At 69.7% G+C, this 57,152-nt stretch carries 49 protein-coding genes and 1 tRNA gene (1 of these 50 running past the window's edge); 29 read left to right on the top strand and 21 right to left on the bottom strand.

Going from position 1 to position 57,152, the window contains the following annotated elements:
- From EUC46_RS04030 to EUC46_RS04005, 6 genes are all read right to left on the bottom strand, one after another.
- A protein-coding gene (locus EUC46_RS04030) for a (Fe-S)-binding protein (RefSeq protein WP_128772911.1) crosses the window boundary here: on the bottom strand, positions 1-498 show its 5' portion. Its footprint begins 300 nt before the window's first position; only the first 498 of its 798 coding nucleotides appear in the window; it begins with the start codon at positions 496-498; its stop codon lies beyond the left edge, outside the window.
- Between the two features lie 296 nt (positions 499-794).
- Entirely contained in the window at positions 795-1,382 is a 588-nt protein-coding gene (locus tag EUC46_RS04025; RefSeq protein WP_128772910.1) for a hypothetical protein, read from the bottom strand.
- 99 nt (positions 1,383-1,481) lie between these two features.
- Positions 1,482-3,161, bottom strand: a complete 1,680-nt coding sequence (locus tag EUC46_RS04020; RefSeq protein ID WP_128772909.1) for an L-lactate permease — start codon at positions 3,159-3,161, stop codon at positions 1,482-1,484.
- Positions 3,162-3,410: 249 nt separating this feature from the next.
- Complete coding sequence (locus EUC46_RS04015) at positions 3,411-4,118, bottom strand: 4'-phosphopantetheinyl transferase family protein (protein WP_277750470.1); 708 nt, start codon at positions 4,116-4,118, stop codon at positions 3,411-3,413.
- A gap of 27 nt (positions 4,119-4,145) precedes the next feature.
- The gene (gene glpK / locus EUC46_RS04010; RefSeq protein WP_128772907.1) at positions 4,146-5,774 is read right to left on the bottom strand and encodes a glycerol kinase GlpK; all 1,629 of its coding nucleotides are present in this window, start codon (positions 5,772-5,774) and stop codon (positions 4,146-4,148) included.
- 12 nt (positions 5,775-5,786) lie between these two features.
- Positions 5,787-7,448, bottom strand: coding sequence for a glycerol-3-phosphate dehydrogenase/oxidase (locus EUC46_RS04005; RefSeq protein WP_128772946.1), 1,662 nt, complete (start codon positions 7,446-7,448; stop codon positions 5,787-5,789).
- A 463-nt stretch (positions 7,449-7,911) separates the two neighbouring features.
- Here EUC46_RS04005 and EUC46_RS04000 point away from each other — a divergent pair, with 463 nt between their 5' ends.
- From EUC46_RS04000 to EUC46_RS03990, 3 genes are all read left to right on the top strand, one after another.
- On the top strand, positions 7,912-8,529 hold the full coding sequence (locus tag EUC46_RS04000; protein ID WP_128772906.1) for an amino-acid N-acetyltransferase: 618 nt from the start codon (positions 7,912-7,914) through the stop codon (positions 8,527-8,529).
- Positions 8,526-9,467, top strand: coding sequence for an HhH-GPD family protein (locus tag EUC46_RS03995; RefSeq protein WP_421701226.1), 942 nt, complete (start codon positions 8,526-8,528; stop codon positions 9,465-9,467). Before EUC46_RS04000 ends, EUC46_RS03995 begins: the two co-directional genes overlap by 4 nt.
- A gap of 449 nt (positions 9,468-9,916) precedes the next feature.
- Positions 9,917-11,152 (top strand): hypothetical protein, encoded by a 1,236-nt coding sequence (locus EUC46_RS03990; protein ID WP_128772905.1) that lies wholly within the window; start codon positions 9,917-9,919, stop codon positions 11,150-11,152.
- A gap of 83 nt (positions 11,153-11,235) precedes the next feature.
- Here the strand turns inward: EUC46_RS03990 and disA are convergent, their stop codons facing one another.
- Together disA and radA are read right to left on the bottom strand one after the other, a co-directional pair.
- Positions 11,236-12,306, bottom strand: coding sequence for a DNA integrity scanning diadenylate cyclase DisA (gene disA, locus EUC46_RS03985; RefSeq protein WP_128772904.1), 1,071 nt, complete (start codon positions 12,304-12,306; stop codon positions 11,236-11,238).
- 143 nt (positions 12,307-12,449) lie between these two features.
- Positions 12,450-13,853: a DNA repair protein RadA gene (radA, locus tag EUC46_RS03980; RefSeq protein WP_128772903.1), complete on the bottom strand. Its 1,404-nt coding sequence runs from the start codon at positions 13,851-13,853 to the stop codon at positions 12,450-12,452.
- Between the two features lie 199 nt (positions 13,854-14,052).
- Between radA and EUC46_RS03975 the strand changes: the two genes are divergently transcribed.
- The gene (locus tag EUC46_RS03975) at positions 14,053-15,198 is read left to right on the top strand and encodes an ABC transporter substrate-binding protein (protein WP_128772902.1); all 1,146 of its coding nucleotides are present in this window, start codon (positions 14,053-14,055) and stop codon (positions 15,196-15,198) included.
- Between the two features lie 77 nt (positions 15,199-15,275).
- Here EUC46_RS03975 and tkt read toward each other — a convergent pair whose 3' ends face one another.
- The 4 genes from tkt to EUC46_RS03955 form a co-directional block, all read right to left on the bottom strand.
- The gene (gene tkt, locus EUC46_RS03970) at positions 15,276-17,363 is read right to left on the bottom strand and encodes a transketolase (protein ID WP_128772901.1); all 2,088 of its coding nucleotides are present in this window, start codon (positions 17,361-17,363) and stop codon (positions 15,276-15,278) included.
- A 180-nt stretch (positions 17,364-17,543) separates the two neighbouring features.
- Positions 17,544-18,323 (bottom strand): deoxyribose-phosphate aldolase, encoded by a 780-nt coding sequence (gene deoC / locus EUC46_RS03965; RefSeq protein WP_128772900.1) that lies wholly within the window; start codon positions 18,321-18,323, stop codon positions 17,544-17,546.
- A gap of 91 nt (positions 18,324-18,414) precedes the next feature.
- A complete protein-coding gene (locus tag EUC46_RS03960; protein WP_128772899.1) occupies positions 18,415-19,191 on the bottom strand; it encodes a GntR family transcriptional regulator in 777 nt (258 codons plus the stop codon).
- Between the two features lie 138 nt (positions 19,192-19,329).
- Positions 19,330-19,668, bottom strand: coding sequence for a hypothetical protein (locus EUC46_RS03955; protein ID WP_128772898.1), 339 nt, complete (start codon positions 19,666-19,668; stop codon positions 19,330-19,332).
- A 121-nt stretch (positions 19,669-19,789) separates the two neighbouring features.
- On the opposite strand from EUC46_RS03955, the gene EUC46_RS03950 reads away from it, so the two are divergent.
- From EUC46_RS03950 to EUC46_RS03920, 7 genes are all read left to right on the top strand, one after another.
- On the top strand, positions 19,790-19,996 hold the full coding sequence (locus tag EUC46_RS03950) for a hypothetical protein (protein ID WP_128772897.1): 207 nt from the start codon (positions 19,790-19,792) through the stop codon (positions 19,994-19,996).
- A 6-nt stretch (positions 19,997-20,002) separates the two neighbouring features.
- Complete coding sequence (locus EUC46_RS03945) at positions 20,003-21,481, top strand: FGGY-family carbohydrate kinase (protein ID WP_128772896.1); 1,479 nt, start codon at positions 20,003-20,005, stop codon at positions 21,479-21,481.
- Between the two features lie 184 nt (positions 21,482-21,665).
- Entirely contained in the window at positions 21,666-22,685 is a 1,020-nt protein-coding gene (locus EUC46_RS03940; protein WP_128772895.1) for a TIM barrel protein, read from the top strand.
- A 2-nt stretch (positions 22,686-22,687) separates the two neighbouring features.
- Positions 22,688-23,578, top strand: a complete 891-nt coding sequence (locus tag EUC46_RS03935) for a transketolase (RefSeq protein ID WP_128772944.1) — start codon at positions 22,688-22,690, stop codon at positions 23,576-23,578.
- A complete protein-coding gene (locus tag EUC46_RS03930) occupies positions 23,575-24,540 on the top strand; it encodes a transketolase family protein (protein WP_128772894.1) in 966 nt (321 codons plus the stop codon). The genes EUC46_RS03935 and EUC46_RS03930 overlap by 4 nt, the downstream gene beginning before the upstream one ends.
- A 285-nt stretch (positions 24,541-24,825) precedes the next feature.
- Entirely contained in the window at positions 24,826-25,782 is a 957-nt protein-coding gene (locus EUC46_RS03925) for a sugar-binding transcriptional regulator (RefSeq protein WP_128772893.1), read from the top strand.
- 193 nt (positions 25,783-25,975) lie between these two features.
- Entirely contained in the window at positions 25,976-26,638 is a 663-nt protein-coding gene (locus EUC46_RS03920; protein ID WP_128772892.1) for a TetR/AcrR family transcriptional regulator, read from the top strand.
- On the opposite strand, the gene EUC46_RS12495 is transcribed toward EUC46_RS03920, so the two are convergent.
- Positions 26,629-26,784: a hypothetical protein gene (locus tag EUC46_RS12495; RefSeq protein ID WP_164918742.1), complete on the bottom strand. Its 156-nt coding sequence runs from the start codon at positions 26,782-26,784 to the stop codon at positions 26,629-26,631. The two genes, EUC46_RS03920 and EUC46_RS12495, sit on opposite strands and share 10 nt — an antisense overlap.
- Here EUC46_RS12495 and dhaK point away from each other — a divergent pair.
- Genes dhaK through EUC46_RS03905 form a run of 3 tightly spaced genes read left to right on the top strand, consistent with a single transcriptional unit; the run spans position 26,771 to position 29,277 of the window.
- Complete coding sequence (dhaK, locus tag EUC46_RS03915; RefSeq protein ID WP_128772891.1) at positions 26,771-27,781, top strand: dihydroxyacetone kinase subunit DhaK; 1,011 nt, start codon at positions 26,771-26,773, stop codon at positions 27,779-27,781. The genes EUC46_RS12495 and dhaK overlap by 14 nt on opposite strands.
- A gap of 1 nt (position 27,782) precedes the next feature.
- Positions 27,783-28,310, top strand: a complete 528-nt coding sequence (gene dhaM, locus EUC46_RS03910) for a dihydroxyacetone kinase phosphoryl donor subunit DhaM (RefSeq protein WP_128772890.1) — start codon at positions 27,783-27,785, stop codon at positions 28,308-28,310.
- 31 nt (positions 28,311-28,341) lie between these two features.
- Positions 28,342-29,277 carry an aldose-1-epimerase gene (locus EUC46_RS03905; RefSeq protein WP_128772889.1) on the top strand — a complete coding sequence of 312 codons (936 nt, stop codon included), beginning with the start codon at positions 28,342-28,344 and terminating at the stop codon, positions 29,275-29,277.
- Positions 29,278-29,362: 85 nt separating this feature from the next.
- Here EUC46_RS03905 and EUC46_RS03900 read toward each other — a convergent pair whose 3' ends face one another.
- On the bottom strand, positions 29,363-30,031 hold the full coding sequence (locus EUC46_RS03900) for a potassium channel family protein (RefSeq protein ID WP_128772888.1): 669 nt from the start codon (positions 30,029-30,031) through the stop codon (positions 29,363-29,365).
- A gap of 203 nt (positions 30,032-30,234) precedes the next feature.
- Positions 30,235-31,620 (bottom strand): TrkH family potassium uptake protein, encoded by a 1,386-nt coding sequence (locus EUC46_RS03895; RefSeq protein ID WP_128772943.1) that lies wholly within the window; start codon positions 31,618-31,620, stop codon positions 30,235-30,237.
- A 444-nt stretch (positions 31,621-32,064) separates the two neighbouring features.
- Here EUC46_RS03895 and EUC46_RS03890 point away from each other — a divergent pair, with 444 nt between their 5' ends.
- The 3 genes from EUC46_RS03890 (at position 32,065) to EUC46_RS03880 (ending at position 33,983) form a co-directional block, all read left to right on the top strand.
- The gene (locus EUC46_RS03890) at positions 32,065-32,307 is read left to right on the top strand and encodes a helix-turn-helix domain-containing protein (protein WP_128772887.1); all 243 of its coding nucleotides are present in this window, start codon (positions 32,065-32,067) and stop codon (positions 32,305-32,307) included.
- A gap of 160 nt (positions 32,308-32,467) precedes the next feature.
- A complete protein-coding gene (locus tag EUC46_RS03885; RefSeq protein WP_003792170.1) occupies positions 32,468-32,566 on the top strand; it encodes a 30S ribosomal protein bS22 in 99 nt (32 codons plus the stop codon).
- Between the two features lie 154 nt (positions 32,567-32,720).
- Positions 32,721-33,983 carry a UDP-N-acetylmuramate dehydrogenase gene (locus EUC46_RS03880; RefSeq protein ID WP_128772886.1) on the top strand — a complete coding sequence of 421 codons (1,263 nt, stop codon included), beginning with the start codon at positions 32,721-32,723 and terminating at the stop codon, positions 33,981-33,983.
- 24 nt (positions 33,984-34,007) lie between these two features.
- On the opposite strand, the gene EUC46_RS03875 is transcribed toward EUC46_RS03880, so the two are convergent.
- From EUC46_RS03875 to EUC46_RS13240, 3 genes are all read right to left on the bottom strand, one after another.
- Positions 34,008-35,033, bottom strand: coding sequence for an adenosine deaminase (locus tag EUC46_RS03875; RefSeq protein WP_128772885.1), 1,026 nt, complete (start codon positions 35,031-35,033; stop codon positions 34,008-34,010).
- Positions 35,034-35,144: 111 nt separating this feature from the next.
- On the bottom strand, positions 35,145-35,876 hold the full coding sequence (locus tag EUC46_RS03870; RefSeq protein WP_128772884.1) for a response regulator: 732 nt from the start codon (positions 35,874-35,876) through the stop codon (positions 35,145-35,147).
- Entirely contained in the window at positions 35,873-36,910 is a 1,038-nt protein-coding gene (locus tag EUC46_RS13240) for a sensor histidine kinase (RefSeq protein ID WP_128772883.1), read from the bottom strand. The genes EUC46_RS03870 and EUC46_RS13240 overlap by 4 nt, the downstream gene beginning before the upstream one ends.
- Before the next feature lie 396 nt (positions 36,911-37,306).
- On the opposite strand from EUC46_RS13240, the gene EUC46_RS03860 reads away from it, so the two are divergent.
- Complete coding sequence (locus EUC46_RS03860; protein ID WP_128772882.1) at positions 37,307-38,554, top strand: phosphotransferase; 1,248 nt, start codon at positions 37,307-37,309, stop codon at positions 38,552-38,554.
- A 196-nt stretch (positions 38,555-38,750) separates the two neighbouring features.
- Positions 38,751-40,196 (top strand): alanine/glycine:cation symporter family protein, encoded by a 1,446-nt coding sequence (locus EUC46_RS03855; protein WP_128772881.1) that lies wholly within the window; start codon positions 38,751-38,753, stop codon positions 40,194-40,196.
- A gap of 245 nt (positions 40,197-40,441) precedes the next feature.
- On the opposite strand, the gene EUC46_RS03850 is transcribed toward EUC46_RS03855, so the two are convergent.
- Together EUC46_RS03850 and EUC46_RS03845 are read right to left on the bottom strand one after the other, a co-directional pair.
- Positions 40,442-41,665: a pyridoxal phosphate-dependent aminotransferase gene (locus EUC46_RS03850; RefSeq protein WP_128772880.1), complete on the bottom strand. Its 1,224-nt coding sequence runs from the start codon at positions 41,663-41,665 to the stop codon at positions 40,442-40,444.
- Positions 41,666-41,871: 206 nt separating this feature from the next.
- Entirely contained in the window at positions 41,872-42,837 is a 966-nt protein-coding gene (locus tag EUC46_RS03845) for a DUF4862 family protein (protein WP_128772879.1), read from the bottom strand.
- Between the two features lie 359 nt (positions 42,838-43,196).
- On the opposite strand from EUC46_RS03845, the gene EUC46_RS03840 reads away from it, so the two are divergent.
- The 5 genes from EUC46_RS03840 (at position 43,197) to rplA (ending at position 45,861) form a co-directional block, all read left to right on the top strand.
- Positions 43,197-43,269 (top strand) — tRNA-Trp (locus EUC46_RS03840).
- A gap of 99 nt (positions 43,270-43,368) precedes the next feature.
- Positions 43,369-43,617, top strand: a complete 249-nt coding sequence (gene secE / locus EUC46_RS03835) for a preprotein translocase subunit SecE (protein ID WP_128772878.1) — start codon at positions 43,369-43,371, stop codon at positions 43,615-43,617.
- Positions 43,618-43,695: 78 nt separating this feature from the next.
- Positions 43,696-44,382: a transcription termination/antitermination protein NusG gene (gene nusG, locus EUC46_RS03830; RefSeq protein WP_421701243.1), complete on the top strand. Its 687-nt coding sequence runs from the start codon at positions 43,696-43,698 to the stop codon at positions 44,380-44,382.
- 204 nt (positions 44,383-44,586) lie between these two features.
- Entirely contained in the window at positions 44,587-45,018 is a 432-nt protein-coding gene (rplK, locus tag EUC46_RS03825; protein WP_128772876.1) for a 50S ribosomal protein L11, read from the top strand.
- Between the two features lie 153 nt (positions 45,019-45,171).
- The gene (gene rplA, locus EUC46_RS03820; protein ID WP_128772875.1) at positions 45,172-45,861 is read left to right on the top strand and encodes a 50S ribosomal protein L1; all 690 of its coding nucleotides are present in this window, start codon (positions 45,172-45,174) and stop codon (positions 45,859-45,861) included.
- A 149-nt stretch (positions 45,862-46,010) separates the two neighbouring features.
- On the opposite strand, the gene EUC46_RS03815 is transcribed toward rplA, so the two are convergent.
- Positions 46,011-46,760, bottom strand: coding sequence for an A24 family peptidase (locus EUC46_RS03815; RefSeq protein ID WP_128772874.1), 750 nt, complete (start codon positions 46,758-46,760; stop codon positions 46,011-46,013).
- Between the two features lie 368 nt (positions 46,761-47,128).
- Here EUC46_RS03815 and rplJ point away from each other — a divergent pair, with 368 nt between their 5' ends.
- The 5 genes from rplJ to EUC46_RS03785 all read left to right on the top strand — a co-directional run.
- Positions 47,129-47,650: a 50S ribosomal protein L10 gene (rplJ, locus tag EUC46_RS03810; protein ID WP_128772873.1), complete on the top strand. Its 522-nt coding sequence runs from the start codon at positions 47,129-47,131 to the stop codon at positions 47,648-47,650.
- A gap of 67 nt (positions 47,651-47,717) precedes the next feature.
- Entirely contained in the window at positions 47,718-48,104 is a 387-nt protein-coding gene (gene rplL / locus EUC46_RS03805) for a 50S ribosomal protein L7/L12 (RefSeq protein ID WP_128772872.1), read from the top strand.
- A gap of 423 nt (positions 48,105-48,527) precedes the next feature.
- Positions 48,528-52,049: a DNA-directed RNA polymerase subunit beta gene (gene rpoB, locus EUC46_RS03800; RefSeq protein WP_128772871.1), complete on the top strand. Its 3,522-nt coding sequence runs from the start codon at positions 48,528-48,530 to the stop codon at positions 52,047-52,049.
- Between the two features lie 139 nt (positions 52,050-52,188).
- Complete coding sequence (locus EUC46_RS03795; RefSeq protein ID WP_128772870.1) at positions 52,189-56,154, top strand: DNA-directed RNA polymerase subunit beta'; 3,966 nt, start codon at positions 52,189-52,191, stop codon at positions 56,152-56,154.
- A 550-nt stretch (positions 56,155-56,704) separates the two neighbouring features.
- Positions 56,705-57,152, top strand: a 448-nt coding sequence (locus tag EUC46_RS03785) for a winged helix-turn-helix domain-containing protein (protein WP_206645884.1), incomplete at its 3' end; no start/stop codon positions are given.

The raw sequence follows: 57,152 nt of genomic DNA, 5'->3' as shown, positions 1-57,152 counted from the left end.
GGCCTCCACCGCCCGCAGCAGCCGGTAGGGGCGGTCGCCGACCTTGGCAATGCGCAGGGAGTGGCAGGTGGGGTGGTAGGTGACTGTATGGGGGAAGTAGGCGCCAACATCGTCCAGGCCGAGCACGTCGGTGAGCAGCTCGGTCAGATCGTAGGTGTGCTTGGCGATCTGGCGCACTCGGTTGGCCAGAGCCGCATCCCCCACGTGCTCGGCGACCAGCGCCTGCTCGTGGCGGGCGGCACCGGTGCACGAGCCCGAGGGGATCACAATGGCATCCCATTCGCCGTCGAGCACCGGCTCGAAGGTGTCGGCGTGGTTCCGGACAATGCGAGCGGCTTGCTTGAAGTACCCGGTGTTCGCGTGCATCTGGCCGCAGCAGACCTGGCCCTCGGGGAAGACGACCTCATGGCCGAGCCTTTCCAAGATGGCGACGGTCGCCTGTGGGGCCTGCGGGAACAGGGTGTCCGCAAGACATGTCGCGAAGAGTGCGATGCGCACAGTCGAACCTCAATTCAACGACCTCGTTGCGTGATTCACCGGACAGGCTACCGGGGCGGGCGCACCTCATCTGACATCCTGGGCGGCGCCGGGGCAGTGGCGCCGTGAAGCGGCTGAATTTCAAGGGTCGTGGGGGGGCGGCGGGCCGCTGGGGCGACGGCGCGGGGCCGGACGCCGACGCCGTTTTGCGTCACGTCATTGTGTGCTTTTGCGGGTGAGGGCGGGCCGTGACGGCCTCATCAACCACCAGGGCGATATCCTCCTTGCCGGGCGGCGGTGGAGACGGGGCCGGGGCCTCACATGCTCCAGGTGCTGAGGGTGGCCACGACCAGGTCGCAGTCGGTGGAGACGGCGAGGTCGTTGACCTCGACACCGATGAGCGGGTCCGGGGTGCTGGTGCTGCCCTGGCCGTCGTACTCGCCCTGAAGGATCTGCTCCGCCGGGTGCGTGGGGACGGTACGGAAGGCGCACTCCTGGGGGACGTACTGGTGGAGGTCGGGGTACACGGCGGGCAGGAGTCCCGTCTCCTGGGTGGAGGCGTCCGCCAGGACCTGGGCGTCAGCGTGCTCGACGGTCATGACCAGGTGGAACCAGTACAGGGTGTCCGGCGAGGGGAGGCGCGAGGCCGTGACCACGTACTGTGTGGCGAAGTGGGCTGACAGGACGTGCATCCCGGGCACTCGCCGGACCACGGGCTCCAGGTCCGTCTGCACCGCGGGCGGGGGCTCGTTGTCGGGAAGGTTTTCGGTGAAGGCCGCGAAACGGGCGTCCTGCGGCATCTCCTCCGCCACGTCCTGCCGGGAGCAGGATGTGGTCCCCAGGACCGTCAGCGCCAGGCACAGCAGGACCGCCAGGGCCGGTCCGGCTCGTCCTGCTCCGTGCAACGGGGCCTCCTGTAACGGTTGGTTGGGGCCAGTCTACGTGGGGGAGCGCCTGCACGCCTCCACCCGGGCCTGGATCACCCGTCCTGGGCCCGGCTCGGCTCAGGACGGCATGTACCCGCCCAGCCGGCCCTGGGAGGCGATGAAGACCAGTGCGCACAGCGCCAGGAGTAGCCCCAGGGAATAGGGCGCCACCTTGCGCAGGACCTCGGCGTCCTGCCCGGGGGCGTCCACCGCCGTGGTGGCAATGGCCAGGTTCTGTGGGGAGACGATCTTGCCCAGGCCCCCGCCAATGGTGTTGGCGGCCAGCAGGGTCCGCGGGTCCAGTCCCGCACCCTGGGCGGCCGTGGCCTGAAGGTTGGCGAACAGGGCGCCGGCGCTCGTCGCCGAACCCGCCACCGCGGTGCCGATCCACCCCAGGACCGGGGACAGGAAGGCGTAGGCGGCCCCGGTGGCCGCCAGAGCCGCACCGATCGCGGTCGTCTGCCCCGAAAAGTTCATGACATAGGCCAAAGCCATGACGCTCACAATGGTCAGCACCGCCAGGCGCAGGGTGCGGCAGGTGCTGGCCAGAGTCGCCAGCCCTTTGCCCACGCTCATTTCGAAGGTGCCGGGCACGGAGCGGGCCGCATACACAATGGTGACAATGAGCCCGGTCAGGAAGATCCAGGTGCCCGGGTTGGACAGGATCTGGAGGGTGTAGACCGCGCTGGTGGCCGGCCGGCCGGCGGCGTCGAGCAGCCGCCCGTAGACCCCGGGCCACTGGATGGCCACATCAGTGCCCTTCAAGGCGTCATTGAGATTGACCCCCAGGGTCCACAGCTTGGTGACGGCGATCATGACCACCACCAGGACATAGGGCAGGAGTGCCAGAATGACGCGCTCGCGGCCGGGGACGTCGTCGGCCTTGACTTCGGAGCGGTACTCCTGAGGTGTTGTCGGGGTCCACAACAGCAGGAAAACGTAGGAGGCGGCCAGGCCCAGCAGGGAGGCCAGCACGGCGGTGAGCTCGTAGGAGAGCGACGGCGTCAGGAAGTGCCCGGCGCCAGTGGCCAGGCCGGCCACCACTGCCAGGGGCCACAGCTGTTTGACACCGCGCGCACCGTCCAGGATGAACAGGAGAACAATGGGGATGACGGCGCACAGTATCCAGGTGAGGCGACCCATGTAAATGGCTACGGTGACCGGCTCTTGGCCACCGAGCCTGGCGGCGGTGGTGGTGGGGATGGCCATGGCGCCAAAACCCACATTAATGGCGTTGCCCACCATGACCACGACGGCGGACTTCAGCTTGGGCAGGCCCAGGGCCGCGACCATGGCGGCGGCAATGGCCACTGGCGCGCCGAACCCCGCCAGGCCCTCCAACAGGCCGCAGAAGGAGAAGGCGACAATGAGGGCCTGGGCGCGCGTATCGCCTTTGCCGATCGCGTTGAACACGGCGCGCAGATCCGCTGAGCGGCCCGAGGCCTCGGTGAGGTTGTAGAGCCACACGGCGGCAACAATGATGTAAACGATTGGGATCAAGCCCATAATGGCGCCCTGGGTGGCGCTCATGGCGGTCATGGCCACGGGCATGTCGAAGAAGACGATGGCGATGACGGCGGCCAGACCCAGGGAGATCATGGAGCACCAGTGGGTCTTGACCTTGAGCACGCCCATGAGCACGAAGAAGGCGATGAGCGGCAGGAGCCCGACGGCGGCAGTGAGGAAGACGTTCCTGCCGACCGCCGTGGTCGAGGGGGTGAAGAACGCCGCCAGCGCGGCCGGACGAGCAAAAGGCATGAGCGCTCCGGGACAGAGTCAGTGAACATTCCTTGGCCGGGGTCGGCCGGCCGGCCGGCGGCCCCGAGTCGGGGCTCGCCCACCGGTCAGCGTTGACCAGTCGGGGCCGGGCGGCCCAGCGGCCGAAAGCAATTATCCCTCAAGTCGCCTTCAACAGGGCTCACCTACTACTGGTTTGGTCGACGGTGTCTGCGCATTGGAGAACGCCCCAGTGCCCCGCGCGGTGCCGCCACTCCTCGCCTCCAGGGGTTAGCCGCGGAACTCCACTGGATCATCGCTCAACGCCAACAATGGAATCGCGAGGGCCGTCAGGAGCAGGTCCCCGCTTCGGCCCCACCGCCCGTGGACCACTGTGGTCGCGCGGTTCGGCAGGACGAGGGGGGCGCCCAGGAGCCGGGCCCGGAACCTCCCGGCGGCGGGGTCGATCTCAATCTCCGCCTCTTTGAACCCCAGCTGGGTGTCCATGACGGGGGACCACGCCTTGAACACCGACTCCTTGGCGCTGAACAGCAGGCGATCCCAGTGCGGCCCCGCGTCAGGCAGCTCGGCCAACGCGTCTCGTTCTGCGGTTGAGGCAATGAGTCTGAGCACATTCCGAGGAAGCGCCGCGTTCGGTTCGGCGTCAATGCCCAGGGCGACCAGATCCCGTGCCCGAGCCACGGCGGCCGCCCGGTAGCCGGAGCAGTGGGTGATGCTCCCCACGAAGCCGTCCGGCCAGACGGGTCGGCGTCCAATTCGACCGATTGGCGCGTCGGGCACACCGAAACCGCGCAGTGCCCGACGCGCGCACGCGCGCCCCCCGAAGAACTCGGAGCGCCGGCCCGATGTGGCGGTCGCCACAAGGCGCTCTTCTTGGGTGAATGACGCGGTGACTTCCTCCTCACCGCTCTCGGCGCAGATGGCGCTGTCCGGGAGGAGCGACGCCAAGCCCGAACGCGTCAATGCGGCCCCATCCACGAATAGTCGCCGCCCGCGGTCACGGTCTTAATCCAGGTGAAGCAAGTTCTCAGCGTCTCGCCCCTTATCACTGGAGGTCGATTCACTGGAGGTCGATCCGCCACCGAGCTCTACGACGTCGTCGTCCACCCAGTCCAGAGTGCGCTTGACCGCCTTCTTCCAGTTGCGGAAGAGGCGCTCGCGCTCGTTGTCCTCCATGGTGGGCACCCAACGGCGCCCCTCGACCCAGTTGTCAACCACATCCTGGGTGCCGGCCCAGAAGCCCACCGCGATTCCGGCGGCGTAGGCGGCGCCCAGGGCCGTGGTCTCAGTGACTCGCGGCCGCACCACGGGCACCCCGATCTGATCGGCCTGGAACTGCATGAGCAGTTCGTCGCGCGTCATCCCGCCGTCGACCTTGAGCTCGCTGAGGGCCTGCCCGGAGTCGGCGTTCATGGCCTCCAGGACCTCCCGGGTCTGGAAGGCGGTGGCCTCCTCCACGGCGCGCGCCAGGTGCCCCTTGTTGACGAAGCGCGTCAGCCCCACCAGGGCGCCGCGGGCGTCGGGGCGCCAGTGCGGGGCGAACAGGCCGGAGAAGGCCGGCACGAAGTAGGCCCCGCCGTTGTCCTCCACACTGGCCGCCAGCTCCTCGATCTGCCGGGACTCGCTCATGATTCCCAGATTGTCGCGCAGCCACTGCACCAGGGACCCGGCCACGGCGATCGACCCCTCCAGGGCGTAGACGGCCGGCTCCCCGCCGATCTGATAGCACACGGTGGTCAGCAGCCCATTGGTGGAGCGCACCGGGGTGGTGCCGGTGTTCATGAGCATGAAACAGCCGGTGCCGTAGGTGTTCTTCGCCTGCCCCGGCGCGAAGCAGGCCTGGCCGAAGGTGGCGGCCTGCTGGTCCCCCAGGATCCCGGCTATGGGCACGTCCTCCAGCAGGCCGTTGGCGCGGCCGCGCCCGAAGACCCCCACCGAGGGGCCGATGGTCGGCAGCATGGTGGGCGGGATGCCCATGTCGGCGCAGATGCCCTCATTCCAGTCCAGGGTGTCGATGTTCATGAGCATGGTGCGCGAGGCGTTGGTGACATCTGTGGCGTGAACACCGCCGCGGGGGCCGCCGGTGAGGTTCCACAGCACCCAGCTGTCCATGGTTCCGGCCAGAAGGTCCCCGGCATGGGCGCGCTCCCGGGCCCCGGGAACATTCTCCAGCACCCAGGTGATCTTGGGGCCGGAGAAGTAGGTGGACAGGCCCAGACCCACCCGGTCCCGGTAGCGGTCGGGCCCGGAGTCCCCGGCCAGGCGATCGCAGATGGCCTGGGTGCGGGTGTCCTGCCAGACGATGACATTGTGGACCGGCTCGCCGGTGCGCCGGTCCCACACCACGGTGCTCTCGCGCTGGTTGGTGATGCCCACGGCGGCCAGCTCGCGGCGGTTGATCTCCGCCTGAGCGAGCACCTGGGCGACGACAGCGCGCACATTGGCCCAGATCTCAGTGGCGTCGTGCTCCACCCGGCCGGCGCGCGGCAGAATCTGGCGATGCTCTTTCTGCGCCGCGGCGACAATGGCGCCGCCGTGGTCGAAGAGAATGGCCCGCGAGGAGGTCGTTCCCTGGTCAATGGACAGGACGTAGCGCGCGGGCCGGGTCGGCGTGCTCTGCCTGCTGCTGTTCATGGCCGGATCCTTTCAGACGGCCCGGCTCATGCGGGCCACGGCGGCCGCGTCGGTGGCCTCGGCCTCGGCGGCGGCCAGTTCGGCCACCCGCTGGGTGTAGGACTTCTTCTCAGCGGTGGTCCGCCGTTCGTCCCAGCCCAGTAGGGGGGCCATGACCTCCAGGACCTCGTCGGCCGCGCCCAGCCCCCGGTCGCGGTGCTCCATGTCCAGGCGCACCCGGCGCACGAGCACCTCCTCCAGGTGCTCGGCCCCCTCATGGGAGACCGCCCAGGCGACCTCGGCGCGCAGGTACCCCGGGGCCTGTGACAGGGGCCGGCCCAGATCGGCGTCGGCGTCAATGGACGCCAGCAGGGCGGGGGTCTCGTCGCCGTAGCGGTCCAGCAGGTGCGTGACCCGTTCCAGGGTCCAGCCGCGGGCGGCGGCGATCTTCCCCGCCTGCGGGAGGAGGGCGGCGTAGTCCTGGGCGCCCACCAGGGGCAGGTCCGCGGTGACGCAGGGCAGGGTGCGCGCCAGCGCCTCCCCCAGGGCGTGATCGACGGCGTCGGCCGCCATGACCCGGTAGGTGGTGAGCTTGCCGCCGGCAATGGCGGTGAGCCCGGGGGCCAGGCGGGTGACGGTGTGCTCGCGCGAGACCTTCGTGGAGGAGGCCCGGGCGCCGGGCTTGAGCCTGGGCTGGAGCAGGGGGCGCAGGCCGGCGTAGACCCCGATGATGTCCTCGCGCCTAAGGGGACGGGTGAGTACCGAGTTGGCGTGCTCGAGCAGATAGTCGACGTCGGCGGCGGTGGCCACCGGCTTGGCGACGTCCTGGTCCCAGGTGGTGTCGGTGGTGCCAATGATCCAGTAACTGGGCCAGGGGATAATGAACAGGACCGATTTCTCGGTGCGCAGGAAGAGCCCGGTCTGGGCGTCAATGGCCTCCTTGGGCACCACCAGGTGGATCCCCTTGGAGGCCAGCACCTTCAAGCCCCCGGCGGTGGTGGCCAGATCCTGGGTTTGTTCGGTCCACACGCCGGTGGCGTTAATAATGCGCCGTGCCCGGACCTCATGGGCGGCGCCGGTCTCGGTGTCCAGGACGTGGGCGCCGACCACGGTTCCGTGGGCGCCGCGCAGGAAGCCGGTGACCCTGGTGCGGGCCGCGGCGTGGGCCCCGAGGCCGACGGCGGTGCGCACCAGGTCGATGACCAGGCGGGCGTCGTCGACGCGGGCGTCGTAGAAACGGATGGCCCCCACCAGATCAGAGGTGTCCAGGGCGGGGGCGAGGGCGGCGGCGCCCTTGCGGCCCAGGTGCTTCTGGAGGGGGACGGTGCGTTGGCCGCGAGCGCCCGCCACTGCCAGAGCGTCGTAGAGGCCCACGCCCAGGGCCGAGTAGCTGCGCTCGTAGTGGTGCTTCAGCGGCCACAGGAAGGGCTGCGCCTTGACCAGGTGCGGGGCGATCGTGGTCAGGAGGCGGCCCCGCTCAGTGAGCGCTTCGTTCACCAGGGGGAAGTTGGCCTGGTAGAGGTAGCGCAGGCCCCCGTGGACGAGCTTGGAGGACTGGCAGGAGGTTCCCTGCGCCCAGTCGCCGGCTTCAACGATGCCGGTGCGCAGCCCTCGGGCCGCGGCGTCCAGGGCGATCCCGGCCCCGGTGATCCCACCGCCGACGACGAGTAGGTCCAGTCCCTCGGCTGAGGTCATGGCCTCCAGGGCGGTACGGCGCTGGTTGCGGTTGAGGGCCGTGGGGGCCACCGGGCCCGGGGCGGGGCCGGCGGTCGGTCCGGTTCCCGAGGGGACGGCGTCGGGGGCGGGGTCGTCGGGGGCTGGTTCTGCGGCCGGCTCCGGGGCCTGTGGGCCGGTGGGGGCCGGGTCGCCGTCGGGGGCGGTGCTGGCGTCTGCGGGGGCTGGTTCCTTGGTCACAGTGGGATCCTTCTCCTGGGCGGGCGGAGTCGGGCGCGGCTCCGAAGAACGGTGATACTCCCAGGATCGTCGCTTCATGGCAGGATGCACAACGCCACGGCGCCAAGTTACTGGGCCCGGCCCGTGGCAGTCGGGGCGGGGCCGGTGCTGCTAGCCTGGCGCATCCCGCCGACCAGGCCCGGACCGCGGCGACCCCGGGGCCGGGAGGCGGCATTGTGGACATTGTGGAAGCGGAAGGAGACCCATGAGCAGCGCAGCGCACCTTCAGACCATCCGCGGTGCCCGCCCCATCCGCGGTGCCCGCCGCCTGGGCCCCCGCCCGCCGCGAGACCCGAAGTGGCGCACGGTGCTGCGTCCGGCCCGGCCGGCGGACGCGCGCGCCATTGCCGAGCTGGTGCGCCCCTATGCCGAGCGGCGCATCCTCATAGCCAAGGACCTCATCGCCTACTTCGAGGATATCCAGGAGTTCACCGTGGCCGAGGGCGCCGGGCCGGGCCCCGACGGCACCGGCGGCACCGGCCTGGTGGGCTGCGGGGCCCTGCACGTCATGTGGGACGACATTGCTGAGGTACGCACTCTGGCGGTCAACCGCGACTACCTGCACCGGGGGATCGGGTCGGCAATCCTTCTTGAGCTGCTGGAGCGGGCCCGGGTTCTGGGGCTGCGCCGGGTCTTCTGCCTGACCTTCGAAGAGGATTTCTTCGCCGACCACGGCTTCAAGGAGATTGAGGGCACGCCGGTGGGTATGGACGCCTTCGCTGAGATGGTCCGCTCCCACGACGACGGCGTAGCCGAGTTCCTGGATCTGGCACGGGTCAAGCCCAACACCTTGGGCAATACCCGCATGCTCCTGGAATTGTGAGCGCCCCGGCCCGCAGCGGCGCAGAGGACGCGGAGGACGCGGAGGACGCGGAGGACCGTGCCCGTCAGGACGCGGTCCTGACCTGGTACGACGGCAGCGCCCGGGACCTGCCCTGGCGCCGGGAGGGGACCTCGCCCTGGGGCGTGCTGGTCAGTGAGGTCATGAGTCAGCAGACGCCGGTGGCGCGAGTGGTCCCCGTCTGGCAGGAGTGGATGCGCCGCTGGCCCGGGCCCGCTGATCTCGCGCCGGCCCCCACCGCGCACGTGCTACGGGCCTGGGGGACCCTGGGCTACCCGCGGCGCGCTTTACGTCTCATTGAATGCGCGCAGGCGGTGGTGGAGCACCACGACGGCGCCGTGCCCACCGAGCGTGACGCCCTCCTGGCGCTGCCCGGGGTCGGGGAGTACACGGCCGGGGCGGTCATGGCCTTCGCCCATGGTCGTAGGGCGCTGGTGCTGGATACCAATGTGCGCCGAGTGCTGGCGCGCTCGGTGGGCGGACAGGCCCTGCCCGCCCCGTCGCTGACCCGGGCGGAGCGCGAGCGCGCTCAGGGGCTACTGCCCCGCAGTGACCAGCGTGCCGCCCGATGGTCGGCGGCGGTCATGGAGTTGGGGGCTCTGGTGTGCACCGCCCGTGAGCCGCATTGCGACGCCTGCCCCTGGGGGGAGCAGTGCGCCTGGGTGGCGTCCGGACGCCCCGCCGACGTTCATGCGGCACGACGGCGCACCCAGGCGTGGCACGGAACCGACCGGCAGGCCCGGGGGCGGATCATGGCGGTGCTGCGCGCCGCAGACCCCGAGGTGAGCGTGGGGCGCCGGGAGTTGCTGGCGGCGGTCTCGGGCAGTGACCCGGCCCAGCCGGCCAGGGCCCTGTCCGGTCTGCTGGCCGACGGTCTGGTGGCCACTGACGACGACGGGGTCACCATCCGCCTGCCCTGACACTCCCAGCGGGTGAGGGCCGGGGCGGCTGCTTGCGCCGGTACAGTCGAGCCATGGCGCAGGGACGGGACGCGAGCACCGGCAGTGGGAAAGGGCGACGCAGAGGCGGGCGCTCCTCGTCGGCGCGCCTCCCGCATGTGCGATCCAGTGATTCGGGCGCGGGTGCTCAGGCGGCCAGGCGCGCCCACCGCCCGGGTGTTGCGCGTGGTGGCTCGGCGGCGCGCGGGGCCGCCGGCTCCCGAGGCGCGGGTGGCCCCCGAGGAGCGGGCGGCCCCCGAGGAGCGGCCGCGCGCGGCACCGCCCAGGGGCGTGCCGGCTCCCAGCGGGGCCAGGGCCCGCGGGAAGGGACTTCCCCAGGCTCTCCGCGACGCGGCGGCAAGGGGACTGGCACCCGGGGCGCCTCAACCGCACGCGGCGGCAAGGGGACTGGCACCCGGGGCGCCTCAACCGTGCATGGCGCCCGAGGTCAAAGGGGCCACGAGCAAGGAGCCGCCCGGGGCCAGGGAGGGCGCGAGCGCTCCGGCCGTCAGGCCACCGGCCGTCGGCGCAGTACTCGCAGTACTCACGGTCGTACCGCCGCCCAGCGGGGGCGCAGACCTCAAAGGGCTCCGGCACGGGGCGCCTCGGGGCGCGGCGCCACCGGGGCGGGCGCCCGCCGCGCCCCCGGTGGGCGCAGCGCCAAGGAGACGGGCGCCTCAGTTGCGCGCGGGGCCGGTCGGGCCGGCTCCGAGGGAGCCGGCGGCCTCCAGGGCGGCGCCGCCCGCCAGCGCCGCAGCGATCGCGCGCACAGTGGTCGTGAGCGCAGCGCACAGACTGGTTCCAGCCGCGAGCGGGACAATCTGGCCTGGATCCCGCGGGACGAGGTCGGCCCCCGGCAGACCCCTCCGGGGACGGCTCGCGCCGACCGTACGTCGGTGCGGCAGCGCGTGCGCCCCGCCCGGGGCAGGCTCCGGTCCCTGCCCCGGCCCGCCAACCGGGGCCGCGATTCCCGGCTGCGCCGCCTTGGGGTGATGGCGCTGCGCCATCTTCTGGTTGTTGCCCTTGCGGTCTTCATTGTGGGCGCGGTGGGCTGGGCCGTAGTCCAGGGCGCCATTAAGGCCCGGGACACCATTCGTGAGCAGGACGCCCAGGAGGCGGCCGAGAGCGCCACCCCCACATTCCCGACCCCCGTCAACTGCGTGCCCGACGACCTGGTCGTCGAGGTCGCCACCCCCGACTCCGTTAAGGCCGGTTCCGGTATGGCCGTTAAGGCCACCATTAAGAACGTTTCAAAGGCGGCGTGCCTCCTGGACGCCGGCGGGGCCTCTGTGGGGACGGTGATCACCTCGGGGAGTCAAACCATCTGGACGTCGACCGTGTGCCCCTCCGGCCCGGAGCACCGCGAACTGCTCATGCCGGCCGGCGGTTCGACGTCGGTGACAATCACGTGGGACGGCTACTCCCAGGGGACGGACTGCTCGCCGGCGCCCACCCAGGCACCCACCACGGCGACCCCGACACCCACCGACCCGGCGGCGAGCGCGCAGCCCTCCGAGGGCGCGGAACCATCGGCCTCGGCCACCCCGGAGGCCGAGGCCCCCCAGTCCTCTTCAGACCGGCTCCCGGCCACCGCCGGCACCTACCGGGTGCGGGTTCAGCTCGGGGGGGAGGACCTCACCGAGGAGCAGGTCTTCGTGGTCGAGTAGCGGCCCCGGCGGCCCCATCCCGGGACTCGCCCGGGGGCCGCCGTGTCGCAGTGCCCGAGGCCGCCTAGGACCCGGGGCGGCTTTCAGGAGTACCGGTCGACAATGGAGACCTCGGCCAGGCGGGAGAGGCCGTCGCGCAGCGCGTGCGCCCGCCGCGCCCCTACGCCCTCAATGCGCTGGAGCTCGTCAATGGTGGCCCCCAGCAGGGTTTGGAGGGAGCCGAGCTCATTGACGACGGCGTGCGCTGTCTCCAGGGGCAGTCGTGGGATCTTAGCCAGGATGCGCAGGCCCCGAGGCGAGATCTGGGCGTCCAGGTCCTGCCCGTCGGTGCCGCCCAAGCCCATGGCCTGGGCGACCATGGCCAGGTCCAGCAGCGCCGGGGAGCCCACCCATTTCAGGCGGGCGTCAACAGTGGCGATCTCCATTCCGGCCGGTAGATAGTCCTGCATGAGGAAGTCGCGCTCGGCCATGAGCCCGCGGGTGAGTTCTTCAAGCTGGAGGGCCAGGAGCCGCCCGTCGGTGCCCAATTCGACCACGTAGCTGTCAATGTCACTGGCGATGCGCCGCACCATCTCCAGCAGCTGGAGGACGACGGCGACGTCGCGGACTGTCACCAGATTCTCGATCTCCAGGGCGTCCAGCCCCGCGGAGGTCTGGTCGAGGCGGGACTTGTAGCGCTCCAGGGTGGCCAGGGCCTGGTTGGCGCGTGCCAGGATTGCATCACTGGGCTCGATGACGTGGCGCTTGCCGTCCGCATACAGGGAGATAATGCGCATTGACTGGCTCACCGAGATCACCGGGTAGCAGGTTTGACGCGCCACCCGCTCGGCAGTGCGGTGGCGCATGCCGGCTTCGGCGGTCTCAATGGAGGCGTTGGGCAGGAGCTGCACATTGGCGCGCAGAATGCGGTTGGCCGCCCGGTCGACGACGACGGCACCGTCCATTTTCGCCAGCTCGCGCAGCCGGGCCGCGGAGAGCTCAACATCGAGATTGAAGCCTCCCGAGGAGATTTCCTCGACCGTTTCATCGAAGCCCAGGACAATAATGGCGCCGGTTCGGCCGCGCAGGATGCGCTCGAGCCCATCGCGAAGGACGGTGCCCGGGGCTATGAGGGCCAGTGTTTCGCGCAGGAGGGTGCCGGGGTTCTCGGTCATCAGTAGCTCCTTGGGGAAGGTGGCCTCCTGATGGGGTGGCCGACAAGTCTCTCAGGCCCATGGTAGTGATCAGGTGTCATGACGACTCCTCCCTGTGTAGGACAGTACTCCCCATTGCGTCATCCTTTTGGGCTACTGCACCATCACCGCGGCAGGGCTGCGCCGACCGCCTCCCCCACATGGGAGACCGCGAGCACCTGCATCCCCGGGACCTCCCGCAGTTCCGCTGAGCCCGCCAGGGGCACAATCGCCCGGTCGAATCCGAGGCGCGCCGCCTCCGCCAGTCGCCGCTGGATCCCGAGCGTGGCCCGTACCTCCCCGGTGAGCCCCACTTCTCCGAAGGCGACCAGGCCCGGGGGAGTGGGGCGGCCCTGGGCGGCGGAAACGACCGCCAATGCCACGGCCAGATCCGTGGCCGGTTCCACGGCCCTGGCCCCGCCCACGGTGGAGACGTAGACATCCGAGCTGGAGGTGTCCACGCGCAACCGTGCGGTGAGCACCGCCAAGGCCATGGCCACCCGTGAGTGATCCACGCCGCTGGTGGTGCGCCGCGGCGAGCCGGCCGCAGTGCCCGCCACCAGCGCCTGGACCTCCACCGGCATGGGCCGGCGCCCCTCCAGGGTCACGGTGGCGCAGGTGCCCGGGACCTCCGAGCGGGCCGCGGACAGGAACAGCCCCGAAGGATCGGCCAGGCCCACAATGCCCCGCTCCCCCAGGTCGAAGCAGCCGACCTCATCGGTGGGCCCGTAGCGGTTCTTCACCGCCCGCAGCAGCCGCAGGCGCGCATGACGGTCCCCCTCGAACTGGCAGACCACGTCCACCAGGTGCTCCAGCACCCGCGGGCCGGCGATCCCACCATCCTTGGTCACGTGCCCCACTAGCAGCACCGGAATGCCCCGCTCCTTGGCCACGGCAATGAGCGCCCCGGCGACCGCCCGCACCTGGTTCACGCCCCCGGCACTGCCTTCGACCTGGGCCGAGGCAATGGTCTGCACCGAGTCCACCACCAGCAGGGAGGGGCCAGCGGCCTCAATATGCCCCAGCAGCGTCCCCAGCTCGGTTTCGGCGGCGAGGAGCAGGGTCGGGGCGAGGGCCCCAATCCGTTCGGCGCGCAGCCGCACCTGGGACGCCGACTCCTCCCCGGTGACATAGAGGACGGGGCCATGGTTGTGCTCACTGGCGACAAGGGCGGCTTTGGCGGCGACGTCGAGCAGCAGGGTGGACTTGCCCACGCCGGGCTCCCCGGCCAGGAGCACCACGGCGCCCGGCACGATCCCACCCCCCAGGACCCGGTCGAGCTCCCCGACCCCGGTAGGGCGGGCCCGGGCCTCCTCAGCGCTGACCTCCCCAATGGGGCGGGCGGCCACTGCAGGGCGGGCGGTGTCGGCGCGGGCCCGGGCAGCGGGGCCTGCTTCCCGGGGGGCCTCCTCCAGGGTGCCCCACTCGCGGCACTCACGGCACTGGCCCAACCATTTGGGGCTGGTCCAGCCGCACTCGGTGCAGCGGTAGTGGATCTTGGGGGCCTTGGCGGCTCGCACAGTGGGCATGAGGGCAGATTATCGGCCGCCACTGACGCGAGAACCCTCCCGGTTCGGCGGGACGGCGCGGGCCCTTGCCCGGGCCCGGGTTTGGAGGGGAAGATCGGGCCCGATCGTCGTTCAGGGCCGCCGTTCCCTGAACCCGACCGAAGGGGGCCCTATGGCAGATATGGCGAACTGTGCTGACCGCCGTCGTCCCCGCCCGCTAATGACACGGCGCAGCCTGCTTTCCGGGGGCGCCGCCATGGGGCTGGGAGCGTTGCTGGCGTCCTGCTCCTACGACTCCCGTCACACCGATGGCGCCAGCGCCGCGGTGGGCAACGCCTCCCAGGGCGCCACCGACTCCTTCCCCGTCACCATTGAGCACGTCTACGGCTCCACCACCGTTTCCAGCGAGCCTCTGCGGGTGGCCGCCGTCTCATCGACTAACGATGACGTGGTCATTGCCCTGGGCGTGATCCCGGTGGGTGTCCCCGAGGCCCCCCTGGACGTTGATGGGCTCCGCGCCTGCCCCTGGACCACCTCGGCCCTGGAGGCCTTGGGGGCCGGCTGGGACTCGCAGCTGGCGCCCGCCCAGTACTCGCAGACCAACGGCATCAATATCGAAGCCATCTCCGAGCTGGAGCCCGACCTGATCCTGGGCGTCTCCTCCAGCGTCACCCAAGAGGAGTACACCGCGCTTTCGGCCATCGCCCCCACCATCGCCTACCCGGCGGGCGGGGCCGAAGCCGCCGACTGGCAGGCCACCACGACCATTATCGGCCAGGCCCTGGGGCGCTCCGCGGCCGCCGAGGAGCTTGTCGCCACTACTATCCGCGAGGTCACCGCCTCCAATGTCGCCTACCCGCACCTCAAGGGCTCCACCTTCGTGGCGGGCACCCTGACCGCGGGCCTCCAGAACGGCACCCTGTACACGGCCGCCGACCCCCGGCCCCAGTTCCTGACCTTGCTGGGCATGAAGATGGCGGCCGCAGCGGCCAAGGCCGGCGCCGACTCCACAACGAGCCCCACCGTGAGCGTCCCCGCCCAGGACTGCGCCGCCATGTCCTGCGACCTGCTGTGGGTCGAGGCCGAGGACGCCCAGGCGGTGGAGGCCGTCAAGGCCGACGCCGTGCTGCAGACGATCCCGGCTGTCGCCAATGACTCCGCCCTGTTCGTCACCGACGCGGTCACGGTGGCAAGCCTCCAAACTCCCTCACCGTTGTCGCTGCTGTGGGCCGTAGAGCACCACGTGCCGCAGATCGCCGCCGCCATTGAATCCGCTACGGCGGCTACGGCAACAGCGACCGCCTCAACCGGCGCCACCGCGAGTACGACGGCGGGCCCCACCGCGACGCCACCGGCCTCACCCTGAGCCGCCCGGGGCGGAGCCGGTGGCGGGCACCCCTCAAGGCCAGTCGCCCGCCACCGCCGCTCAGGGCCGGGCGCCGCTCAGGGCCGGGTCAGCGCCTGTCGGGCGACGTCGGCGACATGCTCGCCCGTGAAACCGTACTCGGCGAACAAGTGCGTGCCGGGCGCGGAGGCGCCGAAGTGGTCCAGGGAGACAATGGCGCCCCGGTCCCCGACGAGTTCGCGCCAGCCCATGGCGATGCCGGCCTCCACCGAGACGGTGACCGCATTCTGGGGCAGGACCCAGGCGCGGTAGTCCTCATCCTGCTCGGCGAACCACTCCAGGCAGGGGGCGGAGACCACGCGGGTGGGCGTGCCCTGGGCCTGCAGGATTTCGCGGGCCTGCGCGGCCACCGACACCTCCGACCCCGTAGCCACAATGGTGACGTCAGGGGCCACGACTTCGCCGAGGGTGTCGGTGGAGTCGATCAGAATGTAGGCGCCGCGGGACACCCCGGAGGCGGCGGCGTCAGGGGTGGCGATGACCGGCAGGTTCTGGCGTGAGAGGGCCAGGACGGACGGCTGCTCACAGCGGCGCAGAACCTCGGCCCAGGCGGCGACCGTCTCATTGGCGTCGGCCGGGCGCACCACGGCCAGGCCGGGGATGGCGCGCAGGGAGGCCAGGTGCTCGACCGGCTGGTGGGTGGGGCCGTCCTCGCCCACGCCAATGGAGTCGTGGGTGAGGACGAAGATGGAGCCCAGGCCCATGAGCGCGGCCAGGCGCAAAGTGGGGCGCATGTAATCGACGAACACCATGAAGGTGCCGCAGTAGGGGCGGGTTAGGCCATCCAGGGCGATACCGTTGACGATCGACCCCATGGCGTGCTCGCGCACCCCGAAGTGAATGGTGCGACCGTAGGGGCCGTCGCCCTGGCTGCGCGCCAGGGGCGCCGGCAGGAAGGAGGGCTCACCGGCCATGGTGGTGTTGTTCGAACCCCCCAGGTCGGCGGAGCCGCCCCACAACTCGGGCATGAGCGGTGCGAGTGCGGCGAGTACCTTGCCCGAGGCTGAGCGGGTGGCCAAGTCGGCCCCGGTCTGCCAGCTGGGCAGCACCGATTCGATCGCCTCCGGCAGCCTCCTGGCCTGCAAGCGCTCCAGGAGCGCGGCACTTTGAGGATTGGCGGCGGCCCAGGCCCGGAAGCGGGCGTCCCACTCGCTGCGGGCCGCAGCGGCGCGGGCCGCAGCATGGGCGCGGGTGCGCTCCAGCAGGCCAGTGGGCATGAAGAAGCTCTTGGCCGGGTCCAGGCCCAGAACCTCCTTGAGGCCGGCGACCTCCGTGGCGCCGAGCTTGGCGCCATGAGTGGCCGCCGACCCCTGAAGGGTGGGGCAGGGCCAGGCGATTATGGTGTGCAGGCGGATGAGGGTGGGGCGGGTGGTCTCGGCCCGAGCGGCCACCAGGGCGTTGTGCAGGGCCCGGTAATCCTCGTGGTAGCGGCCCTTGGCCCTCCAGTCCACGTCGAGCACCTGCCAGCCGTAGGCCTCGAAGCGCCCCGTGACGTCTTCAGTGAAGGAGATGTCGGTGTGGCCCTCAATGGAAATGTCGTTGTCGTCGTAGATGGCGATGAGGTTGCCCAGCTGCTGGGTTCCGGCCAGGGAGGCGGCCTCGCTGGTCACGCCCTCCTGGAGGCAGCCGTCGCCCACGAGCGTGTAGACCCAGTGGTCGAAGACGGACTGGCCGGGGGCGGCATTAGGGTCGAGGATGCCGTGCTCGCGGCGCGCCGCCATGGCCATGCCCACCGCATTGGAGAATCCCGCCCCCAGCGGGCCGGCGGTGGTCTCCACTCCGGGGGTGACCCCATGCTCGGGGTGCCCCGGCGTGAGGGAGCCCGCGGTGCGCAGCGCCTCCAGGTCGCCGACCTCCAGGCCATAGCCGGAGAGCACCATCTGGGTGTACAGCAGGAGGGAGGCGTGCCCCGCCGAAAGCACGAAGCGATCGCGCCCCATCCACTGCGGGTCGGCGGGGTCGTGGCGCAACTCGTACTGGTACAGCAGGTAGGCCACGCCGGCCAAGGAGATCGCCGTCCCTGGATGACCCGAGCCGGCCCTCTCAACGGCGTCAGCCGACAAGGCTCTGGCGACGGCGATCGCCTGATCATCGGAATCGGTGAGCGCGAACTGCTCGGTGGTCATGCGTGGGGCTCCTTGAGTGGTGAGTGAGTGTGGGAGGGCTGGCGGCGCGGCACCCCAGTGCTCATTACTGCCATCCTCTCGCGCGGTCAAGGGGGCGGCAAATGCAAGTTGCGCGACTGGCCGAGAACGGCCGAAGACGGGCCCGCCCGCCCTCCAACGACCCGCCCTCCAACGAAATCCTCACAGCACACCATCCGCGGACGTTGTGCTGTGAGGATTTTGTTGGAGGGGGGTGCAGGGGCCCGTCGCGGCCAGCCCCAGGACCACGGGCGTCGAGCGGTAGCCAATGCCCAGGCGGTCCACGCCGGCGTCGATGAGGCGCAGGAAGTGGGCGCGGTCCCGAATGGAGCCCGATCCTTTGACCTTGGTGCGCCCGGCGGCGGCCTCGAGCATGAGCGCCATCATGGCGTCACTGGCGCCGGGGGCGGCGTGGTGGAGTTCGCCGGTGTAGAAGCCGGTGGAGGTCTTAATGAAGTCGGTGCCCGCGGCGACGCAAGCCTCAATGGTCGTGCGGATCTGCGCCTCGGTCAGGGCGTCAGTCTCCAAGATGGCCTTGACGATTACGTTCCTGGCGTGGCAGGTCTCCACTACGGCGCGCAGGTCCTCCTCGACCTGGTCCGCGAGCCCAGCGCGCGCCCAGCCGTAATTGGTGACTATGTCAATCTCATCCGCGCCGGCGTCCATGGCCAGTTGGGCCTGGGTCGCCTTGGAGGTGGTGGTCGAGGCGCCGAAGGGGAAGTCGACGACGGCGCAAACGCCGGTCTGAGTGCCCGCGGTCATGTTCTTCGCCATGCTGATCGAGGCGGGGTTCACGCAGGCGGTCCGACAGCCGAGGGCGACGGCGGCCTGCACCTCACGGCGAACCTCCTGAGGGGTGAACTCGGGTTTGAGGACCGAGTGGTCGATGTAGGCGGCGAGCTCGGTGGCGGTCATCTCGGCGGCGGGCTTGGCGGGGTTCATGGCGTCTCCTTAGGGGGTGTTGACGCCAACAAGATTAATCTGTCTATACAGCTCTGTCAAGAGCTGTATAGACAACACGGGGGAGTAGGGCCTAGGAATGGGGCGCGTCGGGGTGCCCGATGGTGTCGGCCCGCTCCGGCTGAGCGGGGGCCAAGGCGTCGGTCAGGACGAAGGCCCCGGTGTCTATGGCCCAGCGCGACCCGGCGTACGCGGTTTCGGTGGCCTCGATAGTGCGGTCAGTGGTGTCCGCGACAAGGCGGCGCTCCACGAGGAGGGCCGCGGGCAGGTCCACGTCGAGGAGGGATCCCTCCTCCTGCGTGGCCAGACGGGCGGTCACGCTGCCCGAGGCCCGGCCCATGGTGCGTCCCAGGCGCCCCAGCGCCTCATGGAGCGAGCCCTTCTCCAGGTCGGCCTCCAACACCCCCTGGAACTCCTGGGGGAGGGCCGTGCGCTCAATGGCTATCGGGGTGCCGGAGGCAAGGCGGACGCGTTCAATGAGCACTAGCCACGCGTCCGGGGGGAGGCCGAGCTCGGCGGCGCTGGCGGGCCGTCTGGACATCTCCGCCCGGAGCACCTGCGAGGACGGGACGAGGCCGCGCGAGCGCATGTCTTGGGAGAAGGGGCGCAGGACCGAGTCCGGCCGGTGCAGGGCGGGGGCCTCGACGAAGGTTCCGGCGCCGCTGCGACGTCGGGCCAAGCCCTCGTCAACAATGACGTCCACGGCGTGGCGCGCCGTCATGCGGGACACCGAGAAGCGGGCGGCGAGGTCGTTCTCAGCCGGCAGGGCACTGCCCGGGGGCAGGGCCGCGCATTGCTCGCGCAGCCATGTTGCGATCTCCTGGTATCGGGGCGTAGGGCGGGGTGCCATGACGGCAGTGTGGCATGGCGTCCCCGTATCGCGGGCGCCCGCCTCCAGGGCGCTGAGCAGTGCCGCCGAGCCGCATGGCGTCCCCGTATCGCGGGCGCCCGGCAAAAGGCCCTCGCGCGCCGGCGCCCGCCCGCGCCCTTAAGTCCAGGTCGCCGGATCGGCGACGATTTCCTCCAGGAGGGACCAGGTCGCGCCGGTGGCCCCGGGGGCCTCGTCGTCCGGCGCCGCCAGGACGGCAACCGGAGTCCACTTGGAGGCCAGAACCCGGTGCTCCAACTCCTCCTCCAGGGCGGGGCGCAGCGCCTCGGCCAGAGGGGCCAAATGTCCGCCGAGCACGACATCCGCCCGCGAGACGGGTTCAGGGGCGGCGAAGACGTGCCGGGTCACGAGGGCGAGGTTCGTGGCGCGCAGGGTGGCCTGGCGCACTCCGGGCCGGCCGTAACCCTGCGGTCCAACCCCTGCGGCAACGGTTGACACTGTTCGGCGAGAACGGCGCCCGGGCGCCGCGCGCTCAGCGGCCGCGGCGCCCCTGCAACAGTGGTTGACACCGCGGCCAGCAGCGGGCTAACCTTCACTTTGTCGATTCATTCGTTGTTGAATGAATATTCTAGCCTTAAGGAGGCGTCGTCATGCTCAATCCCCTGAGCGCCGCCGACTGCTCAACGCCTTCATTGTCTTCAGCATTATGGCGGCGGCCCCGGTCTCCGTTGTCCACGTTGCCCGCATCGTTCACGGTGCGCGCGTTGCCCACCCGCTGTTCCGCCGCTTCGTCTCCGGAGCCCTGGCCGGGGACGCTAAGGGGTGACAGGGGATGAAGAGGACCGTGGCCGCACCCGACTATGTTTTGGCCCTGGACGAGGGCACCACCAACGCCAAAGCCCTTGCCATTGCCCCCGACGGCACTGTCCTGGCCTCAGGAAGCGCCCCGGTGCCCGTAAGCCACCCCCGGCCCGGCTGGGTTGAGCAGGACGCTGAGGCCATCTGGCAGGCTCAAGCGCGCGCCATTGCCGCCTGCCTGGATGGCGTGGGCGGGGCGACGCCGGCGGGCATCGCTATTTCCAACCAGCGTGAGTCCGTGGTCGCCTGGGACGCGGGCGACGGCCGGCCCCTGGGCCCAGTACTGGGCTGGCAGGACTCGCGCACGGCCGAATTCTGCGACTGGCTGCGCTCCCCGGAGCGCGAATTCGCCGTCAGCGCCACCACCGGCCTGAGCCTGGACCCCATGTTCTCCGCCCCTAAGATGCGCTACCTGCTCGATATGGTCGACGCCGCCCCGGCCGGCGCCTTCCGGGCCCGCATTGGCACCATTGACTCCTGGCTGGTGGCGCGCCTGACCGGGCAGGAGTCCTACGTCATTGAGGCCGGCAACGCTTCACGCACTCTGCTGCTGGACCTGGCCACCACGAGTTGGTCGGAGGAAATGTGCGCCCTCTTCGGCGTCGACGCCGCCCGCCTTCCCCGCGTGGTGCGCTCCGACGCGCACTTCGGCACCACCCGCGCCCTGGGCCTGCTGCCCGACGGCATCCCGGTGGTCGGCGTCCTGGGCGACTCCCACGCCGCCCTTTTCGGGCACGGCTGCCGCAGCTCGCGCCAAGCCAAGGCCACTTACGGCACCGGCTCCTCGGTCATGGTGCCCACGGGCGCGAACCGGGAGGTGCGCCCCGGCGTGGCCACCACCCTGGCCTGGCTCACCGAGACCCCCATGTACGGCCGGGAGGGCAATATTGTCGCCTCCGGCGCGGCCATGGACTGGGTTGCCCGCCTCCTGGGCGCAGGCGGCGGCAAGGGCCTGGACGCCCTGGCCGCCGACGCCGCCTCCAGCGAGGGCGTCCACCTGGTCCCGGCCTTCACCGGCCTGGGCGCCCCCTGGTGGGATCGGCGAGCCACCGGCCTCATTACCGGCGTCACCGCCGGCACCACGCCCGCCCACCTCGCCCGCGCCGCCCTGGAGGCCGTGGCCCACCAGGTTGCCGACGTCGTTGAGGCCATGACCGCAGGACCGGCCGGCAGCGACCTGGAGGTCCTGCACGCCGACGGCGGCGCCAGCTCATCGCGCCTGCTCATGCAGATCCAGGCCGACCTGCTGGGCCGTGAGGTCCTGGTGTCGGCCAACGCCGAGGTCTCCGCCTTAGGGGCCGCCCTCATGGGCTTCGCCCGCCTGGGCTGGGAGCTGCCCGACCCGGCCGCCGACCCCGCGGTGGTCTACCGGCCCCAGGTGACCGCCCCCCTCCGGCAGGCCGCCCGCGCGCAATGGGGCAGGGCCATAGCGCGCTCGCGGTTCCGACCCTGAGAAGGCCGACCGGGCCCCGGCCGCTCCACCGAGGCGCACTGCTCCACCGAGGCGCGGACGGCCGACCGTCTGGCCGACCCGCATCCACGCGCCCACCGTTTTCCACGCGCCCGCCCTCGCCCGGACAGCACCAGCCCAGCACCCACCACAGATCGAAGATCGGAGTTGAATAGAAATGCAACAAATGTCGGGGGCCACTCCGCCCTCCTCGCGCACCACTCCAGAGCCCGTCTTCGGGGCCGGATTGTGGAACTTCGCCACCTACGTCGACCGCTATGCCACCGACGGCTACGGCGACCCCCGCTCCACCATTGAGCAGATTGAGCTGGCCGCCCAGGTCGGCGACATTAGCTACGTCGACCTCAACTACCCCTTCACCCCCGCGGTCGGCCTTCAAGACGTCAAGGAGGCCCTGGCGCGCACCGGCATGAAGGCCATTGGCGTGACCCCGGACATCTACCTGCGTGAGCACCGCATGGGCGCCTTCACCAACCCGGACCCCGCCAAGCGGGCCTCGGCCCTGGAGATAATGCACGGCGCCGCGGCCGCGGTGCGCGAACTGGGCGCCAGGTACGTCAAGATCTGGCCGGGCCAGGACGGCTTCGACTACCCCTTCCAAGTCGATTACAAGGAGCTCAACCGCCTGGCCGTCGAGGGGATGAGGGAGCTGGCCAGCGCCCACCCCGATCTCAGATTCGTCATCGAATACAAGCCCCGTGAGCCCCGCACCCACATGTTCTGGGGGTCGGCCGCTAAGACCATCCTGGGTATTCAAGCCATGGGCGTGGACAACGTCGGCGTGCTCCTGGACTTCGGCCACGCCTTGTTCGGCGGTGAGTCCCCGGCCGAATCGGCCCAGATGCTCATCGACCACGGCCTGTTGTGGGGCATGGACGTCAACGACAACTACCGCGGCTGGGATGACGACATGGTTGTGGGCAGCCTCCACCTCACCGAGCTCTTCGAGTTCTTCCACACCCTGCGCGTCAACAGTTGGGAGGGGGTCTGGCAACTCGACCAGTTCCCCTTCCGGGAGGACGTCGTGGACAACGCCCGCACCTCCATCCGCCTGCTCAAGGCCATTCACCGGGCGCTGGACAGCCTCGACGAGGAGGCCCTGGCCGCCGCGCAGGCCCGCCAGGACCCGCTGGCCGCCCAGCGCATTGTCCAGGACGCACTGCTGACCTCCATGGTGGGTGCGTGACCATGGCCCAGACCACGACCTGGTCCGTGGACCTGCCCGTCATTGGACGCACCACCCCGGATATGAGCCGCCAGGAGGTTGTCGCCCACATTCGCCGGGGCGCCCGCCTCATTCGGCGCAAAGACCTCACCCTGGTGGCCAAGGCCCGCATGGGCCACCTCGGCGGCGAGTTCTCCATCACCGATGTCCTGGCCACCCTCTACCTCCACGTGCTGAACCTGACCGTGGACAACCTGGAGGACCCCGAGCGCGACCGCCTCATTCTGTCCAAGGGGCACGCCGCCTGCGCCCTCTACACCACACTCGCGGCGGCCGGATTAATGGACGTTGAGGAGTTGGAGACTTTCGTCCAGCCCGACTCCCGCCTCAATGGGCACCCCAACCGGCTCAAGGTCAAGGGCGTAGAGGCCAACACCGGGCCGCTGGGCCACGGCCTGCCGATCGCCGTCGGCGAGGCGGTGGCCGGCCAAATGGACGGCTCGATGCGCCGCGTCTTCGTCCTGACCGGGGACGGGGAACTCCAGGAGGGCTCTAACTGGGAGGCCCTGATGCTCGCCTCCCAGCGGCGCCTGGCCAACCTGTGCGCGGTCGCCGACCGCAACCATCTTCAGCAGGGCGCCACCACCGAGGCCACCAACGACCTCTCCCCCCTGGACGCCAAAGCGCGGGCCTTCGGATGGGAGGTCATTGACGTCGACGCCCACGACATCGACGCTCTCCTGGACGCCTTTGCCGCCGTCCCCGCCTCAAGCGGCAAGCCCACCTTCATTATCGCCCACTCCCACAAGGGGCACCCGATCTCCTTCATGTCCGACGTCGTGGCCTGGCACCACAAGCTGCCCACTGACGCCGAGGTCGAGCGGGCCCTGGCAGAACTGGAGGCCTCCAAGTGAGCACCACTGAGACCACTGAGACGACCGCCCTGTACGACTGCCGCGACGCCTTCGCCACCACCGTGGAGCAGATCGCCGCTACTGACGAGCGGGTCGTTGCCGTCGTCAACGACTCGGTGGGGTCGGCCAAGCTCGGCGCCTTCGCCGCGCGCTTCCCCGAGCGCCTCATTAATGTCGGCATTGCCGAGCAGAACCAGGTGGGTGTGGCCGCCGGCCTGGAGGGGGGAGGGCGGATTCCGGTGGTCTCGTGCGCCGGATCCTTCCTCTCGGCGCGCGCCATGGAGCAGGTCAAGATTGATGCCGCCTACTCCTACCGGCATATGGTCCTGGCCGCCCAGAGCCCGGGCCTGGCCTACGGCCAACTCGGAAGCACCCACCACAGTGCCGAGGACGTCGCCTGGATGCGCGTCATCCCCGGCATGACCGTCATTGTTCCGGCCGACCCGGTCCAGACCGCCGCCGCCGTGCGCTGGGCCATTGCCGAGCACGACGGCCCCACCTACATTCGCATCTCCCGAATGAAGGTCCCCGCCGTCCACGCCCCGGACTACTCCTTCACTCCCGGCAAGGCCACCGTTTTGCGCCAGGGCCAGGACCTGACCATTGTCTCCAACGGCACCGCGCTGCACCGGGCCCTGGCGGCGGCCGCGGCCCTGGAGGGTCAGGGCGTGAGTGTCCGGGTGCTATCCATGGCCAGCGTCAAGCCCCTGGATGAGCAGGCGGTTATGGACGCAGCCCGCCAGACCGGCCGCATTGTCGTCGCCGAGGAGGGCATGGCCGCCGGGGGCCTGGGCGGGGCCGTGGCCGAGCTCGTCAGCGCCGGCCATCCGGTGCCGGTAACCCGGATCGGCGTTCCCGACGTCTTCGCCCCCACCGGCTCCGAGGAATGGCTCATGGACCGCTTCGGCATAAGTGCCGGCGGCATTGCCGCCGCCGCGCGCGATCTTCTGAAGCGGGGCTGAGCCGGGGCGTCGCGGTGGGCGGCGCTCCGGGGCCTGTGGGATCCGGAGCGACAGGCTGCGCCCGCGGCGGGCCGCATCAGCGGCGCCCCGGGGCTTGTGGGATCCGGCGGCGCCCGCCGCCTCGCGCCGCTCCCGGGGTCCAGGGGAGTCCGGGAAAAGGGCGGGGAAAGGGCTTCGGCTCGGCCGGTATTGCGCTGGAGTCCACGGGGCGCGGCCCAGGCGGGGTAGGTTTGAATCGTCTATTCGCGCCTCATGCGTGAGCACCCCTGCCCCAGGAGACCCCCGATGGTTCTCGCCGACGATTCTCAGACACGCCTCATGGCGCGCATCGCCCGCATGTACCACGAGCACGGCATGAAGCAGGCCCAGATCGCCTCCGAGCTGCACGTCTCCCAGCCTCGCGTCTCCCGCCTCCTCAAGCGCGCCGCGGATGAGGGGATCGTCCGCACCGTTGTGACCCTGCCCCCCGGCGCTTTCACCTCCCTGGAGGAGGAGATCGAGAAGCGCCACCACGTCGAGGAGTGCGTCGTCGTGGACGCCGGGGTAGACGAGGTCGCGGTTCAGACGGCGTTGGCCACGGCTGCCGCAACCTACCTGGAGACGACCCTCACCGGCGGGGAGGTTATTGGCCTGTCCTCCTGGAGTGCGACCTGGCTCGCCGCCGTCGAGCGCCTTCAGCCCTTCCGCACCCAGGTCGCCACCACCGTGGTCCAGCTCTTCGGCGGCATAGGCAACCCGACCGTGCAGGTCAAGGCGACGCGGTTGATCGACCTGCTGGCCCGGGCCACTGGCGCCTCCCCGGTGTTCTTCCCCTCCCCGGCGGTCCTGGGGACGGAGTCGGCCGCCGTCGAACTGCGCAACGACCCCTCCGTGGCCCGTGTGGCCGGCCTCCTACCGGACGTCACGACCGCATTGGTGGGAATCGGCAGCCTGGAGCCCTCTGAGCTCCTGCGCGAGTCGGGGAACATCTCCTCGGAGGTGGACCGTGAGGAGCTGCGACGGGCCGGGGCGGTGGGTGACGTCTGCCTGCGCTTCTTCGACGCCGATGGCGAGCACGTGGACTCCGGTTTCGACCGCCGCGTGGTGGGGGCCGACGCCTCCGAGTTGCACGCCATCCCGCGCACCGTGGCCGCCGCCGGCGGGGCGCGCAAGCATGCGGCCATTCGGGCGGCTCTGCGGGGCGGCTGGCTCACGGTCCTCATTACCGACGTCACCACCGCCCGGGCCCTGCTGGCCGACTGAGTCACCGGCCGGCTGCGCCGCGCACAAACCCCGGGATCATGCGGGTTGTGCGCGACCGGTCGGCGCACGGCAGGCGCCGGGCCCGCCCGGTGGGCACCACCGGGCGGGCAGGGGCCGACGACGCGGTATGCGCTACGCCGTCGGCCCCGCGCTTGAGCCCGAATGCGCGGACTGTGAGCCGTATGGTGGGACCATGCCCTCCACAACCGGCCCCCGGCCGACCTCGCCCAAACGCCGTACGCGCCTGACCGCCGCCCAGCGTCGTGAGCAGATTGTGGAGGTGGCCACCACGCTGATGGCCCAACACGGCTACAACGGATTGTCCTTACAGGAGGTCGCCGATGGGGTGGGCATCTCCCAGGCCGGACTGCTGCACTACATTGACAACAAACCGGGCCTGTTGACCCTGCTGCTTGACGAGCGCTACGACCGTCGGGGCACTCCTCAGGACTTCATCGACTCCGGGGACCCTGCGGCCACCCACCCCGAGGGCATTAGCCTGCCCGCCTACTTCCGCTACCTCGTCCACCTTAACGTGCAGCGCCCTGAGCTCATGCGCCTGCACATGCTCCTGGGGGCCGAGGCGGTGGACCCCGCTCACCCCGCTCACGCGCATTTCATCAACCGCCCCGACGAGATCTGGGGCCTCTACATGCAGTTCACCTGGCGCCTGCCCCCCGAAATCAAGGAACAGGGCGGTTTTGAGAGCATCCGTCAGAGGGTGGGCATGGCCCTGGAGGTCATGGACGGCATTCAAGTTCGCTACTTCCGTCAGCCCGCCGTTAGCTTGGAGGAGGAGTGGGCCCGCTTTGAACCGCTCCTGTTCCCCTCCCCCCTGTGGGACGGTTACCGCTGAATCCCCGCCGCGGGCGCCCCGCCCCCGGGGCGGGTGAACTGGTCGGCCACGAGCTCGCACTGGAGTGCCGCCCGGGAGGGGCGCAGGCCAAAAGGGGTGACGTAGGACACGTTGACGCGGTAGCGTCGCGGTATGAAGAAACTCATGAACTCCGCTGACACCATTGTTGCGGACGCCCTGGCGGGCATGGCGGCCGCCCACCCCCGGAGCCTGCGCGTGGACCTGGACCAGCGCGTCGTCTACCGCGCCCGCCCCAAGGGCCCCGGCAAAGTCGCCATTGTCTCGGGCGGCGGCAGTGGGCACGAGCCCCTTCACGCCGGCTACGTCGGCCACGGCATGCTCGACGCCGCCTGCGCCGGGGAGATCTTCACCTCGCCGGTCCCCGACCAGGTCGTCGCCGCCACCTCCGCTGTAGACACCGGCGCCGGGGTCCTCCACATTGTCAAGAACTACACCGGCGACGTCATGAACTTCGAGATTGCCGCGGAAATGGTCCTCGCCTCCGGCGGTACCCAGGTGGCCACCGTGGTCACCAACGACGACGTCGCCGTCGAGGACTCCCTCTACACGGCCGGACGGCGCGGGGTGGGAGTGAGCGTCATCGTTGAGAAGATCGCCGGCGCGGCCGCCGAGGAAGGGCGGGCCCTGGCCGAAGTCGCTGAAATCGCGGCCCGCGTCAATGCCGCCGGCCGCTCCATGGGCGTCGCCCTGACCTCCTGCACCGTACCGGCCCGGGGCCGGCCCTCCTTCGACCTGCCCGAGGACGAGGTGGAGATTGGCATTGGCATTCACGGCGAGCCCGGCCGCCGACGGGAAAAACTCGCCTCCGCCCGTGAGATGGCCCAGCGCCTGGTCGAGCCGGTCGTGGCCGAGTTGCCCGACGCCGAAGGGGCCGACCAGGGCGTCATAGCCATGCTCAACGGCATGGGTGCCAGCCCCCTGCTCGAGCTCTACCTCATGCATGGCGAAGTCGCCCGCCTGCTGGAGGCCTCCGGGGTGCGCCTGGCGCGCAGCCTGGTGGGCAACCACATCACCAGCCTGGACATGGCCGGCTGCTCCCTGACCCTGGTGCGCGCTGACGCCGAAATGCTCCACCTGTGGGACGCCCCGGTGTCCACCCCCGGCCTGCGCTGGGGGATGTGACATGACCACCGCCGTGGCGGCTGGAGCCGCTCGTGAGCCCAGCACCGCCTGCGCCGGGGCTGACGCGGCCGCGCAGACAGCAGCCGGGGACGCATCGGGCAGTGACCGGGGGAGCGTGGGCATTGTCGTCGTCTCGCACTCGCCCGCCCTGGCTCAGGCCGCTGTCGCTTTGGCCCGTGGCCTGGTGGCCGGCATCAGGGCGCCGGTAGGCGTCGCCGCCGGGGCGCCCGGGGGAGGGCTGGGCACTGACGCCACAGCCATTGCCGCGGCCATTGAGGAGATCGGCTCTCGGAGCAGCGGCGTTCTGGTCCTCATGGACCTGGGCAGCGCCGTCATGAGCGCACAGGTGGCCCTGGAACTACTCGACGACGACCTCGCCGCCCGCACGCGTCTGAGCACGGCGCCCCTGGTCGAGGGCCTGATCGGGGCCTACTGCTCGGCCGGCATAGGGGCGGACCTGGAGGCCGTCGCCGCACAGGCGCTGGCCGCCGCCACCGTCAAAAGTGAGCATATGACTCCAAGGCCCTGACTGCGCGGCCCCGAAGGAGGAGGATAGGACCATGATCAATGGAGAGCTCATCGACCTGCACGCAGGGCGCTACCAGGCGCGCATTGCCACCTGCGGCGCCACACTAGTCCACCTGCGCCGCGACGGCCGCGACCTGGTGGTCCCCTTCGACGCCGAGAGCACTCTGCCGGCCGGGTGGCAGGGCAAGACCCTCATGCCCTGGCCCAATCGCATTACCGGCGCCTCCTACACCTATGGCGGGCAGACCTACCAGGTGGCCTGCAACGAGCCCGAGACCGGTGCCGCCCTCCACGGCATGGTCGGCTGGATGGACTGGCAGGTCACCGAGGTGGCGGACAGCGCCCTGACCCTCGGGCTGAACCTGCCCGCCTCCTACGGCTACCCCTGGAGCCTGGAGCTCGCGGTGCGCTTCACCCTGGACGCCGACTCCGGCCTGAAGACCACCGCCACCGCCACCTGCGTGGGCGCTGCCCAGCCCGCCACCAACACGCCGGGAGCCGCCGACCGGGACGGGCGCCTCCTCCCCGCCCCCTGCGGGATTGCCTTCCACCCGTACCTGACCCGTTCGGTCCCCCTGGACCAGTGCGAGCTCACCGCCCCGGCCCCCCAAGTGCTGGAGGCCGACGAGAACCTGGCGCCCCTGGGGCTGCGGGAGGTCGAGGGCAGCGACTGGGACTGGCGCGCCGGCCGGCTCGTGGGTGCGAGCACCAGCGATAACACGTACACGGGCATGCCGGAGGGAACCTGGGAGGTGCGCCTGAGCGGCGGGGAGCACGGAGGCGCCGTGGTGCTGGCCTCCGACGCCCCCTGGGTGCACCTCTACACCGCCGAGCACCTTCTGCGGCGGGGCGTGGCTGTGGAGCCCATGACCTGCCCGCCGAACGCCTTCAGCACCGGCCAGGATCTGGTGGCCCTGGAGATCGGCCAGTCTCACGCCCTGAGCTACTTCCTGCGCGAGGACGACTGAGCCCTCCCCCGGGCGAGGGCGCAAGCGCGGACCGGCGCTCGGCCCCGGGGGCAGGGCCGCCGGCCCGGCGCCCGGGGCCGCGCCTTCAGGCGCGGTTGGCGAAGCGCTCCAGCAAAGCGGCGTCTCCTCCGACCACGAGCACGTCGTCGGAGGAGACGAGCGTGTCGGAGGTGGCGTATTCGAAGGGCTCTCCCGGGCTCATGAGGCCGAAGATGGTGACCCCGTAGCGGGAGCGGACCCTGGCCTCGCCAATGGTGAAGCCATGGAGTTCAGCCGGCGGGCGCATTTTGACAATGGTGAAGCCCCCCTTCTCCATTTCAATGTAGTCCAGCATGCGGCCCGAGACCAGGTGGGCGGCGCGCTGCCCGGCGTCGAACTCGGGGTAGACCACGTGGTGAGCGCCAATGCGCCGCAGGATGCGCCCGTGTGCGCGGGAAACGGCTTTGGCCCAAATCTGCGGGGTTTCCAGGTCCACCAGGTTCCCGGTGACCAGTACGGAGGCCTCCAGGGAGGTGGCGACTCCGACCACGGCAGTGCCGAACTCGGTGGCGCCGAGCTGCTCCAGGGCCTCCATGTCGGTGGCGTCGGCCTCGACCAGGGGAATGCGCCCGGCCCACTGGCGCACAATGATCGGGTCGGACTCCACGGCCAGGACCTCGCGCCCGAGCCGGTCCAGCGTGGCCGCCACCGCCGAGCCGAAGCGGCCCAGGCCAATGACGAGTGTGGAGTCGGTGCGCGAGATGGGGGCGGCCATGGTCGGTTCTCCTGGTGGGCGATGAGGGGCCGCAAGGGAGCGGCTGGCGCCACCGCCCCTGCGGCACCACCACCGTAGTCCAGCTCCCCGCCCACCACCCCGCCCCCGGGCCGCCTGCCCTTCGGCCCGGGGCATCGGGCGCCCGCCGGCAAGGTAGACCGGCAAGGTAGAAGCGCCCCGGCCCCATGGGGGAGCGCATGGCCTTAACCGATCAGCGGGCGCTCCTCGGGCATGCGGATGACTCGACGCCGCTCGCGCATGGCCAGGGCCGAGGCGGCGGTCATGGTGCCCACCCGCCCCACGAACATGAGGGCGATAATGACGTATTTGGCGCTTGTGGGCAGAATCGGGGTAATGCCCGTGGACAGGCCCACCGTGGCGAAAGCCGAGATCACTTCGAAGAGAATCCGGTCCAAGGACAGATTGGTCATCTCCAGTAATAGCAGCGTGGCCACCCCGGTAATAGTGGCCCCGATGAAGGCCACCGCCACGCTCAGCCGCACAGTGGACAGGGTAATGCGCCGACCGAAGGCCTCAATGTCCTGGTCGCCGCGCGCCTCGGCGAGGATTGCCAGAACCAGCACGGCGAAGGTCGAGACTTTAATGCCGCCCGCGGTCGAGGCCGACCCGCCGCCGACGAACATGAGGGCGTCCTGGAGGAACCAGGTGGCCTCGTGCATGTGTTCTGGCGCGATTGTGGATAGGCCCGAGGAGCGGGCGTTGACTCCGTTAATCAGCGCGGTGAGGATCTTCCCCGACACGGGCAGTGCCCCGTAGGTGTTGGGGTTGGTCCACTCGAAGGCGGCGATCGTCAGGGAGGAGAGCACGGTCAGGAAGGTGTAGGTGGTCAGGGTGAGCTTGGTGTGCAGGGTCCACAGCCGTGGCCTGGAGCGGTTGCGCACGACGTCCAGGATGACGGGGAAGCCGACGGCGCCCACGAAGGTTCCCAGCACAATGGGCAGGCCCATCCACCAGTCGCTGGCGTAGGGCGCCAGCCCCTCGGGGAGGATGACGAACCCGGCGTTGTTGAAGATCGACAGCGCCATGAACACCCCATACCACAGGGCGTGCCAGAAATCGAGCCCGAGGGTGAGGAAACGCGGCAGGAGCACCATGGTGAGGACCGCCTCGACGCCCACGGCGGTGAAGATAACGGCGCGTAGGAGGGAGACGACGTCGCCCAGCCGTGACTGGTTCTCGCTGGCCGCCAGCATCCGCTGCGTGAGGCCGACGTGGCGGGACACCGCGAAGGACAGCAGGGAGGCCAGCGTCATAATGCCCAGCCCCCCTACGGCCGCCCCCAGGATAATGACGAACTGGCCGAAGGTCGACCAGTAGGTGGCGGTGTCCACCGTGGTCAGCCCGGTGACGCATACCGCTGCGGTAGCGGTGAACAGGGCGTCCACCAGGGGGGTCGGCTCGCCGTCGGCGGTGGACATGGGCAGGCTCAGCAGGAAGGTGACCACCGCAATAATGCCGGCGAAGATCACCACGGCCAGGCGCGCGGGGCTGAAGCGGGCGGCTCGTTCCAGCTTGGTGCGCACCCCCCAGTGCGCGAGCGCCCCGCGCAGCCCGGTAGGCTCAGCGATTGGGGGAGGGGACTGCTGTCGATTGTGCGATCGGGCGGCTCGCTCGGAGCGGCGCGCCCGCAATACCGTCAATACGGTGCGCACCGCTTCCAGGGGTGGAAGCGCGTACCGGCGCCGCGCCCGGCCGCTGGGGCGGGCAGGTGCGGGGCGCTGGGAGGAAGGCACAGAGACATTCTTGCTCGATCTTGCTCGATGGTGGGCTTCGCGGCGCCCGGCGGCGGTCGTTGTGCGTGCCCAGGACGCCGGCGGCGCGAATCGCCGAGGAACTGCGGCGCGAATCGCCGAGAAATGCGCGCGAAGCAACCTCTGTGACAGGTGGGTCACGAAGGGCCTGTGCGTTTGGTGTGGCAGGGGATATATTGGGCCTGTCCGCTCCCTGAGCGGACCGGTCGTGCCTGGCAGCAGGCGAGCCGTACCCATGACGACGACGGGACCTCATCACCCATGGCACCGGGCACCCCTACTCCGACCGGCGCGTCGAGCGCCCCCTCCTTCCTGACAGTGGCCGAGGTGGCCGCTATGTTGCGCGTATCCAAAATGACCGTGTATCGCATGGTTCACTCCGGTGACCTCCCGGCAATGCAGGTCGGGCGCTCCTTCAGGGTCCCCGCGCGGGCGGTGGACCAGTACCTCGCCGCCAGCCTTGGTGACTGGGGACACGAGGAGCGGGGAGCATCAGGGACCTGAGACCCGCTAGAATCGCCCGGTCACATGTGTGGCCAGCGTGGTCTGTCGCCAGCCCGGCCACTGCGAATTAACTCGATTCACTCGGTCACGGCGCCGACTCGTCGCCGGTTGACCGACAGGCGCGCGTGAGCGCCGGCAAGCAAGACTGCGAGGAGGTCCTATGGGATCTGTCATTAAGAAGCGCCGCAAGCGCATGGCCAAGAAGAAGCACCGCAAGCTTCTGCGCAAGACGCGTCACCAGCGCCGCAATAAGAAGTGACGCGTCTTTCAGCGTGACTCACGGGCCCCGCTCGCACACCGTGCGTGCGGGGCCTTGATGCCCGCCCGGCCCCTGCCCGCCCCAGTGCCGGTCCTGCACTGGAGTGCGGCAGGAGCAGCCCGCCACTGCCCCCGCCCGCCACCCAGGAGCACCCATGAGCGAGACCAACCGCTTTGGACTGCCGGCCCCCGAGCCGACCGACCAGACCGCCCAGTGCGCCACCGCCCTGTCCGTGGACGCCCCCGCGACCGACTGGCCGCCCGCCGTCCAGGCCCTGGCCCGGCCCCTGGGAGGGCCCGCTCCCTCCACGCTGGCCGAACTCACGACTTTGCGCGTGGGAGGGCCACTGGCCACCTACCTCGAAGCCGATTCCGAGGCCGAGATCATCGAGTCCGTTCGCCGGGCCGACGCCGAAGGAACCCCCGTCCTCATTGTGGGCGGCGGCTCGAACATTCTGGCCTCCGACGCCGGCTTCGACGGCCTGGTCATTCGCGACCGTCGCCAGCAGGTGACCCTGACCCGTGACGACGCCTGCGGGGGCGTGGACATTACGGCCACCGCCGGCACCACCTGGGACGACCTGGTGCGTCAGGCCATCGCCTCCCACTGGGGCGGTTTCGCTCCCCTATCGGGCATCCCCGGGACGGTTGGCGCCGCGCCGGTGCAGAACATTGGCGCCTACGGCACCGAGGTCGCCGAGCTGCTGGCCTCGGTGCGCGCCTGGGACCGCGCCCAGGGGCGCACCGTCCACCTGGCGCTGACCGAGCTGGGTCTGGCCTACCGCGACTCCAACCTCAAGCGCTCCCTGACCGACCCCGTCCACGGCCGCGGCCGCACCTGGGGCCCCACCGGCCGTTGGGTGGTGCTGTCGGTGTCCTTCACCGTCCGCCAGGCCTCCCTGTCGGCCCCCATCGCCTACAGCCAACTCGCCCGCACCCTGGGCGTCGAGCTCGGTGAGCGGGTCCCGGCCACCGATGTGCGCCAGGCGGTCCTGGAGCTGCGACGCTCCAAGGGCATGGTCCTGGACCATGCCGACCACGACACCTGGTCCGCCGGCTCCTTCTTCACCAACCCGATCCTGTCCACGCAGCAGGCCGCGTCCCTGCCCGAGGGCGCCCCCCGCTTCCCGGTCACCGACCACACGCGCGCGGTCGCCGGCACCCGGGCGGCCCCGACCGTGGAGGGCCGGGTCAAGACCAGCGCCGCCTGGCTCATTGACCACGCGGGATTCACCAAGGGGTTCGCCGTGGCCGAGGGCGCCCCGGCCTCTCTATCCACCCGGCACGTCCTGGCCCTGACCAATCGGGGCGGGGCCAGCGCCGCGGACCTGGTGGCCCTGCGCGAAGCGGTGGTGGCCGGGGTGCGCGAGCGCTTCGGGGTCACCCTGGTGCCCGAGCCGGTCGCCGTCGGCTTCTGAGCACTTTCTGAGCACTCACCGCGCTCACCCGGGGTCGGGCGCCGCCAGCCAGGAGTCGACCTCCGCCAGCCACCGCCGCTTGGAGGTCGGTGAGGCCAGGCTGGCCCGGATCGAACTGCGCGCCAGCTCGGCCAGGGCGCCATCGTCGAAGCCCAGGTCCCGGGCGATCCGGTACTGGTCGACCAGTCGGGACTGGAAGAGCAGAGGGTCATCAGCGCCCAGCGCCACCTGCGCGCCGTGGTCCGTGAGGCGCCGCAGGGGCACCTCGGCGGCCTCGCGGTAGACCCCCAGGCACACATTGGAGGCCGGGCACACCTCGAGGCTGATCCCGGCCCCCACAACCGCGTCGAGCAGAGCAGGGTCCTCACTGGTGCGCACCCCGTGGCCCAGGCGCGTGGGCCCCAGGGCCCCGACCACGTCGCGCACATGCTCGGGCCCCAGCAGCTCCCCGCCGTGGGGCAGGGAGGCCAGCCCGCCGCGCCGGGCGATGGCGAAGGCCCGCCCCCAGGAGCTGGTGCGCCCGGCGCGCTCATCATTGCTCAGCCCGAATCCCACCACCGTGCCCGGCTGGTCCCCGGCGTAGCGCACCGCCAGGCGCGCCAGGGTGCGGGCGTCCAGCGGGTGGCGCATGCGGGAGGCGGCAACAATGACGGCCACCTCCACCCCGGTGAGGATGGTGGCCTGGTCGGCGGCATCCAGAATGATCTCCAGAGCCGGAGTGATTCCGCCGACGAAGGGCGCATAGGAGGTGGGGTCCACCTGGATCTCCAGGCGGCGCGAGCCCTCGGCGGCGTCATCCATAGCGGCCTCCAGCACAATGCGCCGCATGGTCTCCTCGCTGGTCACCAGGTGGCGGGCGGTGTCGTAGGCGCGCTGGAAGCGGAACCAGCCCCGGTGGCCGGCGGGAACGTGAAGGGGGTCTCCGTCCAGGAAGGAGGCGGGCAGGCGGGTGCGCGCGGAAACGGAGAGCTCGGTGAGCGTGTCCAAGCGCATAGACCCCGTGAAGTGCAGATGAAGGTGCGCCTTGGGCAGGGCGGCGAGGTCGCGCATGGCCGGATTCTTCCACGCCCGCCCCGTCCGGCCCCGTCCGGTACCGGCGTCAGCCCCCCGTGGGCGCCGAATCCGTCGCCCGCTGCGGGACCGGCCGCTCCGTTGGGGGCCTCAGCCCCCCGTGGGCGCCGAACCCGCCTCAAGATCGAGCAGGCCGTGGCGCAGGGCCGCGGTGACGGCGGCGGTGCGCGAGTCCACGTCGAGCTTGCCGTAGATGCGCATGAGATGGGTCTTGACGGTGGCCTCAGTAATGTAAAGGGCCCCGCCTATCTCGGAGTTGGACAGGCCGCGCGCCACCGCCGCCAAGACCTCCTGCTCCCTGGGCGACAGCCGTGCGGGGGCGCCGCTGGATTTTCCGGCACGCCGCCCCGTGCCGGCCCCCGGCGCGGGGCGGCCACCGGAGCGGCCCCGCGCTGCGCCCACCAGACGGGTGGTCACGGTGGGGCTCAGCGTGCTCTGGCCGACGGCGGCGGTGCGGATGGCGGCCACGATCTCCTCCCGGGGCGCGTCCTTGAGCAGGTACCCAATGGCTCCCGCCTCGACGGCGCGCAGAATGTCGCCATCGGTGTCGTAGGTGGTCAGGACCACAATGTGCGGGGGTTGCGGCGCGGCCAGGAGCGCCTCGGTGGCCGCCACTCCGTCCATGACCGGCATGCGCAGATCCATGAGGACGACCTGCGGCGACAGGGCCGCGGCCAACTCGACCGCCTCGCGGCCGTTGGCGGCCTGGCCGACGACCTCCAGGCCCGCCTCACGGTCCAGCATGCCGACGATCCCCGAGCGCACCACTGGGTGGTCGTCGACGACGAGCAGGCGGACCGGGTCGGGTGACATTGTGCTCATAGCGGCATCCTCGCTTCTAGAACGGTCCCGGTGTGACCGCGCGCGTCCGGGGCATGGGCCGGGTCGACGGTCAGACTTCCCCCGGCGGCCTCGAGCCGGGAGCGCATGCCGGTCAGGCCGGTGCCCTCCTGGGCGCCGCCGGTGCCAGTGCCGTTGTCGGTAATGGTCACGACCAGCTCGCTCGTCCCCCCGGTGTCCTCGCTGCGCGCCTCAACCCGCACCGAATCGGCTCGGGCATGACGGCGCACGTTGGACAGGGCCTCCTGGACGGTGCGCAGGGCGGTGATCTCAATAATGGCGGGCAGGGGCCCGGGCAGCTCCAGTGACAGCACGGGGACAACACCCCCGTGCGCGGCCTCGGCGTCAGCGAGCCGGGTCAGGGCCTGCGCCAGATCGGTGCCCTGGAGGGCCGTGGGCCCCTCGCCGGCGACCAGGGCCCGCGCCTCGGCGAGGTTGTCCCGGGCGACGGTTTCGATCTGGCTCAGCCGCCGCCCCAGATCCTCCTCATCGCCCCGCTCCTGGGAGCCGGCGGCGGCCTGGGCCAGGGTAATGACCGAGACGAAGCCCTGCGCCAGGGTGTCATGGACTTCCCGGGCCCAGCGGCGCCGCTCGGCGTCGGCGCCGGCGCTGCGCTCGGCGGTGGCCAGCTCGGCCTGCGCCCGGGCCAGCGCCGCCAGGGCCTCCTCCTTAGCGGCCAGGGCCTCCACGGCATGGGCCCGCACCTCATGGAGCTGCCACATCCGCAGCCCCATGCTCAGGGAGAAGAGCGTGCTGACCAGGCCCGTGGACACGCCCTCCATGCCCGACGTGGCCGGGAAGGCGAGTGCGATCCCGGCACCGAAGAGAACAGTGGCCCCAATGCCGCCCAGCCGGGTGGCGTGCACCGACCAGAGCATGGGGAAGACGATGAAGAACCCCACGAAGGCGAAGATGTGGTGGTGCAGGAGGGCCAGGTTCGCACCGGCCAGGATCCAGGCGGCGACCTTCCAGGCCGGGGTCGGCGCGGGACCGATTCTCGGGTGTGAGCGTCTCACGGGCTCATCCTCTCGTAACGGCGTGCACGGCGCGCGCCGGTAACCCGACGTCTTCTCGGCGTCTCGGCGCGCCGGCCGCCGTCAGCTGCTGGCGCCGCCGGCGTTGTGCTCACGGCCCTGGTGTTCGCGGTGGGCCAACGGCCCACCTGCAGGGGATCGGACCATGCGGCGCCCATCGGCCGGTTGCTACCCGGGTGCCGGGGAATACTCGAACCTCGCGCCATAGCACGTGTTCGCCGGGCCGTGGCCGCGGCCCGAACCGGCCCGGCTGAAGCGCGGGCCGGGCACGGGCAGAACGGGTGAATAAGGGGTAATTAAGGGGTAATAAGGGGTCGGGGGGATCAATGGGTGGCGGGACTCGGTGCGAGCAGCGCCCTGACCAGGCAGACTGTGGCCATGAATCACGCGCCCGCGTCACGGGAGCCCGGCGAGGTCGCCCTTCTGACCGGACCCCGTGCTGCCTCCGTCCTGGCTGCCGCGCTTGCGCCCGCGGGGCAGCGCCTGGAGAGCTGGGAGGTTCACTCGGTCCACCACCGGCCCGGGGCGGGGGTATCCGTGGGCTATACGGCCGTGGTGGTGTCCATGAGCGGACGACGCTCCACGGAGTACCTGTGCGCCACGACGGCGCGCCTGTCCAACCCACAGGCCCCCGGGCTTACGCGGGTGGCCCCCACCGGCGGGGACGGGCCGCCGGTGTACGTGTGGCGCCACCCCGCCGACCCGGAGCTGCCGGCGCTGCCGGTGGCCTGCACGCCGTCGTTGCTCTCCAAGCGCCTGGGCATGCCGGTCAAGGCGACCATGGTCGCCTACCGGCCCACACGGCGCGCAGTGGTGCGCGTGACCCTGCCGGACTCCTCGACCGCCTATGCCAAGGTGCTGCGCCCTTCCCAGTCGGCCGCCTTCGCCCATCGGCACCGCATGCTCGCGGCGGCCGGGGTGCCGGCGCCCGAGGTGCTTCGAGAGGACGGTGACGGCCTGGTGCTCCTGTCGACCGGGCGGGGGGTGGCGCTGTCGGGACTATTGTCGCGGGGCATGGACGACGCCCAGGCGAAGCGGGTGTTCTCCGGGCTCGCCGGGCTGTTGGACTCCCTGCCCGCCTCCGCCGTGGATCTTCCCGCCCACCCGGCCTGGTCGGAGCGGGCCCGCCACTACGCGCATGCCGCTGCCACAGTCCTGCCGGAGCACGCCAGCCGCGCCCGGGCGGTGGCCACGGGTGTCGAGCAGCTCATGGCCGCCTCCAATGCCGGCCCCGTGGTGCCGGTCCACGGGGACTTCTACGAGGCCAATGTGCTCATGGACGGGGAGGCGGTGGCCTGCCTGTTGGACGTGGACTCGCTGGGGCCGGGGCGGCGCGTGGACGACCTGGCCTGCCTGCTGGGGCACGTCAGCGTTCTGGACCACCTGGCGCCCGCCTCCTACCCGCACTTGCGTCCGGTTCTGGACACCTGGACGGCCCTGGCCGACCGGCAGGTCGACTCAGTGGCGTTGCGGGCCCGCTGCGCCGGAGTGGTGCTCTCCTTAGTGGCCGGGGCGCGCCGGGAGGACGGCGGGCCGTGGCGGGCCGACGCCGAGGGGCGCCTGGCCCGGGCCGAGACCTGGCTGGCCCAGGGCCGCGAGCTCCAGGCGCGTCGCGGCGCCCACTAGGGCCGTGCCCACGGGTTCCCACTAGGGCCGTGCCCACGGGGGCCGGTGGCGCCCCCCGCCGACCTTCACCCGGATGTCCTGCGGCTGTCTGGCGGGGCCGTGCCGACTCGGTGAACGGATGTCACAACGCTGTCACATGGCCTGCGCCTAGCCTGCCCCACGAGCCTGGGACCCGACCCGGGCGGGAAGGCCACTTATGTATCCCACCTCCCTCATATCGACGTCCTTCGGCGATATTCTCGCCAAGATCGACGAATTCATCTGGGGCCCCTGGCTCCTCATCCCCCTGCTGCTGGGCACCGGCATTATCCTCACTGTGCGCTTGCGCGGCGTGCAGTTCCTCAAGCTCGGACCGGCTCTGCGCTTCGTCTTCTTCCAGCGCGACGGGGGCGGCGAGTCCGCCAGTGCCGAGGGGGATATCTCGCACTACCAGGCCCTGACCACCGCCTTGGCCGCAACTGTCGGCGTCGGCAACATTGTCGGTGTGGCCACGGCCATCCACCTCGGCGGCCCGGGCGCCCTGTTCTGGATGTGGGTGACCGCCCTGTTCGGCATGGCGTCGAAGTACTCCGAGGCCTTCCTGGCCGTGCGCTTCCGCACCACCGACGCCAAGGGCCAGCAGTCCGGCGGCCCCCAGTACTATCTCAAGCACGCCATTAAGGGCCGCTGGGGCGCCTTCTTGTCCGTCTTCTTCGCCATTGCCGCCGTCCTGGCCTCCTTCGGCATTGGCTCCATGACTCAGTCCAATGCGGTGGCCGCCCAGTTGGAGCACTCCTTCGGCTGGGACCCCGTGGTGGTCGGTATTGTCCTGGCCGTCGCCGTCGGCGCCGTCCTCCTGGGCGGCATTGAATCCATTGGCAAGGTGACCGCCGCCTTCGTGCCCATGATGATCGTCTTCTACGTCGGCGGCTGCATTTACATCCTGGCGGCCAACATTGCGGATATCCCTGCGGCGCTGTGGCTGGTCGTCTCCAACGCCTTCACCGGCTCCAGCGCCGTCGGCGGATTTCTGGGCTCTACTTTTATAATGGCGATCCAGTACGGAGTGGCCCGCGGCATCTTCTCCAACGAGTCCGGCATGGGCTCGGCCGCCATTGCCGCGGCAGCCGCCAAGACCCACCACCCGGCGCGCCAGGGCCTGGTCTCCATGACCCAGACCTTTATTGACACCATAATCGTGGTCACCTGCACCGGCCTGGTCATTCTGTCCACGGGCACCTGGCAGGAGGAGAACCCGGACGTCATGACCGGTAACGCCTTCAGCCACGGCCTGCCCGGGCAGTGGGGGCACTACATCGTGTCTGTGGCCATCGTATTCCTGGCCGGCTCCACCATTCTGGGATGGTCCTACTACGGTGAGCGCTGCGTAGAGCGCCTTATCGGCGTTCATGGCGTGCTGCCCTACCGCATCCTGTTCACGGTCGTGGTTTTCGTGGGCACAGTCACCAAGCTCAAGGACGTGTGGACCTTCGCAGACATTGCGAACGGCCTCATGGCCATCCCCAATCTCATTGGCCTGCTGGTGCTTTCGGGGCTCATCTCCCGGGAGACCAAGGCCTACCTGGAGCAGGACCCGCACCTGCGCCGCTCCGGCGAGGAGTTCTCGTCAGTGCCCCAGGAGGAGCTGCCGGCCGGCAGCTGACGGCGCTTCGGCCCCGAGTCACGGGCCACGAATCCTGGCGGCTGGACCCGCAGCGCAGCGGTGGGCCACCAGCCGCCAGGATCAGGCGGGATCAGTTCTGCCCGGGGATTCGCCCCTGGCCCGCCCGCCGGCGCGGGCCCGGACTCAAGCTCGTTAATCCAAGCCTCGGCTACGGCACCCTGGCTCGCCCGCCGGCGCGGGCCCGACGCGCCGGCGGGGCTATGACCGAGTGTTGTTGTGTGCTGTTACTGGACCTCGGCCAGGAGCCCTTGAATGCGGCCCACGCCCTCGGCCAGGTCCTCGTCGCCCAGCGCGTAGGACAGGCGCACGAAGCCGGAGGGGCCGAAGGCCTCCCCGGGGACGACTGCCACCTCGGCGTGCTCCAGGATGAGGGCCGCCAGGGTGGCCGAGGAGTCGATCACGGTGCCGCGCAGACTGCGCCCCAGGAGCCCTTCAATGCTGGGGTAGGCGTAGAAGGCGCCCAGCGGTGTGGGGACGTTCAGCCCTTCAATCTCGCGGAGCATGGAGACCATGGTGCGCCGGCGCCGGTCGAAGGCCTCGCGCATGCGCTCCACCGCGCTCAAGTCCCCGCTGACGGCGGCGAGGGCGGCGCGCTGGGCGACGTTGCAGACGTTCGAGGTCAGGTGCGACTGGAAGTTGGTGGCCGCCTTCACGACGTCGGTGGGGGCGATCATCCAGCCCACGCGCCAGCCGGTCATGGCGTAGGTCTTGGCCACACCATTGAGAACAATGGCGGTGTCCGCCAGCCCGGGGACCAGGCCGACAATGTGGCTTGCCGCGGCGCCGTCGTAGGTCAGGTGCTCGTAGATCTCATCGGTGATGACCCACACGCCGTGCTCCAGGGCCCACTGGCCGATGGCCGCGGTCTCCTCGGCGGTGTAGACCGTGCCGGTGGGGTTGGACGGTGAGCAGAACAGGAGGGCCTTGGTGCGGGGGGTGCGGGCGGCCTCAAGCTGCTCAACGGTGACCTTGTAGTCGGCCCCGGCCCCGGCGAAGACCTCGACGGCGACGCCGCCGGCCAGGGCAATGGCCTCGGGGTAGGTGGTCCAGTAGGGCGCCGGCAGGAGGACTTCGTCGCCGGGGTCGACAATGGCGGCGAAGGCCTGGAAGACGGCCTGCTTGCCCCCGTTGGTCACCACAATGTCCTCGGGGCTGACCTCATAGCCGGAGTCCCGCCGTGTCTTGGCGGCGAGAGCCTGGCGCAGGGCCGGCAGTCCCTTGGCGGGGGAGTACTTGTGGTTGGCGGGATCCTTGGCGGCGGCGACGGCGGCCTCGACAATGTAGTCGGGGGTGGGGAAGTCGGGCTCGCCGGCACCGAAGCCAATGACGGGCCGCCCTGCGGCCTTGAGCGCCTTGGCCTTGGCGTCGACGGCAAGAGTGGCGGACGGGGCGATGGCGGCGAGACGGGCTGAGACTCGGCTCTTGGGTGCAGTACTCACGGCGCCCATGGTCCCACGGACGGCCGTGTCATGCGTGTTACATCTCGCCACCGGGCCGGCCCCGTCACCTCGCCGCCGGCCCTGTCACCGCCGAGCCCGTGACGCCCAGCGCCACCGGGCCGGTTCGGGGCGGCCTCGGGGGCCCTTCACGCCTCCTCACGCCTCCTCACGGTGGATGCGCGTCGGAGGGCGCCCCGCTGGGTGCCCCGCTCGGCTCAGGCGAGGACGCCAGTCGCCTCCAGAATGTGGGCCAGTATAGTCGCCCGCTCGCTGAGGGAGGCCTCGGCCGGCACCTGGCACTTGGCGCCCAGGTACGCCGCCGGTGCGCCGTCAACCTTGGTGCTCTTGGGCTCCAGGGCCGCTTCGGAGCAGGCGCGCACGCGCTCGGCCGACATCACCGAAGCGGGCTCATCAACGTCCAGAGGCAGGTGGCCATCCATCCAGGCCTTGGCGTAGCGGGTGTCGGCGGGCCCCGCACCGGAGAAGATGACCCCCTCCAGCGCCTCGGCGCCGCGAGCCAGGTGAATGTGCTGCAAGGGCGCGTCGGCGTCGCGGGCCTCCAGGGCGCTGCGCCCCCAGTTCAGGCTCACGCGCACCTGGGGACGGTTCAGCGCCCGCACCACATCGAGTTCCTCCTCCAGGTCGAGCAGGCGCTTCTCGCCCAGTTCGGGGGCCACGTAGGCGTCGCAGTGCTCGACCAGGATCGTTGCACCGCCCCAGTCCCAGTTGACCAGCTCGGCCAGGGACTCCCCGAAGGCCTCAGCGTCATGGTCAACGCCCGGGGCCCCCGAGGGCGCGGAGTGCAGCTCAACGGCGGCCACGACGTCCGCGCCGGCGGCCTCGCGCAGGGATTCAATGCCGTCGCGCACGCCTCGAGTGAAGTCGAGAGCCGCGCGGCGCCCGTCGGCGTTGGTGGAGGCCAGGCCGAAAACACCGGTTTCCCGGACCCGCGTCATGGTGCCGGGGATGGTGGTGACCACATTGCGGTCCCAGTGCGGGGCCAGGCGCGCCACCAGCCAGTCGATCCCGTACTCGCCGCCCAGATCGCTGCGGTAGGGCAGCTCGAGCCCGCGCACGTTCGGCAGTTCGGCCAGAAGGCGGTAGTAGTCCTCCTGCTCCTCGCGGGTGTCGGGCAGGGACGCGTAGGCGCCCAGGACTGCATAAGCGGCGTTGGTGGACATGCGCTCTCCTCTCCCTAAGAAAAAAGCGGCACCAGGCCGTGCGGAGCACTCCCGCCCCTGGGGCGGAGGGCCGGCTCGCCTCCTCGAGCCGCTCTATGATGGGGAAAGCGCACCGTACGTATCTGATGCCAGACCCAGCACATGGTAGCGCGCATCCTCATCGCACGCCCGTTGAGGCATGGGCGGGAGGCGGGGCGCCCCAGCGCCAATAGATGAGGGCTATGGGTATGGCTGATTGGGAGGGTTCGCTTGGTTCACTTGGTCCAATGGCGGGGCTGTGGTGGCCGTTGGTGTGGGACAACCCACCGTTCGAGATTTCCGCAACTGGCCCGTCCTGTGGCAGGATGGGACACCGCTGAAGGGCAGTGGCGCAATTGGTAGCGCACCGGTCTCCAAAACCGGCGGTTGTGGGTTCGAGTCCCGCCTGCCCTGCTGAGAACGGCGGATCTGCCGGGAAGATCCCGTCGGCTCCGTCCTCCCGCCCCGACTCAAGGGCGCTGACCGAACCGACGAACCCCGAGGATCCAGAGCATGAGCGCAAGCGCCGCCAAGGGCAAGCAGACCAAGAGACGTGGCTTCTTCGGTCGTATTGCCCAGTTCTTCCGTGAGGTTGTTCAAGAACTGCGCAAGGTCGTCTGGCCCACCAGGAATGAGATGTCGACCTTCTTCGTGGTGGTGGTCGTCTTCATTATTGTGATCATGGCCTTCACGGGCGTGCTCGACTTCGTCTTCGACCGCCTCATCATGTGGGTCCTGGGGTCCGCCCCCAAAACCTCCTAACCGTCCTTACCATCCTTGAAGCCTCTCGAAAGCAGGTGCATCGTGTCCGAGGAGAACATCGAGGAGACCGTCGCCAGCGTGCCCGCTGAGCCCGCCGAGGTCGAGGCCGCCATCGACCCCATTGAGGACTTCCGCAAGCACATGTCCACACTGCCCGGCGAGTGGTACGTCCTGCACACCTACTCCGGCTACGAGCGCCGGGTGGCCGCGGACATTATGGCCCGCGCCGAGAACTTCGAGGTGCAGGACTATGTCTTCGACGCCGTCGTCCCCATGGAGACGGTGATCGAGATTAAGAACGGCAACAAGAAGAAGGAGGTCTCCCGCGTCCGTCTGCCCGGCTACGTGTTCGTGCGCATGGACCTGGACGACCCGGAGACCTCCGACCGCGTGTGGCGCACTATTAAAGACACTCCCGCCGTCACCGGCTTCGTGGGCGACCGCTACAACCCCGTCTCCCTGCCCTTCGAGGAGGCCGTCTCCCAGCTCGGCCCCACCCCCGAGGAGATCGCCGCCAAGCAGGCGGCCGCCAAGCAGGCCACCCTCGAGGCCGGTTCGGGCACGCAGGTCACCGCCGGCGGCCAAGTCTTCGAGGTCGCCTTCGAGGCCGGCGAGTCCGTTATTGTCACCGAGGGGCCCTTCGAGTCCCTGCCCGCCACCATTTCCGAAATCCATCCCGAGACGCAGAAGCTCCAGGTGCTCATTTCGCTATTCGGCCGCGATACCCCCGCGGAGCTCTCTTTCTCCCAGGTCGCCAAGATCTGACCCATTGCCGCGCCCGCCATCGGCCCCGTACCCGCGGGGTACGACGGCGGGCGTCGCGTCTCACAGGGCCGTCCCCTGTGATCCCGCGCACCGGGCGCTCTGAGGTCTTCTCCAGGGGCTACGATGTGCGTTTGTGCGTGCTCATTGCATTCACGTGTCGTACGGCAGGCGTGCGACGCATCCGGACAAGAAGGACCCATACACATGGCCCCCAAGAAGAAGGTCGCCGGGCTGATTAAGCTCCAGATCCAGGCCGGCGCCGCCAACCCCGCCCCGCCGATCGGCCCCGCGCTCGGTCAGCACGGCGTCAACATCATGGAGTTCTGCAAGGCGTACAACGCGGCGACCGAGTCGCAGCGCGGCAATGTCATCCCCGTAGAGATCACCGTCTACGAGGACCGCTCCTTCACCTTCGTCACCAAGACGCCCCCGGCCGCCGAGCTGATTAAGAAGGCCGCCGGCGTGGCCAAGGGCTCCGCGACCCCGCACTCAGTCAAGGTCGCCACCCTGTCCGCCGCCCAGGTCCGTGAGATCGCCGAGACCAAGATGGCCGATCTCAACGCCAACGACGTCGAGGCCGCCTCCAAGATTATTGCCGGCACCGCCCGCTCCATGGGCATTACCGTCGAGGCCTGACCCCGGCCGTGGGCCGCGAGCCCGCACCCTGATGAACCCCGATGACCGGGGCCTCCGCTGCGAGGAGGACGGGCCGGTCGGGAACGTAAGACAAATCAAAACTGTGGAAGGGCCTCGCGCGGCCCGTTCACCACAACTGCCAAGGAGAAGCAGATGACCAAGCGCAGTAAGGCCTACCGCGCCGCCGCCGAGAAGATCCAGTCCGGGATCCTCTACGCCCCGGCCGAGGCCGTGAAGCTGGCCAAGGCCACGAACGTCATGAAGATCGACTCCACCGTGGAGGTCGCCCTGCGTCTGGGCGTGGATCCCCGCAAGGCCGATCAGATGGTGCGTGGCACCGTGTCCCTGCCGCACGGTACTGGCAAGATCGCCCGCGTCATTGTCTTCGCCCAGGGTGAGAGGGCCCAGCAGGCCCTGGCCGCGGGCGCTGACGAGGTCGGTAGCGACGAGCTCATTGAGAAGGTCTCCAAGGGTTACACCGACTTCGACGCGGCCGTGGCCACCCCGGACCTCATGGGCAAGGTCGGCCGCCTGGGCCGTGTGCTCGGCCCCCGTGGCCTCATGCCCAACCCCAAGACCGGCACCGTGACCATGGACGTGGCCAAGGCCGTCACTGACATTAAGGGCGGCCGCATTGAGTTCCGTGTGGATCGCGCCGGCAACCTGAACTTCATTATTGGCAAGACCTCCTTCACCGAGGAGCAGCTGGAGGAGAACTTCCAGACCGCCCTGGAGGAGATTCAGCGGCTCAAGCCGTCCACCGCCAAGGGGCGCTACATTCTCAGGGCCACCATGGCCACCACCATGGGCCCCGGCGTCCCCATGGATATCGCCAAGCTCTGAGCCGCGCCAGGTGCTGCGCCCGATCCGGGCCCACAGTCGTGGGCGGGCCGTGTCACGCCCCCATTGCTCCTGCGGGAGCACCCGACCGGTCCGCCCACATCGACGACGGCGCCCCTCACCGGGGAGGTGAGGGGCGCCGTCGTCATCCTTCAGGCCCTGAGGCCCCCCGCCCAGGTCAACCACGCCCCCAGCGTTAAGGCCGGGCCCAGGGGGATTAAGGTCCGCAAATTGGCCCGTCCCAATATTATGAGGGCCAGTGAGGGCAGACCGGCCAGGACCAGCCCCAGGAACAGGCCCACGAAGGGCGCCTGCCAGGAGATCGTCGTGAGCCACAGTGAGGTGATCACCGCCAATTTGGCGTCCCCCAGGCCCAGACCCGCCCGGACCAGCACCAGCGCCAGCATAATGGTCCCAATGACGGCCGCGGGCCACAGCAGCCCCCCAACGGCCTTCAACCATTCCATGAGCTCCTCCCCGGTCGAGTGGGGGACGCTGCCCCCGCCCAGGGAGTTGACCAGGCCTCTGACGACCCAGGTCTGAAAGAGGCTGAATGCGGCGCACAATGTGCCCCACGCCGCCGCCCCGGCGAGCAGAACATTGGGCAGGCGATGGCAGACCAAATCCGTTAAGCAGGCGGGCACCAGGAAGACCACCAGTCCCAGGACCAGGGCCGAGGGCGACGACCCGGTATGAAATACGCTGACGACCACCGTGGCCAGGCCGAAGACAATGGTGAAGAGCAGAGCCGTTCTGAATGTGAGTGGCCAATGCCGAATCCGGGGGACCTCCTCAGGTAGCGACGCCACGTACTCCCGCGCCCAGTAGACGGCGCTCAACGCGACCAGCACCCAGACAACGAAGCCTGTGATGAGGAGCGGGCTGGGTTGCAAGGTCTCCATGGGCAACACTGTGGCAGAGGGGGCGAGCCTGGGCCAGGACGCGCCGACCCGCCGGCGGCTCCCGGCAGCGGCCCGCCCGGCCGGCATTCGATGCTGGGGCGCGGCCGCCGGCGGCGGCGAGCTGCCCTGACGTGACCGATTGCACCATTGCGGTTGAGCGGCGTGCCTTGTGAGAGGCGCGCCGCCTGCGTAGCCTGGCTGCTGCCAAAGACCGCAGGTTTCCCGCGTCAGCGGGACCAAGTCCGCATGAGCGGGGCCCGCGCAGGTGAAACGAGACCGTTCCGGGTCGCCCCCGGTTTGCGAGCCCCGTGCCACCGGCGCGGGGCTCTTTCCCATGGGCCCTGCGGCAGACCACGGAAGGAGGGCCCATGGCACGGCCTGACAAGGAGGCAGCGGTTGCCGACCTCGCGAACAAACTTCGCGAGTCCGACGCCGTCCTGCTGACTGAGTACCGGGGCATGAGCGTCGCCCAGCTCAAGGAGCTGCGCCGTTCCCTCGTCGGCAATGCCGAGTACGCCGTGGTGAAGAACACGCTTGCCGCGATTGCTGCCCGCCAGGTCGGGCTCGACGCCCTCGTGGAGGACCTCAAGGGCCCCTCGGCCCTGACCTTCGTCACCGGCGAGCCGGTTGAGGCCGCCAAGGCGCTGCGTGACTTCGCCAAGGACAATAAGCAGCTGGTCATTAAGGGCGGTGTCATGGACGGCGAGCTGCTGTCCGCCGAGGCCGTCGACAAGCTCGCTTCTCTGGAGTCCCGTGAGGTGCTCCTCGCCAAGGCCGCCGGCGCCATGAAGGCGTCACTGGCCAAGGCCGCGCACCTCTTCGCCGCACCGGCCTCCAAGGCCGTGCGCACCGTCGACGCCCTGCGCGAGAAGCAGGAGACCGCGGCCTGAGGCCGCCCGCGTCATCCACCATCCCTGCCGCGCAGGAACCACGTAAAACCAGGAAGGAACGCCCATTATGGCGAAGCTGACCACCGACGAGCTCATTGAGGCCTTCAAGGAGCTCACCCTCATCGAGCTGTCCGAGTTCGTCAAGGTCTTCGAGGAGACCTTCGACGTCACCGCCGCTGCTCCGGCCGCCGTCGCCGTTGCCGCCGCCCCCGGCGCCGGCGCCCCCGCCGAGGAGGAGGAGAAGGACGAGTTCGACGTCGTCCTGGAGTCCGTCGGCGACAAGAAGATCCAGGTCATTAAGGAGGTGCGCGCCCTGACCTCCCTCGGCCTGAAGGAGGCCAAGGCCGTCGTCGACTCCGCCCCCAAGGCCGTCCTGGAGGGCGTCAACAAGGAGGCCGCCGAGAAGGCCAAGGCCCAGCTCGAGGGCGTCGGCGCCACCGTCACCCTCAAGTGAGCCCGGCCCCGGAGACCGGGGGCGCGCCCGCCGCGCGACCCGCGAGGGGACCGCATGACGTGCTGAGCATTGCTGAGCATTGCTGAGCATTCCGGCCCCGTCCACCTGTGGTGGGCGGGGCCGGGTCGTGTCGGCGCGGCGCAGCAGTGGGCGGTGGCGGGGCGCGGCGGGCCGTAGCCGCAGCACAGCAGCCGGCATGGCGGGGCGCGGCGGGCGGGCGAAAGCGGCCAATCGGGGCAGTATGCGCGGCTGTGGCGGGAATCGCAAGGACGAATGCCTCCTCATCGTGGATCCAGTCATGGCGGGCGTGTACGCTAGCGCTTTGCGTCCAATGTGTGTACTGGGCTGGGTGACGTGGTCTGTCGGTCGGTCGGTTGCGCGAAGGACGCAGAGTGATCCCCGATCTGAGGGAAGGATCCCCTTTTGGCTGCCTCGCGCACCTCTGCACCCACTGCTGCTGACATCGCCGCGCGCACCGCGTCGCGACGGATCAATTTCGCGAAGATCGCCGAGCCCATGCAGGCTCCCAACCTTCTCGCCCTCCAGACCGAGAGCTTCGACTGGCTGGTCGGCAACGAGAAGTGGCGTGAGCGCGTTAACGCCGCTAATGCGGTCCGCCCCGGCTCCCTGCCTGAGACCTCCGGCCTGGAGGAGATCTTCGACGAGATCTCCCCAATCGAGGACTTCGCCGAGACCATGGCGCTGTCCTTCCACGATCACCGCTTCGAGGAGCCGAAGTACACGGCCGAGGAATGTCAGGAGAAGGACTTGACCTACTCCGCACCACTGTACGTGGTGGCGGACTTCGAGAACTTCCAGACCGGTGAGATCAAGTCCCAGACCGTCTTCATGGGGGACTTCCCCCTCATGACCGAGCGGGGCACCTTTATCGTCAACGGTTCTGAGCGCGTTGTGGTCTCTCAGCTCGTGCGCTCCCCGGGCGTGTATTTCGAGCGCACCACCGAGAAGGCCACGGACAAGTACGTCTACAACGTCAAGTTCATCCCCTCGCGCGGCGCTTGGCTGGAGTTCGAGGTGGACAAGGCCGACCGCGTGGCGGTGCGCGTGGACCGCAAGCGCAAGCAGGACATCACCGTCTTCCTGCTGGCCCTGGGCATGGATGAGGCCGAGATCCGCAAGGAGTTCGCCGACTACCCGGCCCTGACCTCCGCCCTGGACGAGGACCGCAAGGTCACCACCCAGGATGAGGCCCTCCTGGACATCTACAAGAAGATTCGCCCCGGCGAGCCGCCCAGCGTCGAGGCCGGCCGCACCCTGCTGGAGAACTTCTACTTCAACGCCAAGCGCTACGACCTGGCCAAGGTCGGCCGCTACAAGATCAATAAGAAGCTGGGCCTGGCCGGCGACCTGACCGAGTCGGTGCTGCGCATTGAGGACGTTGTCGCGGCTATTAAGTACCTGCTGGCCCTCCACGCCGGCAAGGAGACCGTCGAGGGGATCCGCAATGGCGAGATCACCGACATCCCCGTGGAGTACGACGACATTGACCACCTGGGCAACCGTCGTATCCGCGCCGTCGGCGAGCTCATCCAGTCCCAGGTGCGCACGGGCATGAGCCGCATGGAGCGTCAGGTGCGCGAGCGCATGACCACCCAGGACGTGGAGGCCATCACCCCCAACACCCTGATCAATATCCGGCCCGTCACCGCCGCGATCAAGGAGTTCTTCGGAACCTCCCAGCTGTCCCAGTTCATGGGCCAGAACAACCCGCTGGCCGGCCTGACTCACAAGCGCCGCCTGAGCGCCCTGGGCCCCGGCGGCCTGTCGCGCGAGCGCGCCTCCATGGAGGTGCGCGACGTCCACACCTCCCACTACGGGCGCATGTGCCCCATTGAGTCCCCCGAGGGCCCCAACATCGGTCTCATCGGCTCCTTGGCCACTTTCGGGCGCATTAACCCCTTCGGTTTTGTGGAGACCCCCTACCGTGTCGTCATCGACGGCCAGGTCACCGACGAAACCCACTATCTGACCGCCGATGACGAGGACCGCCACGTCATTGCCCAGGCCAACGTCACCCTCACCCCTGACGGCCACTTCGCCGAGGACCACGTCCTGTGCCGCGTCACCGGGGGCGAGCCGGCGCTGGTGCCCTCCAGCCAGGTGGACCTCATGGACGTCTCCCCGCGCCAGATGGTCTCGGTGGGCACCTCGCTCATCCCCTTCCTGGAGCACGACGACGCCAACCGCGCCCTCATGGGCGCCAATATGCAGCGCCAGGCGGTGCCGCTCATTCGCCCCGACGCCCCCCTGGTGGGCACGGGCATGGAGCGGCGCACCGCCGTGGACGCCGGCGACGTGCTGGTGGCGGCCAAGGCCGGCGTGGTCACCGAGGTCTGCGCGGACTTCGTGCGCGTGGCGGCCGACGACGGCACCGAAACCGTCTACAAGGTCGCCAAGTTCCGCCGCTCCAACCAGGGCAACTGCTACAACCAGCGGGTCGTGGCCACCGAGGGCGAGCGCGTGGAGGTCGGCAGCGTCCTGGCCGACGGCCCGGCCACCGCCGAGGGCGACCTGGCCCTGGGGCAGAACCTGCTGGTCGCCTTCATGACCTGGGAGGGCCTGAACTACGAGGACGCCATTATTGTCTCCCAGCGCGTGGTGGCCGAGGACGTCCTGACCTCCATCCATATTGAGGAGCACGAGGTCGACGCCCGCGACACCAAGCTGGGCGCCGAGGAGATCACCCGGGACATCCCCAACGTCTCCGAGGAGACCCTGGCCAACCTCGACGAGCGCGGCATTATCCGCATTGGCGCCGAAGTCCGCAGCGGCGACATTCTGGTGGGCAAGGTCACTCCCAAGGGGGAGACCGAGTTGACCAGTGAGGAGCGCCTCCTGCGCGCCATCTTCGGGGAGAAGGCCCGCGAGGTGCGCGACACCTCCCTGCGGGTGCCCCACGGCGAGTACGGCATTGTCACCGGCGTGCGCGAGTTCGACGCCGCCAGCGAGGACGCCGAGCTGCCCGCCGGTGTCAACCGCATGGTGCGCGTTTACATCGCCCAGCGCCGCAAGATCACCGTGGGGGACAAGCTCTCCGGCCGCCACGGCAATAAGGGCGTCATCTCCAAGATCCTGCCCGTGGAGGACATGCCCTTCCTGGCCGACGGAACCCCCGTGGACGTCATCCTCAACCCGCTGGGCGTGCCCAGCCGCATGAACGTCGGCCAGGTGCTCGAGCTGCACCTGGGCTGGGTCGCCTCCCGCGGCTGGGACGCCACTGGGGCGCGCGAGGCCGGCGAGGAATGGGCGCTGCGCCTGCCCGACAACGGTGTGAGCGCCGAGCCCCGCACCCCGGTGGCCACCCCGGTGTTCGACGGCGTGCGCGACGACGAGCTCATGGGCCTGCTGGATTCCACGCTGCCCAACCCCGAGGGCCTGGAGCTGGTTCAGCCCAATGGCAAGGCGCGCCTTTTCGACGGCCGCTCCGGCGAGCCCTTCCCGTACCCCATTTCCGTGGGCTACATGTACATCCTCAAACTCCACCACCTGGTGGATGACAAGATCCACGCCCGCTCCACCGGCCCCTACTCCATGATCACCCAGCAGCCGCTGGGCGGTAAGGCGCAGTTCGGCGGTCAGCGCTTCGGCGAGATGGAGGTGTGGGCCATGGAGGCCTATGGCGCCGCCCACGCCCTCCAGGAGCTCCTTACCGTGAAGTCCGATGACGTCAACGGCCGTGTCAAGGTCTATGAGGCCATTGTCAAGGGCGAGGACATTCCCGAGCCCGGCATTCCCGAGTCCTTCAAGGTGCTCATGAAGGAGATGCAGTCGCTGTGCCTGAACGTCGAGGCTCTTGACGCCGAGGGCGGGACTATTGCCCTGGACGACACCGACGACGACTCCCGCCGCGCCTCCGAGGAGCTCGGCTTCAACCTGGGCCGTCGCCCAGGGGGTGCCATGGCCGCCACGGTCGACGAGATCTGATCCACGGGCCCCTGGTCGAGGGGCGGGCACTGCGTCCGCCCCTCCCGGACGGGCCCACCAGGCACCGTCGTCGTCGTGGAACCGCGATGACGGGCCCGCCAGACAAGACACATGAGCTGACACATCGGAAGTAGGAACTGTGCTCGACGCCAATGTCTTCGATCGCATCCAGCTCGGCCTGGCCACCGCCGAGGACATCAAGTCCTGGTCGCACGGCGAGGTCAAGAAGCCGGAGACCATTAACTACCGCACGCTCAAGCCGGAGAAGGACGGCTTGTTCTGCGAGAAGATCTTCGGCCCCACCCGCGACTGGGAGTGCGCCTGCGGCAAGTACAAGCGCGTGCGCTACAAGGGCATTGTCTGCGAGCGCTGCGGGGTGGAGGTCACCCGCTCCAAGGTCCGCCGTGAGCGCATGGCCCACATTAAGCTGGCCGCACCGGTCACCCACATCTGGTATTTCAAGGGCGTGCCCTCGCGCCTGGGCTATCTGCTGAACCTGGCCCCCAAGGACCTGGAGAAGGTCATCTACTTCGCCGCCTACATGGTCACCCAGGTCGATGAGGCGGCCCGCCACGACGACCTGCCCTCCCTGCGCGCCGAGCTGGAGGTGAAGAAGAAGCACGTTGAAGAGGCCGGTCTGGCGGACATTGAGGCCCGTCAGCGCCGCATGGAGGAGGACATTGCCCAGCTCCAGGCCGAGGGCGCCGAGGCCTCCCAGATGGAGAAGGTTCGCAAGACCGCCGAGCGGGAGATGGGCGCCCTGCGCCGCAAGAACACCCGCACCTTGGAGCACATGGACAAGGTGTGGGACCGTTTCGTGTCCCTCAAGGTCGGTGACCTGGAGGGCGATGAAGTTCTTTACCGCGACATGGTGACCGACTACGGCATCTACTTCTCCGGGGCCATGGGCGCTGAGGCCATTCAGGCCCGCCTGCGCTCCTTTGATCTGGACGCCGAGGCCAACTCCCTGTCCGAGATCGTCGCCAGCGGCGCCGGCCAGCGCAAGACCCGCGCCATTAAGCGCTTGAAGGTCATTAACGCCTTCCGCCTGACCGGCACCGCCCCTGAGGCCATGGTTCTGGACAATATTCCGGTGATCCCCCCGGACCTGCGCCCCATGGTCCAGCTCGATGGCGGCCGCTTCGCCACCTCCGACCTCAACGACCTTTACCGCCGCGTCATTAACCGCAATAACCGCCTCAAGCGGCTCATGGACTTGGGCGCCCCGACGATCATCGTCAACAACGAGAAGCGCATGCTCCAAGACGCCGTCGACGCCCTGTTCGACAACGGCCGCCGCGGTCGTCCGGTCACCGGTGTGGGCAACCGCCCGCTGAAGTCCCTGTCCGACATGCTCAAGGGCAAGCAGGGGCGCTTCCGGCAGAACCTGCTGGGTAAGCGCGTGGACTACTCGGGCCGTTCAGTCATTGTGGTGGGCCCCCAGCTCAAGTTGCACCAGTGCGGCCTGCCCAGCCAGATGGCCCTGGAGCTGTTCAAGCCCTTCGTCATGAAGCGCCTCGTGGAGCTCAAGGAGGCCCAGAACGTCAAGGCCGCCAAGCGCATGGTGGAGCGGGCCAATCCCAAGGTCTGGGACGTCCTGGCCGAGGTTATTCGCGAGCACCCGGTGCTGCTCAACCGCGCCCCCACCCTGCATCGCCTGGGTATTCAGGCCTTCGAGCCCCAGCTCATTGAGGGCAAGGCCATTCAGCTCCACCCGCTGGTGTGCGGCGCCTTCAACGCCGACTTCGACGGCGACCAGATGGCCGTCCACCTGCCCCTGGGCGCTGAGGCGCAGGCCGAGGCCCGCATTCTCATGCTCTCAAGCAATAACATCCTCAAGCCCTCCGACGGGCGCCCGGTGACCATGCCCAGTCAGGACATGATCATTGGCACCTACTACCTCACCAGCGAGCCGGATCCGGCGGTCGCAGTTGAGGTCGATGCCCAGGGCAATCCGGTGGTGCCCTCCTTCTCCTCCTTCGCCGAGGCCGTCATGGCCTACGACTTCGGGCAGCTGCATCCCAATGCGACCTGCGACATCCGCTTCGAGGAGGGCATTGTGCCCCCCGAGGACTGGACGGCCCCTGAGGGATGGGGCCAGGGGGACCCGATTACTCTGCGCACCTCGCTGGGGCGGGCCCTGTTCAATACGGCGCTGCCCGAGGCCTTCCCCTACATCAACTACGTGGTGGACAAGAAGGCCCTGGGCAATATTGTCAATATGCTCGCCGAGTCCTTCCCGCGCGTGGAAGTGGCCGCCTCCCTGGACGCTCTGAAGGCCAATGGGTTCTACTGGTCGACCTGGTCGGGGATTACCGTCGCCTTCGACGACGTCGTCTCCCCGGCGTCCAAGCCGGAGATCCTGGCCCGCTATGAGGCCGAGGCCGCCGAGATCGAGGAGCAGTTCGACCTGGGCGCCCTGACCGAGGAGGACCGCTACACCTCGCTGATCGACATTTGGACTAAGGCCACCGCCGAGGTCGCTCAGGCGATGCGCGAGAACTTCCCGGCCCGCAACACCGTCTACCAGATGGTGGTCTCCGGGGCACGGGGCAACTGGGACCAGATCCGCCAGCTCGCCGGCATGCGCGGCTTGGTGGCCGACCCCAAGCAGCGCCTCATTGAGCGCCCGATCAAGTCCAACTACCGCGAGGGCCTGAGCGTCCTGGAGTACTTCATCGCCACCCACGGCGCCCGCAAGGGCCTGGCGGACACGGCCCTGCGCACCGCCGACTCCGGGTACCTGACCCGCCGCCTGGTGGACGTCTCCCAGGACGTCATTGTCCGTGAGGAGGACTGCGGCACCCGTAAGGGCCTGACCAAGCCCATCTTCTCCTGGGAGGACACCGAGGCGGGGCGCGTCAAGGAGCCCAGTGAGATCCTCGGCACCACGGTCTTCGGCACCACATTGGCCCGCGACGCCATTGACGCCGAGGGCAATGTGGTTGTGGCCGCCGGCACCGACCTGGGTGACGAGGAGATCCAGGCGGCCATTGACGCGGGCATTGAGCAGATCACAGTGCGCTCGGTGCTGACCTGCGACTCCGCCGTGGGCACTTGCGCCGCCTGCTACGGCCGTTCTCTGGCCACCGGCAAGCGCGTGGACATTGGTGAGGCCGTGGGCATTATCGCCGCCCAGTCCATTGGTGAGCCGGGCACCCAGTTGACCATGCGCACCTTCCACACCGGTGGCGCCGCCGGCGCCGCCGACATCACTCAGGGTCTTCCCCGCGTCCAGGAGCTCTTCGAGGCCCGCACCCCCAAGGGTGAGGCGGCCGTCGCCGAGGCGGCCGGCACCTTCAAGATCGAGGACGACGCCGACGGCAAGCGCCTGATCATTACCCGCGACGACGGCGAGGAAGACCTCATTGTCCCGGTCTCGCGCCGCCAGCGGCTGCTGGTGGTCGACGGCGAGCACGTCGAGCCCGGCCAGGCGCTCACCGAGGGGCCGATCGACCCCAAGAAGGTGCTGCGCCTGCGCTCGGTGGGCGCCACTCAGCGCCACCTGGTCGATGAGGTGCAAGAGGTCTACCGTTCCCAGGGCGTGGACATCCACTCCAAGCACATTGAGGTGATCGTGCGCCAGATGCTGCGCCGCGTGACCGTGCTGGATCCGGGGGACACCACCCTGCTTCAGGGGGACCTGGTGGACGTCATGCACTACCGCGAGGAGAACCGCCGCGTTATGGCCGAGGGCGGCAAGACGGCGTCGGGCCGTACCGAGCTCATGGGCATTACCAAGGCCTCGCTGGCCACGGACTCCTGGCTGAGCGCCGCCTCCTTCCAGGAGACCACGCGCGTGCTCACCGAGGCCGCCATGAACGGCAAGTCGGACCCGCTGCTGGGCCTGAAGGAGAACGTCATCCTGGGTAAGCTCATCCCCGCCGGCACGGGCCTGGCCCGCTACTCCGACATTGAGGTTGAGCCCACCGAGGAGGTCAAGGCCGAGGTCTTCTCCCGCACCGGCTTCACCGAGGACATGTTCGGCGTGGGTGAGGCCGTGGCCTTGGACGACTACTCCTTCGCCGGCGACTTCAGGGCTGATTTCTCCGACGACTTCCGCACCGGATTCAACAGCCCCAATACGGAGGACTTCCAGTTCTAGGCGGGCCCGCTAGCCGCACCGCCTCGTCCTCACCGCCTCCATCTGCGCCCTTGGTGGGGGGGGGCCGCCCCGCACAGGGGGGGGGGCCCCACCCCGGGGGGGGGGGGGGGTGTGGGCGGGGGGGGGCGCGGCGGGGGGGGCGGGGGGGGCGGCGCGGGCCCCGGGGCGGGGGCGGGCCGCGGCGCCATGGTCTCAGGACTGGTCCTGGCCCGGGTCTCAGAAGTGGTCCCCGTGGCCCGGGGCCGGGGTCCGTCTTATGCTCGTTTTGTCTTCGCCGGGCGCCGAAACGGCGTTTTGAATCGGTTTATGCTGGTTCAGCAGAGCATTGGCGCCGGGTCCTCAAGGAGGGGACGGGGCAGGAAATATACCGTCGGCGAAGGCGATTTGGGCGGGAACCTGTCCCGCGGGAATAGACGTTCTCGCGTCCGGACCGGTGTGGAATGGAGGGGTTAGAAACCCGGCCTCCCCAGCCGTGGCCGAAATGAAACAAAACCGTATTCCAGTGCGTTCTTAGGTGGAGATTAGTGTGGGTGCGGTATAGAATGGGTGCATGCGGGTTGATGTGACACGGGAAGAACGCGATGTCCTTTTGAGGTGGAAGAAGCGCAACGACACGCTGATTCTGGTCAGATTGAAAGCCGAAGCGATCCTCTACGCGTCCCGCGGCGTTAATACGGACATCATCGCTGAAATGGTCGACAGATGCGAGAAAACGGTGAAGGAATGGTTCTCGGAGTGGCGGCGCACCAGGTTACATTCGGTGGTGACCGGTCATGCCGGCAATCAGAACGCCGCGAAACTCACCCGCACCCAAAAAGAACAGCTCAAGGAAGTGCTAAGTCTGCCACCATCCGAATCCGGCATCAGAGCTGACTTCTGGGACGTGCCCGCCCTACGCGATGTGGTGAAGGCGAGGTTCGGTGTGGAGTACGAGTCCGACTCCTCCTACCAGTTGCTCCTGCGCTTCGTCGGCATGAGCTTCAAGCTGCCCGACCCCT

The organism is Actinomyces oricola, from assembly GCF_004104015.1.
In the GTDB taxonomy this organism is placed as follows: domain Bacteria; phylum Actinomycetota; class Actinomycetes; order Actinomycetales; family Actinomycetaceae; genus Actinomyces; species Actinomyces oricola.
This window is presented reverse-complemented; position numbering and strand designations above follow the sequence as displayed.

Bases quoted from the DNA above. Each gene is read 5' to 3' on its own strand.
- EUC46_RS04020 (WP_128772909.1), bottom strand. From the start codon at position 3,161: ATGCCTTTTGCTCGTCCGGCCGCGCTGGCGGCGTTCTTCACCCCCTCG.
- glpK (WP_128772907.1), bottom strand. From the start codon at position 5,774: ATGAACAGCAGCAGGCAGAGCACGCCGACCCGGCCCGCGCGCTACGTC.
- EUC46_RS04005 (WP_128772946.1), bottom strand. From the start codon at position 7,448: ATGACCTCAGCCGAGGGACTGGACCTACTCGTCGTCGGCGGTGGGATC.
- EUC46_RS04000 (WP_128772906.1), top strand. From the start codon at position 7,912: ATGAGCAGCGCAGCGCACCTTCAGACCATCCGCGGTGCCCGCCCCATC.
- disA (WP_128772904.1), bottom strand. From the start codon at position 12,306: ATGACCGAGAACCCCGGCACCCTCCTGCGCGAAACACTGGCCCTCATA.
- radA (WP_128772903.1), bottom strand. From the start codon at position 13,853: ATGCCCACTGTGCGAGCCGCCAAGGCCCCCAAGATCCACTACCGCTGC.
- EUC46_RS03975 (WP_128772902.1), top strand. From the start codon at position 14,053: ATGACACGGCGCAGCCTGCTTTCCGGGGGCGCCGCCATGGGGCTGGGA.
- tkt (WP_128772901.1), bottom strand. From the start codon at position 17,363: ATGACCACCGAGCAGTTCGCGCTCACCGATTCCGATGATCAGGCGATC.
- deoC (WP_128772900.1), bottom strand. From the start codon at position 18,323: ATGAACCCCGCCAAGCCCGCCGCCGAGATGACCGCCACCGAGCTCGCC.
- EUC46_RS03960 (WP_128772899.1), bottom strand. From the start codon at position 19,191: ATGGCACCCCGCCCTACGCCCCGATACCAGGAGATCGCAACATGGCTG.
- EUC46_RS03950 (WP_128772897.1), top strand. From the start codon at position 19,790: ATGAATATTCTAGCCTTAAGGAGGCGTCGTCATGCTCAATCCCCTGAG.
- EUC46_RS03945 (WP_128772896.1), top strand. From the start codon at position 20,003: ATGAAGAGGACCGTGGCCGCACCCGACTATGTTTTGGCCCTGGACGAG.
- EUC46_RS03940 (WP_128772895.1), top strand. From the start codon at position 21,666: ATGTCGGGGGCCACTCCGCCCTCCTCGCGCACCACTCCAGAGCCCGTC.
- EUC46_RS03935 (WP_128772944.1), top strand. From the start codon at position 22,688: ATGGCCCAGACCACGACCTGGTCCGTGGACCTGCCCGTCATTGGACGC.
- EUC46_RS03925 (WP_128772893.1), top strand. From the start codon at position 24,826: ATGGTTCTCGCCGACGATTCTCAGACACGCCTCATGGCGCGCATCGCC.
- EUC46_RS03920 (WP_128772892.1), top strand. From the start codon at position 25,976: ATGCCCTCCACAACCGGCCCCCGGCCGACCTCGCCCAAACGCCGTACG.
- dhaK (WP_128772891.1), top strand. From the start codon at position 26,771: ATGAAGAAACTCATGAACTCCGCTGACACCATTGTTGCGGACGCCCTG.
- EUC46_RS12495 (WP_164918742.1), bottom strand. From the start codon at position 26,784: ATGAGTTTCTTCATACCGCGACGCTACCGCGTCAACGTGTCCTACGTC.
- dhaM (WP_128772890.1), top strand. From the start codon at position 27,783: ATGACCACCGCCGTGGCGGCTGGAGCCGCTCGTGAGCCCAGCACCGCC.
- EUC46_RS03905 (WP_128772889.1), top strand. From the start codon at position 28,342: ATGATCAATGGAGAGCTCATCGACCTGCACGCAGGGCGCTACCAGGCG.
- EUC46_RS03900 (WP_128772888.1), bottom strand. From the start codon at position 30,031: ATGGCCGCCCCCATCTCGCGCACCGACTCCACACTCGTCATTGGCCTG.
- EUC46_RS03890 (WP_128772887.1), top strand. From the start codon at position 32,065: ATGGCACCGGGCACCCCTACTCCGACCGGCGCGTCGAGCGCCCCCTCC.
- EUC46_RS03885 (WP_003792170.1), top strand. From the start codon at position 32,468: ATGGGATCTGTCATTAAGAAGCGCCGCAAGCGCATGGCCAAGAAGAAG.
- EUC46_RS03880 (WP_128772886.1), top strand. From the start codon at position 32,721: ATGAGCGAGACCAACCGCTTTGGACTGCCGGCCCCCGAGCCGACCGAC.
- EUC46_RS03875 (WP_128772885.1), bottom strand. From the start codon at position 35,033: ATGCGCGACCTCGCCGCCCTGCCCAAGGCGCACCTTCATCTGCACTTC.
- EUC46_RS03870 (WP_128772884.1), bottom strand. From the start codon at position 35,876: ATGAGCACAATGTCACCCGACCCGGTCCGCCTGCTCGTCGTCGACGAC.
- EUC46_RS03860 (WP_128772882.1), top strand. From the start codon at position 37,307: ATGAATCACGCGCCCGCGTCACGGGAGCCCGGCGAGGTCGCCCTTCTG.
- EUC46_RS03855 (WP_128772881.1), top strand. From the start codon at position 38,751: ATGTATCCCACCTCCCTCATATCGACGTCCTTCGGCGATATTCTCGCC.
- EUC46_RS03850 (WP_128772880.1), bottom strand. From the start codon at position 41,665: ATGGGCGCCGTGAGTACTGCACCCAAGAGCCGAGTCTCAGCCCGTCTC.
- EUC46_RS03845 (WP_128772879.1), bottom strand. From the start codon at position 42,837: ATGTCCACCAACGCCGCTTATGCAGTCCTGGGCGCCTACGCGTCCCTG.
- secE (WP_128772878.1), top strand. From the start codon at position 43,369: ATGAGCGCAAGCGCCGCCAAGGGCAAGCAGACCAAGAGACGTGGCTTC.
- rplK (WP_128772876.1), top strand. From the start codon at position 44,587: ATGGCCCCCAAGAAGAAGGTCGCCGGGCTGATTAAGCTCCAGATCCAG.
- rplA (WP_128772875.1), top strand. From the start codon at position 45,172: ATGACCAAGCGCAGTAAGGCCTACCGCGCCGCCGCCGAGAAGATCCAG.
- EUC46_RS03815 (WP_128772874.1), bottom strand. From the start codon at position 46,760: ATGGAGACCTTGCAACCCAGCCCGCTCCTCATCACAGGCTTCGTTGTC.
- rplJ (WP_128772873.1), top strand. From the start codon at position 47,129: ATGGCACGGCCTGACAAGGAGGCAGCGGTTGCCGACCTCGCGAACAAA.
- rplL (WP_128772872.1), top strand. From the start codon at position 47,718: ATGGCGAAGCTGACCACCGACGAGCTCATTGAGGCCTTCAAGGAGCTC.